The sequence below is a fragment of the Yersinia vastinensis genome, assembly GCF_044905075.1.
GTDB classification, from domain to species: domain Bacteria; phylum Pseudomonadota; class Gammaproteobacteria; order Enterobacterales; family Enterobacteriaceae; genus Yersinia; species Yersinia vastinensis.
The window spans coordinates 3,280,771-3,338,441 of the sequence record NZ_CP173260.1; the positions used below are offsets into that span (position 1 = coordinate 3,280,771).

Consider the following 57,671-nt stretch of genomic DNA (forward strand, 5'->3'; position numbering starts at 1 on the left):
TGCGATGATTTCAACTTCTTACATTCAAACTAAACTTCAGTATGAATGGTGGGTCGTGCGGGATTCGAACCTGCGACCAATTGATTAAAAGTCAACTGCTCTACCAACTGAGCTAACGACCCGCTGCAATGCGGTACTGCGTAACATAATGGTGGGTCGTGCGGGATTCGAACCTGCGACCAATTGATTAAAAGTCAACTGCTCTACCAACTGAGCTAACGACCCATTATATATTGCTGCTTAATGACAATTCAGTGCCAGTCGTGCGGGATTACTCGTCCTGCGGACTCGCCCTTCGGGTCAACGCTAACGCGTTGCTGTCTCGCTTCGCTCGGCTCGAACTTTTAACCATTTGATTAAAATTCAACTGCTCTACTAACTGAGCTAACGACCCATTATGCGCTACTGCTTACTATAATTTCCTGCTGCCTGAACGTTTTACAGTTGTCTTGGCAACGGCGGCATATATTACTAATTTCTCTTCACAGTGCAACTTAAATTTCTGTTAATACGTTTAACTGCTTGTTCTTCGCTCGCTAAAGCCCAGAAATTAGTCAATAAGACCAATTCCTGGGCTCAAAAAAGGCTAAAGAGCAGATAACCGTTTCTGTGCCTGTTTAGCAGCATCGGTATTGGGATATTGCTTGATCACTTGTTGATAAACCGCCTTTGCTTTATCGCTTTGGCCTTTATCCTGCATGATCACCCCAACTTTAAACATTGCTTCTGAACTTTTTGGAGACTTTGGATAATTTTTTACTACAACAGCATAATAATATGCAGCATCGTCTTTCTTACCTTTGTTGTAATACAACTGCCCTAACCAATAATTGGCATTAGGCTGGTAAGTCGACTTTGGATACTGTTTCACAAAACCTTGGAAAGCAGTGATCGCTTGATCATATTGCTTTTTCTCAAGAGCTAGAGAAACGGCAGCATTGTAATCGCTGTTTTCATCACCGGTACTTGCTGCAGGTGCCGCTGTAGCCGCTGCAGCGCCCGCAGAGGCCGTGCCAGAACTTCCTGTCGCTGCATTATCTGTCGCAGCGCCAGTAGCCGCAGGCGTTGTACTCGACGCCCCCTGACCACCGCTCAGACTATCTATCTGCTGATAGATCTGTTTTTGCCGCTCAACAATTTGATTGAGCTGATACTGATTTTCTTGGATCTGACCGCGTAAACTATCAACATCGCGTTGCGAATCTGACAGTTGTTGCTGAAGTTGAGTTAATAGCTGGCTGTGAGCGTTAGAAATACGCTCAAGTTGAGTGACTCGATCTTCTACCGAGCCGGAGCCGACATTACTGATTGGCGCTTGGGCAGTAGCGGCCCATGGGACCGCTACGCCAACCAGTAACGACAGACCCACTAAGTGACGTCTGAAGTTACTGTTCATGCGATTCTCTTAGTAAACCAGAACTGCACGACGGTTTTTAGCGAACGCTGCTTCGTCATGGCCCAGTACTGCTGGTTTCTCTTTACCGTAAGAAACGATAGAGATTTGGTCAGCAGAAACGCCTTTACCTTGCAGATACATTTTCACTGCATTTGCACGACGCTCGCCCAACGCGATGTTGTATTCTGGCGTACCGCGTTCATCCGCGTGGCCTTCAACAACAACTTTGTAAGATGGGTTGCTACGCAGGAATGCAGCATGTGCATCCAGCATTTGAGCGAAGTCAGAACCGATATCGTATTTATCGAAACCGAAGTAAACGATATTGTTCTTTTGCAGTTCTTGCATCTGAAGACGCGCTTGCTCTTCGGAAGACAGGTTGCTGCCGTTTTCTGTACCAGTGCCAGCGCCCATGCCAGATTGGTCATTATTTGCGCTTTTGTTGGAACTACAAGCCGCTACAGCCAGAACTGGCAAAGCCAACATTAGCCCTTTTAGCACTTTGTTCAGTTGCATCTCTTTGATCCTTTTTTATAGTTTGCCATACATACGTATTTACACATGCATCACAGATACGGCGACCAGGCAGGAAATTTGACCTGTCCATCAGTTGCCGGAAGACGCGCTTTGAAACGCCCATCAGTCGAGACCAGCTGTAACACGGCTCCCAGCCCTTGTGTCGAGCTATAGATAACCATGGTGCCGTTAGGCGCGATACTAGGCGTTTCATCCAGGAACGTGTCCGTTAACACTTGAACGGCTCCCGTTTCTAGATCCTGTTTGGCGATGTGTTGTGCCCCACCATTGGAACTGACCAATGCCAAGAATTTACCATCAGGACTCACATCTGCGTTCTGGTTCTGAGAACCTTCCCATGTGATTCGCTGAGGCGCACCGCCATTAATATTCACTTTATACACTTGTGGACGGCCACCCTGATCCGAGGTATAGGCCAGATTCTGGCTATCCGGGAACCAGCTTGGTTCAGTATTATTGTTACGACCATCGGTAACTTGGCTAATTTGACCAGACCCAAGATCCATAACATACAAGTTTAGGCTACCGCTTTTAGATAATGCGAACGCCAGTTTAGTGCCATCCGGAGAGAAGGCTGGAGCACCATTATGACGAGGGAATGAAGCCACTTGTCGAATTGCACCATTCGCCAGCGTCTGAATAACCAGTGCTGATTTGCCACTCTCAAACGTTACATAAGCAATCTTGCTACCATCTGGAGACCAGGCTGGTGACATCAAAGGCTCAGGAGAACGGTGAACCACAAATTGGTTGTAGCCATCGTAATCAGAAACCCGTAATTCATGTGGGAATTTGCCGCCGTTGGTTTGCACAACATAAGCAATACGGGTGCGGAAAGCACCTTTAATCCCTGTCAGTTTTTCAAAGACTTCATCACTGGCTGTGTGTGCAGAATAACGCAACCACTGTTTGGTTACTTTATACTGATTTTGCGCCAAAACACTACCAGCCGAACCAGAAGTATCGACTAACTGGTAAGACACGACATAGCTGCCATCGGCGCTAGGTTGAACCTGGCCAACAACAACAGCATCGATCCCCAACGCAGTCCAAGCCGCAGGTGTGACTTCAGCAGCAGTGGAAGGTTGTTGTGGCATGCGAGCCGCATCAATTGGGTTAAATTTACCACTGTTACGCAAATCCGCGCCGACAATAGCGCCAATTTCTTCTGGTGGTGTACCTGGCCCCATCCACTTGAATGGAACAACCCCAATTGGACGAGCTGAGTCTACCCCTTGGGTAATCTCTATTCGAACTTCCGCATGTAATACAGAAGCCCATAAAACTAAAAAGCCTAGCGCTACTCGAAATGCCTGCTTCATCTTATCTCCCTTATCCGAGCGGGATGCTCGCGATAATTAGCAGAATTTTAACAAACCAACGCAAACAAAACTACATAATCCATGGTTGATTAACAGAGTTATCCACTGCCAATCAAACTTTATTGCGGTTTAAAATCAAGTGGAACATTCTTAAACACTTCATAAACATCCTGACTTGGAGGTTTAGGGATTTTAGCAAGTTTGGCTGCGGCGATGGCGGCCTGACACAGTGCCGGGTCCCCTCCTTCCGCTTTAACATCAATTAATAGACCGTCTGGTGCTAATTTAATTCGCAGATTACAGGTACGGCCTTTGTAAAGATCTGCATCATAAAATTTACTTTGGATAGCCGCAGTTACCTGTCCTAGGTAGCCACTGATATCACCGGCGGATGCCCCGCTCTTTTTACCACCACCTTTACCGGCAGCAGCAGCACCCGCACCTGAGCCACTTTTCGGCGCATTCTTGGAATTGGCCAAGCCGCCAAACAAATCATCAACATCCGTTGCAGCGGCCGCTTCTGCAGCAGCTTTTTTCTTAGCCTCAGCAGCTGCGGCTTTTTTAGCATCAGCGGCAGCTTTTTTCTCAGCATCAGCCGCCGCTTTCTTTTCAGCTGCCTCTGCGGCAGCCTTTTTCGCATCTTCTGCCGCCTTCTTCGCGTCAGCATCAGCTTGTTTCTTCGCAGCAGCAGCGACAGCAGCTTCTTTTTTAGCTTCAGCTTCCGCTTTCTTCTGGGCTTCTGCCTGCGCTTTCACGAGTTTATCTGCTTCAGCTTTGGCCTGAGCGGCAGCAGCTTCAGCTTGCTTCTGCTCTTCTTTTGCTTTAGCCGCTGCGGCAGCAGCCGCTTTCTGTTGTTCAGCCGCTTCTTTTTGCTGCTCAGCTGCTTGTTTTTTCGCTTCTTCAGCCGCCTGCTTTGCATCTTCCTGTGCTTGCAGACGCTCTTTTTCTAATTCTTTCAGACGTTGTTGTTCTGCTGCCTGCTTCTGCTGCAGCTCTTCAGCTTGCTGGTCAGCTTTTTTCTGGCGTTGCTGCTCCGCCCGTTTCGCGTCCGTCTGTTGTTGCTGTTGGCGGTTATATTGCTCTGTCACCGCGCCCGGATCGACCATGACGGCGTCAATAACTTCGCCGCCAGCACCGCCGCCGCCCATTTCAGTCGTCTGCGTCAGAGAGCCCCAAATCAACAGGGCAATCAATATGATGTGCAGAACCACCGACACGATAACGGCGCGATTCAGCTTATCATTTTGCTCGGTTGCCTTACCCACGCTCGATTTCCACACTCGATGTCCGCGCTCTATTGCTAAAAAACGGAACTGCTAAAAACAAGGTATCTACTGGCTGGGTTCACGCTCAATCCAGCCAATATCAACGCAAATTTATATCGGTTGAGTCATTAAGCCCACCGACGTAACGCCAGCCTGATGCAGCATATTCAGCGCCTTAATGATTTCATCATAAGGAACCTCTTTAGCACCACCGATCAGGAAAACAGTTTTCGGATTCGATTTCAACCTTGCCTGAGCTTCTGCTATCACTTGTTCTGAAGGCAGCTGCTCCATCCGTTGATGATCAATCACCAGTGAATATTGCCCCACACCAGAGACTTCAACAATCACCGGAGGGTTATCATCACTGGATACAGTTTTTGAATCCGTCGCATCAGGAAGATCTACCTCAACGCTCTGCGTGATAATCGGAGCGGTAGCCATAAAGATCAGCAATAGCACCAACAAAACGTCAAGTAAGGGAACAATGTTAATTTCAGACTTAAGCTCGCGACGTCTACGACCACGTACTCGCGCCATACAACCCCCTACTTATTTGCTCTCGGCGCTGGCAAAAGCCTGGCGATGCAGAATAGCAATGAACTCTTCCATGAAGTTGTCATAGTTTTGTTCAAGTTTATTCACTCGCTGGTTCAGGCGGTTATAAGCCATAACAGCAGGGATTGCGGCGAACAGACCAATTGCCGTAGCAATCAGTGCTTCAGCAATACCAGGAGCCACCATTTGTAAGGTCGCCTGCTTGACTGCACCCAGAGAAATAAAGGCATGCATAATCCCCCATACTGTACCAAATAGACCGATATACGGGCTGATGGAACCAACAGTACCAAGGAAAGGAATATGAGTTTCGAGTGCTTCCAGCTCGCGGTTCATAGAGATGCGCATCGCACGGGAAGCGCCGTCAATCACAGCTTCAGGTGCGTGGCTATTTGCGCGATGCAAACGAGCAAACTCTTTAAATCCGGAATGGAAGATTTGCTCGGAACCACCAAGCGTATCACGGCGAGCTTGACTCTCTTGGTATAGGCGAGACAGCTCGATGCCAGACCAAAATTTATCTTCGAAAGCCTCTGCATCGCGGGTGGCAGCATTCAGAATACGCGTTCGCTGAATGATAATCGCCCATGAAGCAATAGAAAAGCCCATCAAAACCAGCATGATAAGCTTAACGAATAGGCTTGCCTGCAGGAATAAATCCAGAATGTTCATGTCAGCCACTACTTAAACTCCGCGACAATAGACTTAGGAAGCGCTCTTGGCTTCATTTGGTGTGGATCGATACATGCGATCAATACTTCTGCACTACTCAGAAGATTGCCATGTGAGTCGAGAATTCGTTGAGCAAACGTGAGAGAAGCCCCACGCATTGCGGTAATTTCACTCTGAACTTCCAGCATATCATCAAGACGTGCAGGCGCCAGATATTCTACCGTCATGCGGCGGACAGCGAAAGCGACATGCTCACTGAGCAATTGCTGCTGGTGAAAATTGCGTTGGCGCAACATTTCCGTGCGCGCCCTTTCGTAAAAGGCAACGTAGCGCGCGTGATAAACCACGCCACCAGCATCGGTGTCTTCAAAGTAGACACGTACCGGCCATCGAAACAACGTATTACTCACTCTACTTCCCAGTAATGCAATTAACGGACACACTATACTGAAGAGCGTTAAGCTTTGGAATCACTTGCGAGAATAGAACGAAAATAATTATGGGCCAGGCGACCCATAAAGGAGAGTTTGTGTTCAGATTAGGCGAAACGTATTCAGATTAGACAAAAAAGTAGAATAATCCCGCGCCCAAGATCACAATTGCTGGAAGTGGTGAGAAAAAAGCGCGTAACCACACCCGCTTAGGGCGAAAACCGACGCCATGAATTACACCAGTACACACAGCCCACACGATAAAGACCTCTTGCCAAACTTCCAGTGAGCTGGTCGCCGCCGCAAAACGCGAAGGGTCCCAAAATACACAGAAAGCGACAGCAAATGCGAGCACCAGTGAAAGGGCCCGTAAAGGGCCCTTATCCATTAGATCGTATAGCTTATCGGACAACATCATCATTGCCATTGTTAGCGGCTTTCTCTGCTGCGTTGGCTTCACTCTGCTCCAGCGCCAGAGCAGTAATGATACCAAAGGAGCAGGCCAGAAGTGTCCCTAGAATCCAGGCAAAATACCACATGCTTTATGCTCCTTAGTACAGTGAGTGCTTGTTGTTTTCGATAAAGTCTTTATCAATGCGCCCGAACATCTTGTAGTAACACCAGCTGGTGTAAAGCAGGATGATAGGAACAAAGATGATCGCAACAATCGTCATCACTTTCAGCGTCAACAGGCTAGAGGTTGCATCCCACATTGTCAGACTGACATTTGGCATTGTGCTTGATGGCATAACGAACGGGAACATAGTGACCCCGGCGGTTAAAATCACACAAGCAATCGTCAGTGATGAGAACAGGAAGGCCCAAGCCCCTTTTTCAAAGCGCGACAGTAAAATAGTGAACAGCGGCAGAATAACCCCAAGCGCTGGCAGCGCCCACAAGATTGGATACTTGTTGAAGTTAATCAACCATGCACCAGCCTGATGTGCGACTTCTTTACGCATCGGGTTAGATTCAGCTGCTGTATCCAACACGGATGTCACAACAAAACCATCAATGCCTTTAACTAACCAGATACCGGCCAACAGGAATGCAACCCCCATCACCAGAGCAGAGATTTGCGCTGCTGCACGAGAACGCAGATGCAACTCACCGCGAGTACGCATTTGCAGATACGTGGCACCTTGGGTAACCAGCATAGTTAAGCTCACCACCCCTGCCAGTAAACCAAATGGATTCAGTAACTGGAAGAAGTTGCCGGTATAGAACAGGCGCATATATTCATTCATGTGGAAAGGTACGCCTTGCAGCAAGTTACCAAACGCCACACCGAATACGACTGCTGGCACGAAACTACCGACAAAGATGCCCCAGTCCCACATATTGCGCCAGCGGCTATCTTCCAACTTGGAACGGTAGTCAAAACCGACCGGACGGAAGAATAACGCAGCCAACACCAGAATCATCGCAATATAGAAGCCGGAGAATGCGGCTGCATACACCATCGGCCAGGCCGCAAACAGCGCCCCACCTGCGGTAATTAGCCAAACCTGATTACCATCCCAGTGAGGGGCAATCGAGTTAATCATAATACGGCGTTCTGTATCATTTTTACCGATGATACGCAGCAGGATCCCGACACCCATATCGAAACCATCGGTCACTGCGAAACCAATCAGCAGCACACCGATCAGCAGCCACCAGATAAATCGTAATACTTCATAATCAAACATAAGTGGACTCCTGTTTACCGTGCTTCCTGCACTGGGGCAGTCGGCTGTTCAAAATGATAGCGGCCCGTTTTCAGGCTGCTTGGCCCAAGGCGCGCGAATTTGAACATCAGGTACATTTCTGCCACCAAGAACAGCGTGTACAAACCACAAATCAGCGCCATGGAGAACAGAATGTCGCCGGCGGTGACGGATGAGTTTGCAATTGCTGTCGGTAGCACTTCACCGATGGCCCATGGTTGACGGCCATATTCAGCCACAAACCAACCTGCTTCTACTGCAATCCACGGTAATGGAATACCATACAATGCGGCACGCAGTAGCCATTTTTTCTCGCCAATCCGACCACGAACCACGTTATAGAACGACAAGCCGATGATCAGTAACATCAGGAAGCCACATGCCACCATGATGCGGAAAGCGAAGTAAAGCGGCAGAACACGAGGGATAGAGTCCTTGGCGGCTAACTGGATTTGCTCTTCAGTCGCGTCTGTTACGTTTTCTGTATAGCGCTTAAGTAGCATGCCATAGCCAAGATCCTGCTTCGTTTTATTGAAAGCTTCACGTATTGCCGGATCAGTATTGCCGTTACGTAATTGTTCAAGCAGATGGTACGCCTGAATACCATTACGGATACGCACTTCGTGTTGTGACATCAAATCACGCAAACCGGTAACCGGAGTATCCAGTGAACGGGTTGCTATGATGCCCAAAGCGAATGGAATCTGAACCGCAAACCGGTTTTCCATGGTTTCCTGATTAGGAATAGCAAACAACGTAAAGGCTGCCGGAGGCGGCTGAGTTTCCCATTCTGCTTCAATTGCTGCCAGTTTGGTTTTCTGCACGTCACCCATTTCGTAACCAGATTCATCACCCAGCACGATAACAGACAGCGTGGCTGCTAAACCAAAACTTGCAGCGATAGCAAAGGAGCGTTTAGCAAATGGAATATCGCGGCCTTTCAGCAGATAGTAAGAGCTGATACCCAGAACAAACATCGCACCGGTAACATACCCTGCTGCCACAGTGTGAACGAATTTCACCTGCGCGACCGGGTTCAGAACCAGTTCTGAGAAGCTCAACATTTCCATACGCATGGTTTCGAAGTTGAAGTCAGATGCAATCGGGTTTTGCATCCAGCCGTTCGCAACCAAGATCCACAGCGCAGAGAAGTTAGAGCCTAATGCAACCAGCCAGGTTACGGCCAAATGCTGGTGTTTACTCAGACGATCCCAACCGAAGAAGAATAGACCGACGAAAGTAGATTCTAAGAAGAACGCCATTAAACCTTCGATAGCCAGAGGGGCACCGAAGATATCACCGACGTAATGAGAGAAATATGACCAGTTAGTCCCGAATTGGAACTCCATAGTCAAACCAGTAGCAACCCCCAGAGCAAAGTTAATAGCAAATAACTTACCCCAGAATTTGGTCATATCTTTATAGATTTGTTTACCAGACAGCACATAAACCGATTCCATAATTGCCAACATAAACGCCATACCTAGCGTTAGTGGGACAAATAAGAAATGGTACATTGCCGTTAAGGCAAACTGTAACCGTGACAGTTCGACAATATCAAACATCTTGACTCCTTGCTCCTCGCAGGAAGACTCCGACTTGCGGCAATCCGGCCTTCATAAAATTGAAAACCCCATAACTACTCGCAGTGAATGCCCAAAAAAACACAACAAAAAATAACAATATCAACTACCCAGTATTACACCGCGGTAATAGTACGCTTCTAATCCCACACAATAAATAGGATTTTACGTGACCCAGCTTAGAGTTCTGGATACAGGTCAACAAATAGGCCATTTGCCTACCTTGCCGTAGTTTGATCCAGAACAATTTAAGCTCATATGAACATTATTGCCATATTCAAAACTTGATTTAGAACAATTAATTCTTTTTTGTGTTAATTAAAAGTTTGATTGTTTTTATATAATCTAGAACTGTTAATAAGATGTAATTTTATGGTTTATCTAATGCTTTATTACGTCGTTATTATGCGATCCAAGTTAACTTTTAAATTTATTAATTTCAGAGTGAGTTAAATCACAATTCCAACTTTTATATGAATATATTAGCCCATCTTGAGGGAAGCGTTCGCTAGTGTTGCCATTTTGTTGCATGATAAAGTGCTATTACTTGATAAAATATTGAATCCGCACAATGAAAAAAATAGCATTCACTACATTACTCTGTGTCAGCACCGCCACTCTCGCCGCGCAACAAGTCGACGTCACCATCTTGGGCACCTCTGATTTACATGGCACTTTTGTACCGTGGGACTATGCCAGCGACAGTGAAAATTTGGCCGGTAGCTTGAGCCAAATTGCCACTAAAGTGCAGAATATTCGCGCCGAACAACCCAATATTATTCTGGTCGATGCTGGCGATACCCTTCAGGGCAACTTTGTCGAAACCTTTAAAAATGAGCCTATTAGCCCAATGATCCTCGGTTTCAATGCCATGAAATATGATGCTTGGGTGATGGGTAATCATGAGTTTGATTTTGGCTTGAAAGCGCTTTCCACGTCGCTAAAGCAATTTGAGGGCGCGGCATTGGCGGGCAATATTTTCTGGGATTCGGGTAAACCCTATCTACCCTCTTACAAAATCATTGAACGCCAAGGAGTTAAGATTGGCATTATTGGTATGGATACCCCAATGACAGCCGAGTTTGCGCTGGGTACCGACCGCATTAATGGTATTCATTTCACTGACCCAGTGCTGGAAGTGAAAAAAGTGATTCAGCAAATCCAGCCGCAAGTCGATGCCATTGTGCTGGTTGCGCATATGGGGATCGACAATGAAAATCAGCGGCCAGGAACCGGGGTTGGCGACATAGCCAAAGCTAACCCAGAGCTCGCTGCTATCGTTGCCGGTCATATGCATGTGAAGATTGATAAAGCTGTAGTTAATGGTGTCATTATTACTGAGCCAGATAAATATGGTCGTGCCCTGTCCCGAATTGATTTGAAATTTGAACAGCGAGACGGGAAGTATCATCTAATTGACAAAGACAGCTACACCTACCCCATCAAAGGGGTCGAATCTGATAAAACACTGGAAGCCATTTATCAGCCTTATCATGACATTTTGCGCGCCAATGCTAACCGAGTCATTGCAACCTTAAGTGGCGTTAATCTAGTGCCGCCAGATGAGATTAAAGGCATTCCTCAGGTGCATGTGCAGGACACGGGTATCAGCGCACTGTATCAAGAAGCCGCACATCGTTACGCACCACAAGCTCAAGTCATCGCCTTACAGATTGATAATGACCATCCTAAACTGGATGTCGGTAATATCACGGCTAAAGATATTGCATTTAACTATCAGTATGCTGGGGGCGAAATTACCGTTTATTCTCTGACTGGCAAAGAGCTAAAGCAGTATATGGAATGGTCAGCAGACTACTTTAATCAGGTCAAACCGGGTGATGTCACTTACAGTTTTAACCCGCAACGCCGAGCCTCTAAATATTCAACCAATGACTTCTTTGATGGTGTTACCTATACCATTGATTTGCGTCAACCTGTCGGTTCGCGAATCACTGATTTGCGCCTTACTGATGGCACCCCAGTCATTGATATCACACCAATTCATCTAGGAATGAACAGTTATCGAATGGGGCATTTGACACAAAAAGGTGGCGTACTCGAAGGACAAACCTTCCCTATCTTATCGGACAGTAAAGCGCAGTATGGTGAAGAAGAAGGTACCATCCGTAATCTGACAATTCGCTATCTGACAAATGTGAAGGCGGGTAAATTTGAGGGGAAACCTCAACAGCGATGGCATTTGGAGGGGATAGAGGGCTATGACAAAGAGCGGAAAATTGTAAAACGACTCATTAATCAGGGGGCAATTACCGTGCCGTCAACTGCCGATGGCCGCTATACCAATATTGCCTCAATTAACGTTAAAGATAAGTTGTTTAAAGATAAAGCCAGTTACAGTGCGGCATTAACGGCACTGCAACAGCAAGCCGCCAGCGCCACAACTGAGCAAGCTAAACAACAGGCGCAAACGGATATTGTATTAATTACTGCGTTGAATAAGTTCTAATCTTAAGTATTAAAAAGGCCACCGAAGGGTGGCCTTGATGTCCAGCTAGCCATTAGCCAGCAATGACGGTTATCGCTCGGTATTATTTATTACGTTGGTAGACAGCTTTCACAGCATTGCCGATTTCAGCAAGGCTACGTACGGTTTTGACGCCAGCCGCTTCCAGAGCAGCAAATTTATCATCCGCTGTCCCTTTCCCGCCTGCAATGATGGCACCAGCATGGCCCATACGTTTACCTTTTGGTGCAGTCACACCCGCGATATAACCCACAACAGGTTTGGTCACGTGCTCTTTAATATAAGCCGCCGCTTCTTCCTCTGCGTTACCACCGATTTCACCGATCATCACAATGACTTCAGTTTGTGGATCTTCTTGGAACAACTTCAGAATATCAATAAAGTTAGAACCAGGAATTGGATCACCACCAATGCCGACGCAGCTTGATTGGCCGAAACCAATATCCGTCGTCTGTTTTACCGCTTCATAAGTCAGTGTACCGGAACGAGAAACGATACCGACTTTACCTGGCAAGTGAATGTGGCCGGGCATGATACCAATCTTACACTCCCCTGGGGTGATGACACCTGGGCAGTTCGGGCCAATCATCCGCACATCAGACTGTTCCAGTTTGACTTTTACCACCAGCATATCCAGCGTTGGGATGCCTTCAGTAATACAGATGATCAGTTTGATACCAGCATCGATCGCTTCCAGAATGGAGTCTTTACAGAATGGCGCTGGCACGTAGATAACAGAGGCTGTCGCCCCAGTTGCTTCTACAGCTTCGCGTACTGTATTAAACACCGGCAGGCCCAAATGCTCAGTGCCGCCTTTGCCTGGTGTGACGCCGCCAACCATTTTTGTGCCATAGGCGATAGCTTGTTCTGAGTGGAAAGTCCCTTGGCTACCGGTAAAACCCTGACAAATAACTTTGGTGTTTTTATCAATTAAAATAGACATTATTTAGCCCCCACTGCCGCTACAACTTGCTGAGCCGCATCTGTCAGGCTGGTCGCAGCAATGATATTCAACCCACTGTCCGCCAGTTTTTTGGCACCCAGCTCGGCATTGTTCCCTTCCAAACGAACCACCACCGGCACGTTGACACCCACTTCTTCAACTGCACCAATGATGCCGTCAGCAATCAGGTCACAACGCACAATTCCACCAAAGATGTTAACGAAGACGGCTTTCACTTTGTCATCAGACAAAATGATTTTAAAGGCTTCAGTCACACGCTCTTTAGTTGCACCACCGCCGACGTCCAGGAAGTTCGCAGGTTCCCCACCGTGCAGTTTCACGATGTCCATGGTACCCATAGCCAGACCCGCGCCGTTAACCATGCAGCCAATATTGCCATCCAATGCCACATAGTTCAGTTCCCACTGTGCAGCATGTGCTTCACGAGCATCTTCCTGACTTGGGTCACGCATCTCACGTAGTTCAGGCTGGCGGAACAAAGCGTTACCATCGGCGCCCAGTTTGCCATCCAAACACACCAAATCACCCTGTTTGGTGATAACCAGTGGGTTTATCTCAACCATCGCCAGATCACGTTCCAAGAACATCGTTGCCAAGCCCATAAAGATCTTGGTGAACTGAGCAACTTGTTTACCCGTCAGCCCTAATTTGAAGGCCAATTCACGACCTTGATAAGGTTGCGGGCCAGTCAACGGATCCAATGCGATTTTATGGATCAGTTCTGGTGTTTCTTCGGCTACTTTCTCAATTTCAACACCGCCTTCTGTGGATGCCATAAACACCACACGACGGGAGCTACGGTCGATAACCGCACCCAAATACAGCTCTTTATCAATGTCGGTTGCCGCTTCAACCAAAATCTGATGAACCGGCTGACCATTAGCATCTGTCTGGTAGGTGACCAGTTTTTTACCCAGCCACTGTTCAGCGAAAGCACGAATATCTTCTTTGCTGTTAACCAGTTTCACGCCGCCCGCTTTACCGCGACCGCCAGCGTGTACCTGACATTTAACCACCCACGGGCCAGCACCGATTTTAGATGCGGCTTCTTCTGCTTCACGCGGTGTGGTACAGGCGTAACCCGTTGGAGCGGGCATGCCATACCGAGCAAACAGTTGTTTTGCCTGATATTCGTGTAAATTCATGATGTTCTATCCATATAAGGTCTGAGATGGGCCGAAGCCTTCTAGGTAGCCTGATTGCGCGGAGGCAGGTTATCAACACCTTGCAATCAGACTGACCTTGTCATTTATCTTTTTTATACATCAAGTAGTAAGCGAGCTGGATCTTCCAGCATCTCTTTCACTGTCACCAGATAACCAACAGACTCACGGCCGTCGATCAAACGGTGATCGTAGGACAGTGCCAAATACATCATTGGCAAAATCACTACCTGACCATCTACCGCCATTGGCCTTTCTTTAATGGCATGCATGCCAAGGATCGCGCTTTGTGGTGGGTTAATGATCGGAGTCGACATCAATGAGCCAAATACGCCGCCGTTAGTAATAGTGAAATTACCGCCAGTCAGTTCTTCAACTTTCAGTTTGCCGTCACGGCCTTTTACAGCCAGTTCTTTGATTTTTTTCTCAATATCAGCCATACCCATGGTGTCTACATCACGCAGAACTGGGGTCACCAAGCCGCGCGGAGTAGAAACCGCAATACTGACATCGAAATAATTGTGATAAACCACATCTTCGCCATCAAGAGAAGCATTCACTTCTGGGTAGCGTTTCAGTGCTTCAACAACAGCTTTGATATAAAAGGACATAAAGCCCAGACGAACACCATGGCGCTTCTCGAAAGCTTCACCATACTGCTTGCGTAGGTCCATGATTGGCTTCATGTTGATTTCATTAAACGTCGTCAACATCGCGGTGCTGTTTTTCGCTTCCAGCAGGCGCTCGGCAACACGTTTACGCAGGCGTGTCATCGGAACACGTTTTTCACTGCGACCTGCGATAGGAGCTACAGGGGCTGCAGCTTCAACTTTGGCTTCTGCCGTTGCTGGTGCCGATTTGCGGCTTGCCAAATGACTCTCGATATCCTCACGAGTCAGACGACCACCCACACCGCTGCCTTTAATAGCCGCAGCGTCAAGAGAGTGTTCTGCAATCAAACGACGGATCGCCGGGCTGAGGTTATCGTTAGATTCTTCTTCCAAGCTAGCAGTCTGACGCTGGGCTGGTGTGGATTCTGTGCTCTGGCTTTTTTCTTCCGTTGGCAGACCGGAGCTGTCACTTGGACGAATACGCCCCAGTACCTGACGTGAAACAACTGTTGCACCTTCGTCTTCCAAAATGGCATCCAGAATACCGTCTTGGCTAGCCGGAACTTCCAAAATCACTTTGTCCGTTTCAATCTCAACCAGCACTTCATCACGTTTGACGCTATCGCCCGGTTTTTTGTGCCATGTTGCTACGGAGCCATCGGCGACAGACTCAGGGAGGTCAGGAACATTAATATCTACGCTACTCATTCTCTATCCTTTATGTGTTAACCGGCTCGCTATTCGACAGTCAGCGCGTCATTAACCAGAGCTTGTTGTTGTTTCTGGTGTACGGAAATGTACCCAACAGCCGGTGAAGCAGAAGCTGGGCGGCCTGCGTAACGCAAAGAGGCACCAAATGGAATCACTTCACGGAAGTTATGTTGGCTGCAATACCAAGCACCCTGATTAAGCGGTTCTTCCTGACACCAAACGAAATCATGGACATGAGCAAATTGTTCCAACACCGCTTGTACCGCTTGATGTGGGAACGGATAAAGCTGCTCGATACGCACGATAGCGACATCTGTTTGCCCATTTTTGCGACGCTGTTCCAGCAGATCATAATAGACTTTGCCTGAGCACATCACGACACGTTTGACACCTTTCGGATCCAGCTCGTCAATTTCACCGATAGCTGGCAAGAAGCTGCCATTCGCCAGTTCATCCAGAGAGGAGACTGCCAGCGGGTGACGCAACAATGACTTAGGCGACATGACCACCAATGGACGACGCATACCACGTAATGCCTGACGGCGAATCATGTGGTAAACCTGCGCTGGTGTTGACGGAATACACACCTGCATATTTTGTTCAGCACAAAGTTGCAGATAACGCTCCAACCGCGCAGAGGAGTGCTCAGGGCCTTGCCCTTCGTAACCATGCGGCAGCAACATCACCAGACCACACATCCGGCCCCATTTTTGTTCGCCGGAGCTGATGAACTGGTCGATAACAACTTGAGCACCGTTGGCAAAGTCACCAAACTGCGCTTCCCAGATTGTCAGGGTACGAGGTTCTGCTGTGGCGTAGCCATATTCAAAGGCCAAAACAGCTTCTTCCGACAACACAGAGTCCCATACTTGGAAGTTACCCTGCCCACTGTGAACATTGGCCAATGGTACGTAGACAGAACCATTTTTCTGGTTATGAATCACAGCATGACGATGGAAGAAAGTACCGCGCCCAGCATCTTCGCCGGATAAACGAATCGGAATACCTTCATCTACCAGTGTCGCGTAGGCCAGTGTTTCTGCAGCACCCCAATCAAATGGTTTCTCACCTGCAGCCATCAAAGCACGGTCACCATAGATCTTGGCAACACGCGATTGCATCTCAATGGCTTCCGGCGCATGGCTGATACGACGAGCCAGATCTTGCAGGCGCTTCATTTCAACTTTACTTGGATACGCTTCGTCCCATTCATGGTTCAGATAAGGCGACCATGTGAAGGATTGCAGATTCATCGGACGCCACTCTTCGACCACGCAGTCACCGTGATCCAGTGCATCACGATACAGGTTGACCATTTCCGTGGCATCTTCCAGGCTGGCGATATTTTGTTCGGTCAGCTTGTCAGCATAAATCTTGCGCGGCGTCGGGTGTTTTTTGATTTTCTGATACATCACTGGCTGCGTTGCACTTGGCTCATCGGCTTCGTTATGCCCATGGCGACGGTAGCAAACCAGATCAATCATCACGTCACGTTTAAAGGTGTTACGGAAATCCAACGCCAGACGGGTAACAAACGCCACAGCTTCAGGATCATCAGCATTCACGTGGAAAATAGGTGCCTGTACCATTTTGGCGATATCGGTACAGTATTGAGTAGAACGTGCGTCGAGTGGGTTCGAGGTAGTGAAACCAATCTGGTTATTGATAACAATTCGCACTGTCCCGCCCACTTCATAGCCACGGGCCTGAGACATGTTCAAGGTTTCTTGCACCACTCCCTGACCCGCAATAGCCGCATCACCATGAATAGTGATTGGCAATACCATGTTGCTACGAGCTTCATCCAAACGGTCGCGGCGCGCGCGCACGGAACCGATAACAACCGGGCTGACAATTTCCAGATGCGATGGGTTAAAGGCCAGTGCCAGATGGACTAAACCACCTTCGGTTTCAACATCAGATGAGAAACCTTGGTGATATTTAACGTCGCCAGTCCCCAGATGCTCTTTATGCTTACCAGAGAATTCATCAAATAAATCTTCTGGCTTCTTACCCAGCACGTTGATCAATACGTTTAGACGACCGCGGTGAGCCATCCCCAGAACGACTTCACGTGTGCCGTTCTTACCCGCATGACGAATCATTTCTTTCAGCATGGTGACCAGCGAATCGCCACCCTCCAGCGAGAAACGCTTGGCACCCGGGAATTTAGCCCCTAGATAACGTTCCAAACCTTCAGCGGCAGTCAGTTCGCTCAGGAAGCGGCGCTTCTCTTCATCGCTGAATGTCGGTTTCCCGACCACCGACTCAATACGCTGCTGAATCCAGCGTTTCTCTTCGGTGTTGGTAATGTGCATATACTCAGCGCCAATAGAGCCGCAGTAAGTCTGCTTTAGCGCCGCGTACAGGTCAGACAACTTCATGGTTTCTTTGCCAATAGCAAAAGAACCGACATTGAAGGTGTTCTGGAAATCGGCTTCGGTCAGATGATGATAGGAAGGTTCAAGGTCTGGAACAGACTCCTGCTTCCACAAACCGAGCGGGTCAAGGTTGGCATGTTGATGGCCGCGGAAGCGGAAGGCGTTGATTAACTGCAACACCTTAACTTGCTTGGCATCGTTTTCAGGATCGCTGATGGATGAGTTGTAACGAGAGGTATCCTTCGCCAAGCGACGGAAATACTCACGTGTTTGAGAGTGGAACTGATCAGGTTTTACACCCGTTGTAGGTAGTTGTTGAAAAATTGAACGCCAACTATCATCAACGGAACCAGGATCGGTTAAAAAGTCTTCATAGAGCTGCTCTATGTAGGACTGGTTCGCGCCCGCCAGATAGGAGGAATCCAGCCAGGCCTTCATTGCGCCGTTCTGCATCATGATCCCTTAAGCTTTGAAGCTTCAGTTTTCGCCGTGGTTAACATATACACCGTAATATCAACGGTTTGCCGTAAAAACGGTTCACTCGATGTGCTCAATGCACATTCTGTTATGGACCTTAACGGTCCCGTTCAAGGAACCTCTAAAAACAGACAACTCGCCAGTTTTTAGAGATTCCCTACCTTGAAGCAACCCGGGGAATACATTCCCCGGGTTAATAAACTCACATCATGCACTACGTTGCAACAACATAGACTTAATGTGGCCGATTGCTTTGGTCGGGTTAAGGCCTTTAGGACAAACACTGACACAATTCATGATGCTATGGCAGCGGAAAACACTAAAAGCGTCGTCCAGATCATCCAAACGTGCTGTTGTTTCGGTATCACGGCTGTCTATCAGGAAGCGATAGGCGGCTAATAACCCTGCCGGGCCAACAAATTTGTCCGGATTCCACCAGAATGACGGACAAGATGTTGAGCAACAAGCGCACAGGATACATTCATACAAGCCATCCAGTTTTTCACGTTGCTCCGGCGACTGTAAATGCTCACGTGCTGGCGGATTTTTGCCGTCATTTAATAGGTAAGGTTTAATTTTCTCATACTGAGTATAAAACTGACCCATATCGACGACTAAGTCCCGCACCACCGGCAGACCCGGTAATGGGCGAATTACAATCTTCTTATTACCTTTTTGCAAAGCTGAGATAGGCGTAATGCAAGCCAATCCATTTTTGCCATTCATGTTCAGACCGTCAGAACCACACACACCTTCACGGCATGAACGGCGGAACGACAAGGTCGGATCTTTTTCTTTTAACTGGATAAGCGCATCCAGCAACATCATATCCCGGCCTTCTTCCGCTTCCAGGGTGTAATCCTGCATGTGCGGCGCGTTATCAACGTCCGGGTTATAGCGATAAATTGAGAACTCAAGCTTCATGACCTATTCCTCCGCAACGGGTTTAACCCTGCAAACACAACACATACATTAATAAGAACGCACTTTCGGCGGGAATGCCGCGCGTAGCTTAGGTTGCATGTTTACCTCACGGCGGGTCATGCTTTCAGTATCTGGCAAATACAGCGAGTGACACAGCCAGTTCGCGTCATCACGTTCCGGGAAATCGAAGCGGCTATGCGCGCCACGACTTTCGGTACGGAAGTTTGCAGACACAGCGGTGGAAAACGCAGTTTCCATCAGGTTGTCCAATTCCAGACATTCAATACGTTGGGTATTGAACTCACTGGAAGTGTCATCCAGACGGGCTGTTTGCAGACGTTCACGGATAGTTTTCAGTTCTTCCAACCCTTTTGCCATCGCATCACCTTCACGGAATACCGAGAAGTTATTCTGCATGCAGGATTGTAATGCTTTGCGGATCTCAACCGGATCTTCACCTGAGCGGGTGCTATTCCAGCGGTTCATTCTCTCCAGCGAGGCGTCAATATCTGAATCACTGGCATCGCGGCTGGCACCCTGTTCCATTAAGGACTCTTGCAGATGCATACCGGCCGCACGACCAAAGACCACCAAGTCGAGTAACGAGTTGCCGCCCAAACGGTTTGCACCATGGACAGAAACGCAAGCAATTTCACCTACCGCAAACAAACCTGGGATAACAACATCTTCACCCTTTTCATTTACTGTAATTGCCTGACCGGTCACTTTCGTCGGGATCCCACCCATCATGTAATGGCAGGTTGGAATGACCGGGATAGGTTCTTTGATCGGGTCGACATGGGCAAAAGTGCGTGATAATTCAAGAATACCCGGCAAGCGGGACTCCAGCACTTCTTTACCCAAATGATCCAGTTTCAGTTTGGCATGTGGGCCCCAAGGACCTTCACAGCCGCGACCTTCACGGATTTCAATCATAATGGAACGAGCCACAACGTCACGACCCGCCAAATCTTTGGCGTTCGGGGCATAACGTTCCATGAAGCGCTCGCCGTGTTTATTCAGCAGATAACCGCCTTCACCACGACAACCTTCGGTTACCAACACCCCTGCCCCAGCGATACCTGTCGGGTGGAACTGCCACATCTCCATGTCCTGCACCGGTACTCCGGCACGCAGGGCCATGCCCACACCGTCACCGGTATTAATGTGCGCGTTGGTCGTTGACTGATAAATACGCCCGGCACCGCCGGTGGCCAGCACCGTCGCCCGCGCTTTGAAATAAACCACTTCACCGGTTTCGATACAGATAGCGGTGCAGCCAACAAAAGCGCCGTCCTGGTTCTTCACCAGATCCAGTGCATACCACTCGGAGAAAATCGTCGTGTGATTTTTCAGGTTTTGCTGATAAAGGGTATGTAATAGTGCATGCCCAGTACGGTCAGCCGCAGCCGCAGTGCGCGCAGCTTGCTCGCCGCCAAAGTTAAGCGACTGCCCGCCGAATGGCCGCTGATAAATGCTACCATCTTCTAATCGGGAGAAAGGCAAGCCCATGTGCTCCAGCTCAAGAACAGCTTCAGGGCCGGTTTTGCACATATATTCGATGGCATCTTGGTCACCGATATAATCGGAGCCTTTTACCGTGTCATACATATGCCATTCCCAGTTGTCTTCATGGGTGTTACCCAATGCGACAGTAATCCCCCCCTGCGCCGAGACAGTATGGGAACGGGTTGGGAAAACTTTCGATATCAGGGCACAAGACAGCCCCATTTGTGAAATTTGCAGGGCCGCGCGCATACCTGCGCCACCCGCACCGATAACAACAGCATCAAACTCTCTGACCGGCAGTTTCATTTAAGCACCCCACACCACAATAGTTCCATACAATAGATAAACCAGCAGCGTAACCACGACGGCCAGTTGTAACACCAGTCGTACCGCTAGCGGCTTGATATAGTCCGTTAATACCTGCCACAGACCAATCCAGGCGTGAGCCAAAATCGACAGTAATGTCAGCAGGGTAAATACTTTTGTGATGTGCGAGGCGAAAAAGCCACGCCAGATTTCGTAGGTGATATCTGGGACGATGACGACAAAGCCCAGAATATAAAGAACATACAGAGTGATGACGATTGCAGAAGCACGTAGTAACAGCCAGTCGTGTACTCCATTACGCCCTAACGCAGAAGCATTGCTTACCATACAAGGACTCCAGCTAAAACTGACAGCACCAAAGTTAACACCATTGCGACTTGGGCGGAGCGGGTCCCCGCAGCCAAGCTCTCTTCGATATAGCCGAAATCCATTAGCAAGTGACGAATGCCACCGCAAACGTGATAGGCCAGCGCAGTGAGTATTCCCCAGAAGATGAATTTAACAAAAAAGCTATTCATGATCGCCGCAGCTTGCATGAATCCCTCTTGCGAGGAAACAGACAAACCTAACAGCCAGAGGAGGATACCAACGGCAACGAAAGTTATTACGCCAGAGACTCGGTGTAAAATGGACGCTATCGCAGTAACAGGAAATCGAATCGTTTGCAGATCCAAATTGACAGGTCTTTGTTTTTTCACGGTTTTGCCCACACAGCTTTTATTATTTTCCATCCTCCGGATCTGGGTGGGGGTCAGACAGCGTTAGGGGCCAAAACCCTTCACATCGCACATCTAAACATAACATCCTGAATGCTTAGTTGGCGTGTTCTTTATAACGCTGGGTGCTCCTACTTCAGGGTAATCCGGAGACCTGGCGGCAGTATAGGTGGTTCACATTCTTATTACAATTCCCACACAAACTGATTGGTAACATTTCCCCTGAACAGTGATTAGGATCACGATTTACACAATTTATATAAAATTAATTATCTGATTTGACAAAGAATAAACATTTCCATTACAACTAGGGTAGAAATAAGCCCTATGATGCACTAAAGGTCTGCGGATACACTTCCCCATAAGCCTAAGTTATGCAACAGTGTATTTAGTAAATATCCCCACAGATATCGTAGGCAATGAACCATAAACGATAAGTATCCGACAAATCGTTAACAACTTTACAACATCGCCTGTCGATCCAGAGTTTGGATCACGGGCCGCATTGGCAAAACACTCTGTACCCTAAATCACATTTTTCATTGTGAATAAAACAGAGCAGTGCTGATGAGGTGATGGCCTGCAGCCATCTAAGATATTTCAGTTGTTAGGGGTTTTAAAATAAGCGCTAAGGAGACTGTAAATGGCTGACAAGAAAGCGACGCTGAATTTAGAAGGCGAAGCTGCGATCGAACTGGGCGTGCTATCCCCAACCCTCGGCACTGACGTCATTGACGTCCGCACCTTAGGTTCTAAAGGTTATTTTACCTTTGACCCCGGTTTTACTTCTACCGCATCCTGCGAATCAAAAATCACTTATATCGATGGTGATGAAGGTATTTTGCTGCACCGTGGCTTCCCGATCGCCCAGTTAGCTAACAATTCTACCTATTTGGAAGTTTGCTACATTCTGCTGTATGGCGAAGCTCCAACAACTGAAGAGTACGAAACCTTTAAAGCGACGGTCACTCGCCACACTATGATCCACGAGCAGATCACCAGTTTGTTCCGTGGTTTCCGCCGTGACTCACACCCAATGGCCGTATTATGTGGGGTGACAGGTGCGCTGGCTGCCTTCTATCATGATGCGCTGGATGTGAATAACGAGCGTCATCGTGAAATTACCGCCTTCCGTCTGCTGTCGAAAATGCCGACCGTTGCCGCGATGTGTTACAAATATTCCATTGGTCAGCCGTTCGTTTACCCACGTAACGACCTGTCTTATGCGGGTAACTTCCTGCGCATGATGTTCTCAACACCTTGCGAAGAGTATGAAGTTAACCCAGTGCTAGAGCGCGCAATGGATCGTATTTTCATCCTGCACGCCGACCACGAACAGAACGCTTCAACCTCAACTGTGCGTACCGCCGGTTCTTCTGGCGCAAACCCGTTTGCGTGCATTGCCGCTGGGATCGCCTCTCTGTGGGGACCTGCTCATGGCGGCGCGAACGAAGCTTGTTTGAAAATGCTGGAAGAAATTAAAACGGTTGAGCACATTCCTGAATTTATCCGTCGTGCAAAAGACAAAAATGATTCATTCCGCTTGATGGGCTTCGGTCACCGTGTGTATAAAAACCACGATCCACGCGCGACAGTCATGCGCGAAACCTGCCATGAAGTGCTGAAAGAGTTGAAACTGGAAGACGACCTGCTGAAAGTGGCGATGGAGTTGGAGCATATTGCGCTGAACGACCCGTACTTCATCGAGCGTAAATTGTATCCAAACGTCGATTTCTATTCAGGTATCATCTTGAAAGCATTGGGGATCCCATCATCAATGTTCACTGTTATCTTCGCAATCGCCCGTACCATTGGCTGGATTGCTCACTGGAATGAAATGCACGACGAAGGCATTAAAATTGCCCGTCCGCGCCAACTTTATACCGGTTATGCAGAACGTGAATTTAAGAGTCAGTTGAAAAAATAAGTCATTTTATCTTTCTGAACACATGCAAAATGCCACCTTTCGGTGGCATTTTTTATGGCTGAATCAATGAATGGCACCGCCGGGAATATGCAAATCATGTTCAATTTGCAGTGCAATAGAGATGGCCAGTTCCAAGGCTATCAACACCGATTGTGTTGACATACTAGGCGCACCAGGGTGATCGACCGCCTGTTCCGGTAAATAAGGGATATGGATAAACCCACCCTTAACATCATTATTGGATGAATTTAACCGATGCAATAAACCGTACATCACATGGTTGCAGACATAGGTTCCTGCCGTCTGGGAAATCGAGGCCGGAATGCCTGCATCACGAATTCCCTGCACCATCGCTTTGATAGGCAAACGGGTAAAATAAGCCGCTGGACCGTCTTCAACAATGGGCTGGTCGACAGGTTGATTACCCAGATTATCTGGAATACGGGCATCATCAATATTAATGGCAACCCGCTCGATGGTGATATCTGCACGCCCACCGGCTTGACCAATCGCGAGTACCAATACCGGCTGAATATCATCAATAGCAGCATTCAGCACGGTCAGGGCTTCACCAAAAGCGCAGGGTAGTTGGCGGGCCACCACTCTGACCCCACCCATCATTAAATCATTCAGTTGCTTGACCACTTCCCAAGAGGGATTAACCCGCTCACCGCCAAATGGCTCAAACCCTGTAATTAATACACTTCTCATCATCTCTCCTAGAGGAACATCAGGAAATAAAGCAAAAATACGTTAACAATCAAAAGTGTTACCCCGGTTGGGATTTGCGCTTTGATCACGGCATTTTTATCCGGTAGCTCCAATAATGCAGCAGGGACAATGTTAAAGTTGGCGGCCATCGGTGTCATCAAGGTGCCACAATAACCAGAGAACATCCCGATTGCGGCCATGACCGCCGGGTTACCCCCGTGCTGCAACACCAGAATTGGAATACCGATCCCCGCAGTCACAATGGGGAAAGCTGCAAACGCATTTCCCATGATCATGGTCAGTAACGCCATGCCAATAGCATAGACTGCCACGGCGATAAAGCGATGATCTACCGCCAGATATTCCTGTGTTAGATGCGCGATCGCGGTGCCCACGCCAGCAGTCGTAAACAGTAAACCCAATGTTGCTAAAATTTGCGGCAAGATAAATGCCCAACCGATAGAATCCAGCAAGCGCCGAGCTTCCTGCACCGGTTGTGCCGCAGTTTCGCGGGTCAGGGCAACCGCAATCAGCAAACCGAGCACACAACCGACGGTCATTGAAAATAAGGTCACTAAAGTTGCGTGGTTACCCGTACCAAACAGCCATTGATCTAACGCCGGGACATAGCTAAACAGCAGCACGCCGATAACGGTCACAACCGGAATAGTCAGCGCTGGAAGAAATAATTTGTTGCCCAAACGCTTGGCACTCACTTCGCGCTCTTGTGCAGTACGCTGATGATAGCTGCCCAGCTTTACCCCACCGAAACCGGCTATCAGTGCCATGATCACGACTACCACGCCGACCGTAATATTCAATACGCGTTTTTCATCCGGCCCTTCACCGGCTAGCGTATTCGCCAAGCGGTAGGTCCAGTCCCCTACCAGAAAAATGAGCCCGTATAACCCCCAAAATAAACCGGTCGTCAGACGGCGTGGGTTAGCTTTATCCCGAAATGACATGACCGCGACAATTAGGAGTACGACGCCCGCCAACCAGTATAAATATTGCTGTTGGAAAATCATTTGGCGTCTCCTTTGGTAGCCAAAGCAGACTGATTCAGTGCAGTTAATTCAGCAGCAAGGTGTTTATCTAAGCGCTGTAGGCGATAGGCATGGATCAGGAAGGCACAAATCGCCGTCGGGATCCCCCACAGCGCAATATGCAGTGGTTCGGTTTGAATACCGCCGGACTCCAACATAAAGTTGTGCATGAAGATAATGGCCCCGAAGGCGACAAAAATGTCTTCACCGAAGAACAGGCCGACGTTATCTGTGGCAGCAGACATCGCACGTAGTCGATAGCGCACTTTCTCTGGTAACTCGCCATAACGAGTGGTGGCTGCACCTTCCGCCATTGGGGCCAACAGTGGCCGCACCATCTGTGCATGACCACCGAGGCTAGTTAAACCCAGCGCTGCCGTGGCTTCACGCACAAACAAATACACAATGAGTAAACGGCCAGAAGTCGCGCTTTTAATTTGCGATATCCATGCTTGCGCCCGCTCTTTCAAACCGTGTCGCTCAAGTAAACCGATAACGGCCAAAGGCAGTAACAGAATCAAAGGCAAGTTACGCGTATTGAGGAATCCCTCACCGAGCTTTTCTAAAATAGTTGCTATCGGCATCAGTGCAGCCAGACCGGTAATAATCCCGGCACTGATTACGACTAAAACTGCGTTAATACGCAGTAAAAATCCGATGACAATCGCCGCAATACCAATCAGCGGCCATAAGTTGACTGTTTGTTCCAAGGTGACTCTCCTGTCATAAAGCATACTTTTAAGGGTTCCGCTCGGGCCAAGCGGTTATGGTTTTTACTGCCCAAAAAGCATGGTATTACTGTGCGGTGACGGTGATATTTTCTTGCTGAAAACGCTCACGTAAACGACGCGCAAAGCTCAAGGCATGAGCACCATCGCCATGCACACACACAGAATCTGCCTGCACCGACACCCAACGGCCATCGCGGGCCTGCACTTGATGGCGCTGCACCATGGCTAGGGTTTGTGACAAAGCCAGTTCGTCACTTTCAATTAAAGCATCGGGCTGGCTGCGCGGGACTAAAGTACCGTCAGATTGATACCGTCGGTCTGCAAAAACCTCCTGACGGGTGACTAAACCCGCACGCTGACCAGCACTGATCAATTCGCTCCCTGCCAATCCAACCAGCCGTAAGGACGAGTCGACAGCTTTGACTGCTTGGGCAATAGCATCGGCTAATTGCGAATCCACCGCGGCTTGGTTGTACAACATACCGTGGGGCTTCACATGTTGCATCACGCCCCCTTCCGCTTTCACAATCGCCGCAAGGGCGCCAAGCTGGTAAACGACTTGGGCGTAGACCGTCTCGGGTGGAAGCTGCATCGCAGTACGACCAAAGTTCTCACGATCCGGGAAACTTGGATGGGCGCCGATAGCTACCCCATATTCCATCGCCCAACGCACAGATTGGCGCATTGTTTGTGCATCACCGGCATGAAATCCACAGGCGATATTGGCGGAACTGACTAATTGCAACAGCGCGTGATCATTGGCGCAGCCTTCACCTAAATCTGCATTTAAATCAATGTTCATTTGGCCTCCTTGTCATCAAATCCTTGTTGTAAACCCCACTCAATCTGTTGCAGAAAATGCTGCTGCTCCGATTTGGCTCTCAGCGCTTCTTCCACGCTACATTGCACAAAGTGCACCGGTTCGCCGAGTCTCAGTTGTGCCAAGTGATAGAGGTCAGCTTCGATAACACAAGCAATTCGGGGGTAGCCGCCTGTTGTCTGCGCATCGGCCATCAGCACAATCGGCTGGCCGTTATGAGGGACTTGCACCACACCGGGTAATAAACCGTGGGATAACATTTCGCGAGACGTCGTACGCATTAACTCGCGGCCCGTCAGGCGATACCCCATCCGGTTACTTTGCGGGCTAAGTTGCCAAGCTTCACGCCAGAAAGCCCCTTGTGCGATATCGTCGAATTCATGATATTCCGGCCCCGGTACTGCTCGCACACGGTTACCAAATAACAGTTGTTTGATACCCACTGACTCACGTGGCAAACGGGTCGGTTTGCCGAGCGGCAGGCTATCGCCCTCTTTAATCAATCGTCCTTGATAGCCACCAAACCCGGCTTTCAAGTCGGTGCTGCGCGATCCCAACATTTCCGGTACATTAATGCCGCCAGAAATCGCCAGATAACTGCGCATCCCGCGGTGCGGCACACCGAGTGTTAATTGTTGCCCTCGTTTGACTGGATAACGCCATCCTGTCCACAACAGTTGGCCTCCAAGTCTGGCATCACAGCCCGCACCGGTCACGGCTATCCAGCCCGGTTGAGTAAATTCGGCAGTAAATTGACCCAAGGTAATTTCCAGCCCAGCAGCACCCACGTCATTGCCGACCAACATGTTTGCCATGCTCAGTGCGGGTAAATCAAGTGCCCCCCCCTGACTTATCCCCAAACGACGAAAACCGCCGCGACCACTGTCTTGAACTGTGGTGTAAATACCAGAACGAATAATTTTCAGCATACGCCCTCCTTCAAAGGCAGAAAGCGCACATTGTCACCCGGTCGCAGCAAGGTAGGCGGCATCTCTAGCGGGTTAAACAGTGCCAGTGATGTACGGCCAATAAGCTGCCAACCACCGGGGGTAGCCAGTGGATAAATGCCTGTTTGGCTCCCCCCAATACCAACCGAACCCGGCGGAACAACCAATCGTGGCTCAGCGCGGCGCGGTGTGGCCAGTTGCTCTGGCATCCCTCCCATGTAAGAGAAGCCCGGCTGGAAACCGAGAAAGTAGACGATATAGCTCGCCTCGGCATGGCATTCAACGACCTGACGCTCTGTCATACCGGTATAGCGCGCGACCTCAGCCAGATCAGGGCCAGCCTCCCCACCATAAATCACCGGGATAGTGATATCGCGCGACTCAGGGATTAATGACTCGCTCTCTTCCCACCAGCGCTGTAGCCGTTCAATCGCATCCAGCGCGGTATTTTGTGGATCTGTCAGCAATAAGGTTAGATTATTCATGCCGGGGATCGCTTCAAGGACATCAGAATGATGAATCAGACGATCAGCTAAACCCCAAATCCGTTGCTGACTTGCTAATGTCACCGGCGGTTCCAGTTCCAGAACCACCGCACTTTCTCCCAGTAAATAACATCGTGCTCGTTGCACTCACATCCCCTTCATCAACTTATCTTTTTCGTTTTTAGATAAATAGCAGCCATAAGTACATATTTATGCGTTAGCACCTAAGCGCTGTCAATAGAAGCGAATTAACCAATAATTAAGAGCAATCACTAGATTCAGATAAAAGAGCGATATTAATCACTAGCAACATGTATTTTGGTGGTTTTTTAATGAGGATTGCGGGGATGATGCGAATTTTTTCTTATTTAGAATCAGTGTGAAGCGAGGAAATATTCTTAAAAATTGCAGCTTTATCATCCAACTACAGCAAGATGACTGTTTTGAATAGCCACACCACTGATAAACCCTTGTTTTATTGTGGTTAAATGTTATTGCTGTTAAAAACCTGCCCATCAAATAATACTTGAGCACCGATGTTCACCATCGGTGCTGGCAAAGAACCCAACCCGACTCAGGCTGGGTTAGGAATATCAATAAAGATAACGTCAAATTGATGCTGGCTCGCGAGCCATTCTCCCAGCGCTTTGATACCATAGCGCTCAGTCGCATGATGCCCTGCCGCATAAAAATTCACACCCATCTCACGAGCAATATGAATTGTCTGCTCAGAAACTTCACCAGTAATGAATGCATCAACACCAAATTCAGCAGCTTGCTGAATAAATCCTTGCCCACCGCCACTGCACCAGGCGATGCGACGAATACTCACAGGCGCATGGTCACCGCAATGCAGTACCGAGCGGCCCAGCAATGCTTCCAGTTTTTCACGCAAAATGACGGCGTTTATCGGGGTATCAAACTCACCATAAGGTAAGAGAGATTCAATTTCTCCTAACACCCGAATGTCGAGTAATTTAGCCAACTGCGCGTTATTGCCTAATTCGGGGTGAGCATCAAGTGGCAAATGGTAGCCATACAGATTAATGTCATTAGTCAGCAATGTTTTCAGTCGGTTACGCTTCATTCCTCGAACCACTACCGGTTCGTTTTTCCAAAAATAACCGTGATGCACCACAATAGCATCAGCCTGTTGCTCGACAGCCGCATCAAGCAATGCCTGACTGGCGGTCACACCCGTGACAATACGGCGAACCTCTTCGCGCCCCTCTACCTGTAAACCATTGGGTGCGTAATCCTGAAAAGCCGCGATGTCCAGCTTAGTATTAATGAGGGTTTCCAGTTCCGTGTTACGCATTTCTATTTGTCTCGTCAGTTATCAATACAGATGAAAAGGATAAATTCAAAAATATCAGTCTACGTGATACAAGCTCAGAATTTCTGGCTATCGCCCTGTTCCATAATAATAAAATTAATGCCCATATCATTGCCTTGTGCTAACTCGGCAGCAATGGTTTTACGCACATTTTTCCCCTGTTGGAATGAGGGCTTGATATGGCTAATCACCACTGACAAACCTTTTAATGGCTCTCCTTCGCCGCTATAAGTAGCCAATTTTTTTAGCTCTTTGAGCAAAAATTGCGGTGTCATATGCCCGTATAACTTACTGTCTGGCGCTTCATTGGGATAGGAGACCTCAATGATCATCCCTTTCAATTGCTGCTGTTTAACCTTTTCCGCCAGTTTACGCCACACCGTATCCAGATTTTTCGACTTTTCTATCTCATCCGGGCCAGTGTCACCAAAATAGGCAAAAGTGGCGTTATTACTGCTGATAAGCAACATCGAAGAGGGTGACTTATCGTGGCTTAAGGGGTACATCTCACCGGTTAAGCGGGTCAACCCCAAACTCAGCGGCTGGGCTGGCCGCACCAATTGCAGCCGATAAGTGCCTAAACGGGTGCCACTGCCGCTATCAGTAAAATTGGGCCAGACACGCCAGTTAAAATAGTAATTTCGCAGCACATCAATAGTATCTACCGAGGCATAAATGGTTTTTTTACTGTCTTCTGGCGAACCAATAATCAGGCCGGAAACATGGTCAAGATGAGCATGGCTGATGAAATAGCTGTTAATACGTTGGCGAAAAATATATCCCTGCCGGGTCAATGGGGCTGCAACTTCATCCGTGATATCAGGAAAATTGCCTTTCTCCAGTGCCTTGGCGATTCCCGGTAATACTGAGCCGGCATCTAATGCCAAGTACACTGGCTGGCTATCATCACGAATGAGATAAGAAGTCAGATTGCCGTCACTGACACCGCCCTCCACGCCAAGAGCGATAACTTCAAAACCGGCAAAGGCCAGTGAGCTGTACAGGCTAAAAGAGAAAACCAACCCGATATTAATCAACCTGTTGCGGCGCTGGCTAATGGGTGATTCCGATTGAGTCAAAAAAGTAGTCAAAAACATGAAGGCTCCTTGTGGTTAGGGATCCTTGCGGTCATCCCGCTTTGCGGCGTCAAATGCCGCGAGTGTCGCCAATCTGGCTGCTTTATGGTCCACCAGCGGTGTCGGGTAATCCAACTGTTGCTGTTGCCGCTGCGCCCAACGCCATGGCTGATGGATATCACTGTCTGGTACCGCCGCCAATTCAGGCAGCCAGCGACGAATAAAAACGCCGTCAGTATCAAAACGCTCTCCCTGCGTGGTGGGATTAAAAATACGAAAATAGGGCGCGGCATCTGTACCGGTTGAAGCCGCCCATTGCCAGCCACCATTATTCGCGGCCAAATCACCGTCCAATAATTGCGACATAAAATAGCGCTCGCCTTGTCGCCAGTCGATCAATAAGTCTTTGACCAGAAAACTGGCGCTAATCATTCGTAAACGGTTATGCATCCAGCCAGTTTCATTTAACTGTCGCATTGCTGCATCAACAATAGGATAACCGGTTCGCCCCTGTTGCCAGGCAATTAATTGCTGTTCAGAGTGATTCCATACTACGGCATCAGTCCAATCAATAAAGGGACGGTGCTGGCATAACCGCGGATAAGCAACCAGTAAATGACGATAAAACTCACGCCAGATCAGTTCACTAAGCCAGATAAAAGCACCGCTGTCGGCATTCTCTAATACCTCTGGGCATTCTGCTCTCAGACGGTTAACACATTGGCGGGGCGAAAGTATTCCCAATGCCAAATAAGGTGACAGACTACTGGTTCCCGCGACCGAGGGGAGATCACGTTGCTGTTGATAATCCTGCACCTGCTCACGGCAGAAAGTCCGCAAGCGCTGAAGGGCAGCCTCTTCACCGGCTGGAAATAGTAAGCTGTCGACAGATTGCTGCGGATAATCAAAGGGACTTAGAGATTGTGGTGCAGTAACCATCGAGGCTACGCGTTTTTTTGGCGCGGGCACACTGCGACAATCACTCATCATCAGGCGTTGAATAAACGCCCGACGAAACGGGGTAAATACTTTGTACATTTCATTATTGCCCGTCAGAACGCTCCCAGGCGGCAATAGCACACTGTCATGGAACGAATGGCAAAGAGCATCCCGACGATGAAGCCGAGCTGTTAGTGCTTCATCGCGTCGCCGTTCATTCAATTCATACTGTTGATTATAAAACAGGGCATCAACCTGATGTTGCTGACAAAAATCATCCAGCCAGGCAATGGAATCTTGAAAATCATCGCACTGATGATAGTGGAGCGGTATCGCCCGTGCGGCGAGTGCTGTGTGTAACTGTTGCAAATTTTGTAGCAGAAACGCGGCTTGCCGTGGCGACATATCATGCGCCGCCCATTGTGCTGGCGTAGCAATAAACAGTGCAATCACCGTCGCGTGTGGATCCTGGCAAGCCGCATGCAGCGCCAAATTATCCGTTAGGCGCAAATCAGTGCGAAACCAGACCAAATGCGTTGCCATGTTTTATCCCTGCGCTGAATAAAAAGTAAAATAGTGCTGCCCGGCCAGATAATCATTAGGGAACTCCACCATATAAGCCGTTATTTGGCCAATAGGTGCGCTTAACGGCACCTCCCCTAACCGATATTTTTCAATCAATTGCGCCAAAGCTTGGCGCTGGTCAGAAGTGAGATAAGGCCGGAAATAACCTTGCACATGCATCAATACATTGGTGTGGTTAGCAGCGGTGGGCTGATGAGATAACAGCTGAATCAGACGTTGACGATACTCAGTGGCAAACTCGGCTAATGAAGGCCATTTATCCAGCTCTGCCACAAAAGGCCCAATCTCGCGATATTCAGGCTGTGAATGTGCCAAGAGCACGAGTTTATAGCGGCTATGAAACTCCATCAACTTGCCACGGGTGATACCGCTGGCAATTAATTGATCAAGTTCGTGTAAAGCATAAAGATGTTCAGTACTGTTAACTTGCTTATTTGTTATCGACATGCGCCAGCCCCAAATGTAAAAACCATGAGATTAATCATAACAATCTTATCGCTGCGGGGCGTAATAGATACCAATAAAAATGCCACTCAGTGATTATCTGAACGGCATTTTTATCTCAATATCTGAGGTTAAATAAAGAAGAATATCTTACGCAGTGAGGACATTACCCCAAGCTGCTGCGATATTATTACGCAAGCTCGTATCTATCTGCTGCATAAAGTCGCTACTACTCTCAGTGATATCATGCTTGCTCATCATATCCACAAGGCTATCCAGTGCTCCATCTTGCAGAATCGTCTTCGACGTTGAACCCTCAATACTCACAACTATATTTGCCCGCTCGCCGGCAAAATAATCTGAGAAAGTCACTGAGCCAATATTTTCAAACTCACTCTGTTCAGTCGTTATTCCGATCCGGCGATCAACCAGAACAATAAGGTCATTATCGCTGCGTTGGAACCAGATATCTTGCCAATTAATATCTTTAAATAGAATATCATCACCACCACTGGCATCGCTCACAGTACAGTCAATAACAGCTTCAGTAATCACAAAACAATCGTTGCCAATGCCACCACTAAAGAGGTTTTTGTAACCCCCTAAGTCAAGTGTATCATTACCTTCCCCAGCCTCTATCTTGCTGAATTTGGAAATCGAATTAGCGATAAGTTTATCATCGCCTGTACCACCGTAGATAATAGATGAATAGCCCAGCAGGATGATATTATCGTTACCACTATCACCATAGACTGTATTCTGGTTGCCAAATACTCGGCTACTATCATCCCCCGAACCTAATTCAACCACATTATTATTGCCAATGATGACCACATAATCTTGTTCAGAGCCGCTAGAGAGTCGGTTAAAATTACCAGCAACCACGGCATAATCCTGCCCAGAACCGGTATCAATACCCCCCGTTTCTCCGAAGATAAAGGCCTGATCATTGCCCTCACCGAGGTAAGCAGTATTAACTCGTCCAGCAAGCACGGCAATATCATCACCGACACCGCCAAACATAGTATTTTCTCGGCCCATTAGTACACCGACATCATTACCTTTACCGCCGGTAAATATGTTAGAAATACCCATGCCATAGAAAACATCATCACCATGACCTCCCCAGAAATTATTGTTATCACCCAAATAAGCAGCTAAATCACGCCCGTGGCCACCAAAAGTGAAATTATAATTCCCTAACGAGACATGGATATCTCCATCATCGATTAAATGACCACTATTTTGTAAAAATTCAAATAACTTCTGCTCCATATTAAGCAGATCTTTAGCCATATTTTCTTTAATATCGTCAACCATACCTTCTAATTCTGTTTGCCGATCTTTATTAAACATAACAGCAAATAAATTAGGAATATTCAGTGAGTTAAAGCCAAATGCTTGATCATTTTCAGGTACCGGCGGATTGGTATAAATATCGGCGACAGAATCATGATCAGTTTCGTCAGGCGCTTTATCCTGTAAACCATGCCTCTGAGCAAACGAGGTAATAGCACTGCTACCCATATTCAGATTAGCTTCTATACCATCTAGTAACTTTTCTGGATTACTAATTACCTTCAGTTTTTCGCCACCAAACTCAGCAACGACTTCCAACATTTCCTTAAGTACAGCGTCTTGATCAATCTCCTGACCATCACGAGAAATAATTCGGCCAAACTCGTCATAATCCACACCAAAAATATCACCCAATGTGGTATCAGCATTAACACCCGCCAAGCGATTAATCAGCTTATTCCTCATTTGCCTTGGTAAGTCGTCAAGCTTATAGGTCATGGTAGTTTTCACCCTACCTGATGAGGTATATTCTTGAGTGCTTAAACTAAATAGTGAGCCAACATTAATATCCATAATAGATTGAACGTTATCACCAAAAACAAAATTCCAGTTGCTGTTGGTCGCAATAATATCAGCACCTTCTCCGGCGACAGCTATATTAAAAACAGCCTTATTATGCAGGTCTTTCAACTGACTTGACTTCGTTGAAGCTTGCCCCATTGAATTGGATTGTCCGCCACGCGAGTTGCTTAGCCACTGGTTATATTTATCATTTAGCGTACTTTCAATATCAGTTGTGAAACCACGTCCGCTGCGTAAAGTCTGTGAGTCCAAATTTATTAGTGTGTCATAATCTACGCTGCTGTTAGCATCTAGCCCCGAGAAGTCTGATAGGTATTTTTTTGCTCCAGACAATGTCCATTGTTGGTCTTGAGTAGCCAGCCAATCTTCACCTTCACCATCCTGCGCAATAGTAACTAATATTTCGCTCATCCGCGCTGCATGATCAAACGGGTTAACTAATGGTGGGCTAATAATCGATTTATCAGCCATAAAAATAACATCGTTACTGTGACCATAATTAAACGCAACATTCCGGCTACCAACAAATACTTGGACGCCTTCAAAGGCTTGATAGCCACCAATATCAACACTGTGTTTACTCATACCACTACCGATATGAATCATGACGTTATTATCGCCAAAGGTTAAGGTCTTGAATCCACCCTCTCCCACTTTTATGCCTAGATTAGAGGTTCCCCAATTAATAGAAGTAAACTCATCATCGCCAACTTGAATACTTATATTTCCACCATAACTGAACTCTTGTTTTGAGTTATCCGTGGTAGCTGATTCTGTAGTTGTCGATGTCCTTCTGTCAGTTGGCCTGATATATCTCTCAGTATTACGGTCTATAGCCCCCTGTACCGTGCTGTCATCTGATGTAGCACCAACTCTGTGAATATCTATTGTAGACCGCGCAATATTATTTCGTACATCGTCATTAATATGTTCAATGTTACCTTGCTCATTCCAGTGTAATACAATTTTATCTTCGCTGATTTTATGCCTTTGATTACCCTGCTCATCCAATGTAATTTTACGGCCTTGGTCATCAACTAATACACGAGCACGCCTTGCGGAAATATCGGCACGGATGCCTTCTTTACCGACTGCTCGCATAAATGCCTTAGCAAAACCTTGCTGTTTATTCTCTCCCGTCAACCGACAGCCAACCAGACTGATATATTGTGGGGTACTTTTTATTCCATAAACACTATCAAGATCACCACGCAGCCGTTTAATATTTTTTGCCAATTCATTTGGAGAGTGGTTAGCAAATGTCTGATTCCCCTTGCCCTCATCGTTTTTATCGCGTCCATGGCCGACTAATTGCCAACGGATGTCCCCCTTTAACAAACCAGGATCACCGGATATAACTTGATAATGACCTTGTTGATCAAGTTTGACATGCACAGAATTAGAATGCTTCGCGGCTAAATTAACAGCAGCTTCGTGGACAGCAGTATTCTCTTCAAGTTGGACAATAACTTGTCCGTCATAACGAGTTTTACCATCCCCATTAGCAGAGTGAATAGTTTTTCTCTCCTTCTGCTTTACTTTGACAGGATCGTAATTCTCATCGCCTAATACTCTTGAATGAGGCGACTTAACAATAAATACTTCCGCAGAAGTGTTAATATTGATGAAACGAATTGTATCGTCACCTACCAACATTTTAACGTTAGCACCATCCGATACTTTATTCAGATGATCAGCATGCGGCATTAGTTTTTTAATGGATGAATTAAACTCCATAGCATCTATTTGTACCGATGTTGATTTTTTATTTTTCTCATCAAAAACTTCAACAGTAAATGAAGTTACTTTTTCATCACCTTTATTATTGGTTTCTGCTTTATAGTCAGTAATCTTTCCTTTCATTTTCTTACCTAGGGAAAACTCAATACCCTCTGACTTTAATCTATCTAATAAGTAGGCTTGTTCATTACTACGGAAAATATCCCATTTTCCTCTAACAGACTGCATATCTTTATCTGAAATAAATAAATTATAATTAACCTCAAAGTCATCCTCTAACCTATTGTAGCTATTCCTGTTTTTCGTAAAACCATCCATAAACTTTCTAAAGTCATTATAATTGTCAAACGAAACCCCTCCATAATTTGGCTCAAAAAAAGACCACTGATACCCGCTGCCTTTTTTAATAATTGTTATATTCATAGCATGATTGGTAGAATCAAATTCCACGAAAGTATTCTCACCTGGGCTCCTCAATTGTGCCATCAAAGTAGTATAATTTTCTTGTTCAGGATAAGGATTTTTAAATTTTTCGGCACGGTTAATACCATTACGTTTCAGCTCACCATAATAATTATCTAACCCTCTCGCTTTCTCATCTTCCGCATACCCTGTAAGAATATTAATGATGTCTGAAGGCGTTTCTATATCAGTACTTACATAGTTTTTTCTTAAACTATCGAAAGTCGTTTTGGTGAAAGCATTTTTTACCTTCAATTTACTTTCAATATTATTAATAATATTGAAAACGGAATCATCATCATATACTTTTCTAGATAAAGCCATTTCATTTCTAATTTTAATAAGATCACATGCAAACATATCGGCACGATTGTAAACTGATTGACTATTTTGAATATTTAAAATACTGATCATTTCACTTTCAAACTGTTGACGATAGTAATTTGACATAATACTTTTTTGAATTTTATCTATATTGCTAGTTTTTCCTATATTAGCACTGTACCCATTAGCCACATCCTGCAACCAACTTATATAAGCTTTACCCCCGCCAACACCATAATTACGCTCAGCCATCATATATTTTGCTGACAAAGCAAAGCAGACGCCCAAATTAAAATTGAAAGAATTTGTAATTTCGTTAGGTGTAACATGTTTTTTCGCTAATTTATAATTTTTATACCATGCCTTTCTTATTATTTTTAATGTTTGAGAAAACTCGAAAGAGAGACTTTTATCATCTTTACCATGAGTATATTTATGCATACCGATTTCTAAATATTTAGATGATAACCTCCCATATTTCGTATGCTTATACGTCGATGGTTCAGGAATATCCATAGTATCTTTAAAGCCTGGAACAACAGCTTGATTGATAGCATCTTTACCTGAATTAACGATATCTGGGGCTGGATTTCTGTTTATTTCTTTAGTTATGCTGCCATCAGCTTTGGCTAATATTATTTTTTCGGGTGTATTTCCGCTATCGGTGATTGACTCATCAGAGACCTCTGCAGCATTGGTTGTATAAGCCACTTGACCTACACGACGACCACTGCCTTCTGCTACCTTTCTATCTGTGGGCCGATCCCCCTCCTCTTGCTGTACCCCTTTTGCATTATTCTTTGCTGTATTCGCTTTATTTTCAGCATCATCCACTGCTCTTCTGGCATCGTTTTGCATTGCATGTGCTTTATTTTCTGCCGCACTTGCTGACTGCATGGCGCTTTTTTTTTGCCCTTCAGCCTCTGCTGTTCTTTCTGTTGCTACTGAAACTCGGGTACGCTCTTCTGCCTTGGCCTGCTCTGCATTCTTTCTTCCCTCCACGACAGCAGATTCAGATTTTGCCAATGCTTGATCTACCTGCGATTTATATTTTTCACTATCAGTGTTGATTTGTGTTAATTTTTCATCTGCGGTTACTGTTGCCTGAGAAACCCGCCTATCGACATCAGATAAAATACCCTGAGCAAATGGATTACGAACTGAAGAACCCGCATCCCCATTGACCGAATTGATGATATTACTTTCTGAAAGTTTACTAAGTGCCAGGCTTGCCAATTGATGTTGGCTAACTAACTCTTCAGCCTCCTGATTAACCTGCTGTTGGTACTCCGCACCAATATTAGCTAAAGCGGACTCATCGGTAGAGGCTAATTGATTTTGGACGTGCTGGCTGCTTTGGTGATGCTTTTCTTTTTCTTGCCTTAATTTTTCACCATCATTCTCTGCCCCGGTTTTATCATTTTCTATCGCTACTTTATTACTATTTAGGGCAGCACTATTATCCTCATACAGTCTTCCGTTAGCAGCATCGTGGAGATTGCCTGATGTATCTTCCAGTGCCCTTTCTGCATTTTGTTTTGCGCTATCAATATCTGGTTTATTTATTGTTGATAATTGTCTGCTGCTCGCCTGAAAATCATGTGATGTCTCCGGCGATTTATAATCATCAATTAAACCCTTACTATCCAGTTCGAAACCAGCAAGATCGTTTGTCGGTTCTGATATTTTATAGCCTCCACGGCCATTTTTGAAGCCGGAAGTATGACTCTCATTTCCATTGACTAAATAATTAATAGCCTGAGAACCGGCACGCCCCATGGCATGTTGTTTAATATTGTTAAATAGACTTGCTAATTTATTACTTTGAGTATTACTCGAGGCAACAGATAAATTATAAAAATCACCATCACCTACTTTTATAACAACATTAGTTCTACCGTAATTCGCCGCAATAGAAAGACCGTTGCCAACGTGAATATTAGCATTAGCCTTTCCTTTCATTACTCCTACATTCAGGCCATCCCCTACCTTAGTATTCACATTGAGTTTACCCCACATCACACTGACAGAGGTTCCATCGCCAACTTTAGTATTTACATTGTTTTTCCCATAAATCGCGGTCACATTTAAGCCATCACCAATATCTGTAATCACATTCAGATCAGCTTTAGCTAATGTCACCTTGGTACCATCACCGACATGAGTTGATATATTTCTATCAGCCCACAAAACATTATAAGAATCGCCCTCGCCAACTTTAGTAATAACATTATTTTTAGCTTTTGCTAAAACCACAGTCTGCCCATAACCAACCGAGGTAATAATATTATTCTCTGCCCATGCGGCGGTATAGCTATCCAACTTACCGCCATCAGTTTCAGAAATTAAATTAATTAAATTATGCTTAGCTTTAACTACGGTAAACTCTTTACCTTGCCCTACTCGCGTAATAACATTATATTTACCATTAATGAAATTATATCTGTCACCATTACCTATATGGGTGATAATATTCGAATCCCCCCAGGCAATATTAACCCCATCACCATGACCAACTTTTGTAACAATATTGAGTTTACCCTTGACTATTCCCACCGTCAGACCATCACCGACATGCGTCATGATGTTGCCTTTATCTGATATGAGTAACCCGACAGCAATATCATCCCCTACTTTAGTCAATACATTGCCCTTACCATGTAGTACAGCTACAGACATCCCTTTACCTACATGGGTAACAATATTACCTTCAGCTTTAGCTAAAACCCCCGTAAAGCCATCACCTACTTTCGTAATAATATTACCTTTAGCTATTGAAATAGCACCGGTGGAACCATCTCCCACATGAGTCATGATATTAGCTTTACCGAACATAATAGCCACAGCGGTACCATCCCCCACTTTGGTCATTACATTTAATTTACCGGCAAAAATCCCTACACCAACCTCTTTTGTGCCCGGCCGGTTAATTTGAGAATAAACATTTACATTACCGGCCATCAAAGCCACGGTTAAACCAGAGCCCACTTTGGTAAAGATATTCGCTTTACCCGCCATTAAGGCGAATGTTTCACCATCACCAATATGGGTCATAATATTGGCCATACTGACCATGGCGGCTATGGTTGTTCCATCTCCTACCTTGGTAAAAATATTACCGCCTTTCGCCAACATAAGAGCGATAGTTTGACCATCACCTACTTGAGTTAATATATTCCCTTTGGCCACCATTAATGCCAAAACATCGCCATCACCGACTTTAGTGAAGATATTTCCAATACCTCCCATCAATGCATAAGTGTCACCGGTGCCAATGTGGCTCATCATATTACCTGCAGCTAGCATGGCTCCAATCGTTGTGCCATTGCCGACCTTAGTATAAATATTACCCGCCCCAACTATCACGCCCAGGGTTTGGCTCTCTTGAGTATTAACATGGGTTAATATATTACCCAATCCAAACATAAAGGCATTAGTATCACCATTGCCGACTTTAGTTAAAATATTGCCGCCACCCAGCATGATGGCATCTGTTTTACCTGAACCAATTTGTGTTAATAAATTAATTCCACCGCCTAGAATAGCCTGTACATCTCCGTTGCCTTTTTGGGTCACCACATTTGCTGCTGCTACCGCAATAACACTGAGATTAGAGTGATGTTCATCATCCCCCATATGCGTAATAATATTACCCAGCCCCAAGGCAATTATTGTTGCATCACCACTGTTAATGTTAGTTACCACATTACCGCCGCCCCCCACTATCGAGAAGATAGATCCCTCTCCTTTCTTCGTCATGACATTAAGGCCACCCGCAGCAATCCAGAATGCCTTACCGGAGCCAATTTGCGTGTGTGTATTAAGCCCACCGAACATTAAAATGCGGCTGTCACCCTCCCCCATCTGAACCGAGATATTACCTAGTGCAATTAATTTTGCATGGTATTGACCATCACCAATTCTAACCAGTACATTAACTGCACCACCGGCGGTAACATCCATTTTCCCGTGATCGCTTTTATGCACGATAACATTTGCTAACCCTGCACCATCAAACGTTAAATCGCCTTGCTTACCACTTTTTACAATAATATTAGCAGCACCAATACCCTTAAAATCTGTATCTCCTTCCCCGGCACGGTGGGTAATGACATTCGCAATACCACCACCGCTAAATTTCACATCACCTTTATCCACATCGGAATTTATGACGTTAGCTACACCACCTCCAACAAATGAAATATTTTTGTTACTGTCATTTAATTGTTCTTTGGTGAAATTAAGCATTGTCTTATTATTTCTTACATTCCCATTAATAATTTCTTTTCTTTTATCAATCTTCATTTCATTGTCAATAGTATAAGATAGACTAACATCTAGCCCATTAGAGCCATCAGAATATATAGTTAATTGTTTATAATATTGCTTAACATGGCTATCAATACCATTACCCAACACATATTCCATATCAATTTTTTCTTCTAATGGAAGATTTTCTTCAGGTACTGAAAATATATCCATTTCGTAACAATAATAAAAAGTCCCGCGACTCATACTACCAGTAGCTTCCATATTTAACTTTATTCTTCCAAGAATACGGGTATTACACTTACTAGTAAACTGATAGTAATATATATTTGGTTGACTCTCTGAACGATATAATTTTACAATTTTATTAAAATCAATAAATTTTAAAGCTGAGAGTTTAATATTGTCATCATTATTGACTGCTAATTTATAACCACTATCATCCACAAAATCCGCTATTTCTCCAGTGTGAACTTTTATTGGCTTACTGTACATAGGGATATTATGTATTTCGCGAACAGAATATTCTATACTATCAATTGAATAGCCATCTCTATATGTCTTGGGGACACGACTAATTCGACCGAGGGATCTAGCCTTAAAAGAACTATCAGCCTTAATTAAATTAAACTTAATATCTCCCGTTGTTTCATCCATAAATAAATTAAATCTTAACCTTAAGTATTTAACTCCTTCTCCATACTTATGCCTCACTATATATCCATAAGCCCCGTTCTGATTTTTAATTTGCTTTGCAATTAACGTTTCTCCACTATTATTATCTTTTACTCTGATATCCCCAGAGTAATATCATCCAGTTTTAATTTTCGTATATTGGATGAACCGGTAGCTCTCCGTGTTATTTGGTTATAACCACCAACTCCGGCAAAGTCTATACTGCCATCATTACCCGAATGCTCTATAATATTAGCGATTGCACCACCTCGGTATTTTAGATTTCCACCTTCCTGCTTTCTGATATTAAATGCACCAGCGGCACCTGATATGCTTAAATCCCCCGAGGTATCCTGTACTTCCAGATAAGCAGCCCCACCTTCCACCTTATCATCCCCACTGCCCGTATAAACTATTGCCGCAACAGAACCAACAGTGATTTCATCATCACCACCACGGGCGTAAATTTCCCCCAAACCCAATGGCAGTAATTTCTTCACTACTGTCATCGCCATTATATTTACCCGTAAAAAAATATTCTGCACTACGTGATGCATTCTTACCCATAATAAATTCCTTATTTAAATTAAATTGTAAACCACTGTATTTTTGGTTCTATTTCACAATCTTTATCATATATTCGTCCTCTAATGGCACATGCTATATCACCTTTTTTATATAAAAATATTGCGGCGAAGATCAGTTGCAATTAACCTGACATGACCATAAGGAGCAATCATTTCAGGAAAAAACAAATTATCCCCTGACTGCCAATCATTAATATTGATATCCCTTTCACCAGAAATTAATGCTGCCAAATTATCGTCTGACAATAACGCCCAATTACAAAATGCAATCGGTTTTCCATTTTTGGTTTCATAATATCTGAATTGATTTAACAAGAGGGAAGTAACAATACGTTGCTGCCATTCTGAGACAGAATATAATAGGTGTAGTGGGGAATATCGTGTAAGCAACATTACCCCACCAATTATATTTTGTATTTCAGGTGACAGAGGTATTGTGGAGTTAATTTTATTATCCACATAACTGCCTTATTTAACTATTTTTTAAGTTTCTTCATATCAACTTCTTCTACGATATTATCGCTTGAATTATCCATCGATGGTAATAATCCTGAATTAATCAGATTTTTTATTTCTTGCTCCATTCGGGGATCTTCCAGCATATTTTTAACCATAGAAACCATGTACATAAAACCTGATGCTGGCATATGCACAACCTGTTTTAATTCAAGCTCTTCATCATTCACGGCAGTAATACCTTTTGCCATTTTATTTTGATCCTGGCTGACAAAATAAAGCGAAAAAATACCTTTATTATAATTAACCAATGATGTTGTTTGTACGTAACTTTCCATAAACCCTCTAATGATAATTATGTATTAATAGCCAACGTCTGTTGGTGATGAAAAAGTATCATACATAATATTTAAATTATGCATTTAAAAATAAATTTTAATGTAATTAATAATAAATATGAAAGTAACCAATGTATTATAGTTATAATCTATATTATAACATCATATAATAATTAAATAATATATATAGAAAATAAAAATGCCCTTAGTTATTTAACTTAAGGGCATTTTTGAGTTGAGGTTAATATCTTTAATTCAAACATTACCTAAATCAATAGAAATCCTGCGGTGCCATTTCAGACTGCGCCAACCAGACCGGCTTATCACTGGTTTTAACCCAGACGCGGTGTAGATAGCTATAAAAGCGGGCGCGATCCTTACGTAACAACATGATAGGCAGCGCCAATAAGCCAACCAGAATCACTACGCTACGGCGCAAGATAATCTGATGCAGTGGGTATGCGTTATACATAGACATAATAGTCCTCCTTTAAAACGCCTTTGTGCGCTGTTAACCCGAATAAACAGTGAACCGATTAACAGACTGGCGTTGAAAGTAAAATAAACAAAATTGGAAATTGGACAAAATTTTACCGCATTGATTGAAACTTTACCACTCATCCGACCACTGAATCACATAAAAAAGCGAAAAAAAACATCAATCCTGTAATTTTGTTACAGCAAGGTTAATTAAGACTCTAAATTTGTTGCGTCTGAGTTGCATTCTTTTGTGAATAAGAAAACTGGATGTATTTAGCAGGCTGGCAATGTAGTCAGAAAACATCCCCCTTTGATAACACACAGTGCCACTGACTAATTTACACGCATTTACTGTTCATTTTTTGACCGTTTTTATACTTTTTTTACGCCCCCCCATGCTTTTTTATCAAGAACTTTTCTTACAAATTCCTAAGCTGCTGTTAACAAAAACTGGTTTATCAAAAATGAGCGCTGTGGAGGTATATCGTGAGTTTCAGCATCTTGGGTGGTGCGCTGCTGGTTCTGCTGCTTCTGGGCTATTTGGTCTATGCCTTATTTAACGCGGAGGACTTTTAAATGGCGGCGTCAGGATTTCTGCTTATCGCCAGTTTCATGCTGGTGTTGTTGGTGCTGTCCCGCCCATTGGGGCACTTTTTAGCGCGCCTGATTGAGGGCGAATCTTTCAGACCACTGCAAAAAATCGAGGCCGGTTTATGGTGTTGTAGTGGTGTAAAAAATGAAGAAATGAATGGCTGGCAATATGCGATGGCTCTTCTCTGCTTCAACTTGCTGGGCATTGTGCTGCTATTCACACTGTTAATGGCTCAAGGTTCATTGCCTTTGAACCCGGAAAATATGCCGGGGATGTCATGGCATCTGGCACTCAATACAGCAGTGAGTTTTGTCACCAATACTAATTGGCAGGCTTATAGCGGCGAAAATACCCTCAGTTATCTCAGCCAAATGGTCGGCCTCACCGTGCAAAACTTTCTGTCAGCCGCCACCGGGATTGCCGTTGCTTTTGCATTGATCCGCGCTTTTGCTCGTCATTCTGCTGCCACCTTGGGTAATGCCTGGGTAGATTTGGTTCGCATCACTTTATATGTCCTATTACCCATTGCGCTGCTTATCGCGCTGATTTTTGTCAGTCAGGGTGTACTACAGAACCTGGACGGTTACCTGCATATCACCACATTGGAAGGCGTAAAACAGACCTTACCCATGGGGCCGGTTGCATCGCAGGAAGCCATCAAGATGTTGGGAACAAACGGGGGGGGCTTCTTTGGTGCCAACTCGGCTCATCCTTTTGAAAATCCAACTGCCTTTAGCAACTTTGTACAAATGCTGGCCATTTTCCTGATCCCCTGCGCGCTGTGTTTTGCCTTTGGTCAGGTGGTGGGGGATAACCGCCAAGGGCATGCACTTATTTGGGCGATGTCACTGATTTTTGTCGTGGCTGTAGTGGTGGTGATGTTCGCCGAGTTGGCCGGTAATCCGCATTTAACCCAGTTGGGTGCCGACAGCAATATCAATATGGAAGGCAAAGAGTCTCGCTTTGGCATTCTGGCCACCAGCATGTATGCCGTGGTCACTACGGCGGCCTCTTGCGGGGCAGTAAACGCCATGCACGACTCCTTTACTGCCTTGGGTGGCATGGTGCCAATGTGGTTGATGCAAATAGGTGAAGTGGTGTTTGGTGGTGTTGGTTCGGGTTTGTACGGCATGTTGCTGTTCGTGCTACTGACCGTCTTTATTGCCGGGCTGATGATTGGCCGGACGCCAGAATATCTGGGCAAAAAAATCGACGTCTTTGACATGAAAATGACTGCGTTAGCCATTTTGGTGACACCGACTATCGTACTGCTTGGCACGGCACTGGCACTGTGTACCGATGCTGGGCGGGCGGGGATTTTGAATCCCGGCGCACATGGTTTTAGTGAAGTGCTCTACGCCCTCTCCTCGGCGGCAAACAATAACGGTAGCGCCTTTGCGGGCCTAAGTGTCAACACGCCGTTTTATAACCTGCTACTAGCTGCGGCGATGTTCTTGGGGCGGTTCGGGGTCATTCTGCCGGTGTTGGCTATCGCCAGCTCACTGGTCGCGAAAAAACGCCAACCGGCAGGCAACGGCACACTGCCAACCTCCGGCCCGCTGTTTATCGGCTTACTTGTCGGCACGGTGCTGTTGGTCGGTGCATTGACCTTTATCCCTGCCTTAGCCTTAGGTCCGGTGGCTGAACATCTGCAAATTTGGTTAACTCGCTGAGAGAATAATGATGACTCGCAAACAACGCGCAATCTTTGAACCCGCACTAGTGCGTACGGCACTGTTTGATGCCGTGAAAAAACTGGATCCGCGTGTCCAGTGGCGCAATCCGGTGATGTTCGTAGTGTATTTAGGCAGTGGGCTAACCACCTTAATTTGGCTGGCCATTTTAAGTGGGCAAACCACCGGCAGCGCCCTATTTACCGGCAGTGTTTCCCTGTGGTTGTGGTTTACTGTGCTGTTTGCCAACTTTGCCGAAGCGCTGGCCGAAGGGCGTAGCAAAGCGCAGGCTGAAAGTCTGCGGGGGGTGAAAAAAACCAGTTGGGCCAAAAAACTGTCAGAAGCTCGCGTTGACGCACCGCAAGAGAAAGTCTCTGCCGATAGCCTGCGTAAAGGGGATTTAGTCCTGATTGAAGCTGGCGACACCGTGCCTTGCGATGGTGAAGTTTTAGAGGGGGGCGCATCCGTGGATGAAAGCGCCATTACCGGCGAATCTGCACCGGTTATCCGCGAATCAGGCGGCGATTTCTCCTCTGTAACTGGCGGCACCCGTGTGTTATCAGACTGGTTGGTCGTTGAGTGCAGTGTAAACCCCGGCGAAACATTCCTTGACCGAATGATCGCCATGGTTGAAGGCGCCAAACGGCGCAAAACCCCCAACGAAGTGGCCCTGACCATTTTATTGGTGGCGTTAACCATCGTCTTTTTACTGGCAACCGCCACCTTGTACCCATTTTCAATTTTCAGTGTTGAGGCTAACCAGGCGGGTATCCCCGTCACTATTACCGTGCTGGTCGCGCTGTTAGTTTGCCTCATCCCAACGACCATCGGCGGTTTATTATCAGCCATCGGAGTCGCCGGTATGAGCCGCATGTTAGGGGCCAATGTAATAGCCACCAGCGGACGCGCCGTTGAGGCCGCCGGTGACGTCGATGTGTTACTTCTGGATAAAACCGGCACCATCACATTAGGTAACCGCCAAGCGTCCGAATTTTTGCCCGCCCCCGGAGTCACCGAACAACAACTGGCAGATGCCGCACAACTCTCTTCTCTGGCGGATGAAACACCGGAGGGCCGCAGTATTGTGGTTCTGGCTAAACAACGTTTTAATTTGCGTGAACGGGACTTGCACAGCCTGAATGCCACCTTTGTGCCCTTCTCTGCACAAACACGCATGAGCGGCGTTAATGTACAGGATCGAATGATCCGCAAAGGTGCGGTTGATGCCATCCGTCGCCATGTGGAATCTAATCAGGGCCACTTCCCACGAGCGGTAGAAGATGCCGTAGAAAGTGTCGCTCGTACGGGAGGAACGCCTCTTGTGGTGGCTGACGGGCCACGCGTTTTGGGGGTGGTTGCCCTAAAAGATATCGTGAAGGGAGGCATTAAAGAACGTTTTGCAGAACTGCGCAAAATGGGGATTAAAACCGTGATGATCACCGGTGACAACCGCCTCACCGCAGCGGCTATTGCGGCTGAAGCGGGCGTTGATGATTTTCTGGCTGAAGCGACACCGGAGGCAAAACTGGCGCTGATTCGTCAATATCAGGCAGAAGGCCGTTTGGTCGCGATGACTGGCGATGGCACCAACGATGCTCCAGCACTGGCTCAAGCAGATGTAGCGGTAGCGATGAACTCAGGGACGCAAGCAGCGAAGGAGGCGGGCAATATGGTGGATTTGGACTCCAACCCCACCAAACTGATTGAAGTGGTGCATATTGGTAAACAAATGCTGATGACCCGAGGCTCGCTAACAACCTTCAGCATCGCCAATGACGTTGCAAAATATTTTGCCATTATTCCAGCCGCTTTTGCTGCTACTTACCCACAACTCAATGCCCTGAATGTGATGCAGTTGCACTCTCCGGCTTCTGCTATTTTGTCGGCAGTTATCTTTAACGCATTGGTGATTGTGTTCCTGATCCCCCTGGCCTTAAAAGGGGTCAGTTATAAGGCAATGAGCGCTGCGGCCCTGCTGCGCCGTAATCTGTGGATTTACGGTTTGGGTGGCTTACTGGTGCCGTTTGTCGGTATTAAATTGATCGATCTGGTGCTGACAGCCCTGATGGCGAGTTAGTCGCAAGATAAACAACATAGAGGCAATAACCATGTCATCGATAACCCCTATTTCATATTTCCGGCCAGCATTGGTTTTACTGATATTACTGACACTTATCACCGGGATAGCTTATCCTCTGCTGACCACTGGGCTGGCAAAATTGATGTTTTCTCAGCAAGCTAATGGTTCACGGGTCATGCTGGGTGATGAAGTGGTCGGTTCAGCCTTGTTGGGGCAAAACTTTACTCAACCGGGTTATTTTGTCGGTCGTCCGTCGGTCACGGCAGATATGCCTTATAATCCAATGGCCTCCGGTGGCAGCAATTTGGCTATCAGTAATCCGGCACTGGATCAAGCCATCAGTGAACGCGTTAAGTTACAGCGTCAGGCAAATCCGACACAAACTGGCCCGGTACCGGTTGATCTGGTCACCGCCTCCGGCAGTGGTCTGGATCCCAGCATTTCACTGGAAGCGGCTTACTATCAGGCCCCTCGCATTGCGGACATACGCCAGATGCCGTTGTCTGAAGTGAAACAATTAATTGATGAAAACGTGCAAAGGTCAGTGCCCAATTTCTTCGGTGAATCCGTCGTCAATGTGCTGAAACTCAATATGGCGCTGAATGCCCAAAGTCACGTGACAGTACCGGCGGCCCCGGCAAAACCTTAAGGACAGATCATGGTGGATGCAGAACCAACCCGCCCAAATCCCGATAGCCTACTTGCGGTGGCGAATGAAAAATCCCGTGGTCGATTGAAAGTCTTCTTTGGGGCTTGTGCCGGGGTGGGTAAAACCTACGCCATGCTGCAAGAGGCGCAGCGCCTGCGTGCTCAAGGGCTAGATGTGTTGGTTGGGGTGGTAGAAACCCATGGGCGAAATGAAACTGCCGCCCTGCTAGACGGGCTGGCAATCCTACCACCAAAACGTATTCACCACCGCAGCCGTCAGGTACGCGAGTTTGATTTAGATGCTGCACTGGCCCGTCATCCGGCGCTGATCTTGATGGATGAGCTGGCACACAGCAATGCTCAAGGCTCACGCCACCCCAAACGCTGGCAAGATGTGGAAGAACTGCTAGACGCCGGGATTGATGTGCTGACTACGGTCAATGTGCAGCATTTGGAAAGCCTAAACGATGTGGTAGGCGGTATCACCGGAATCCGAGTGCGGGAAACGGTCCCCGACCATATGTTTGATGCCGCCACGGAAGTGGTCTTGGTCGACCTGCCCCCAGATGACCTACGCCAGCGCCTGAATGAGGGCAAAGTGTATATCTCGGGGCAGGCAGAACGGGCGATTGAACATTTCTTCCGTAAAGGTAATTTAATCGCCTTGCGCGAGCTGGCGCTACGCCGCACTGCTGATCGGGTTGATGACCAGATGCGTGCCTTCCGTGACACGCAGGGCCGAGAGCGAGTCTGGCATACCCGCGATGCCATCCTTTTATGTATCGGGCATAACAGTGGTAACGAAAAATTAGTCCGTACCGCGGCTCGGTTAGCTGCGCGTTTGGGCTGTATCTGGCACGCCGTCTATGTTGAAACACCACGGCTGCATGGCTTGCCCGAAGCCAAACGCCGTGCCATTTTGCGTACCCTTAAGTTGGCCCAAGAACTGGGAGCTGAAACTGCCACACTCTCCGAACCCAGTGAGGAACAGGCGGTGTTGCGTTATGCTCGTGAACATAATCTGGGTAAAATTATTATTGGTCGCCGGGCAGAGAAACAGTGGAAATTGCGCGGCAGTTTTGCCGATCGTTTGGGCAAGCTGGGGCCAGACCTCGATTTAGTGATTATTGCCTTAGAGGGAGACAACTCACCCAATGTAGCAAAAGAAACCGACTCTCGAGCATTCACTGAAAAGTGGCGTATGCAATTACGCGGTTGTATTGCCGCCATCGGCTTGTGCGCGCTGATCACGGTATTATCACAGTGGCTTATACCCGGTTTCGATCAGGCAAATCTGGTGATGGTTTACTTGCTGGGTGTGGTTATTATTGCGCTATTTTATGGCCGCTGGCCTTCTGTATTGGCGGCAGTGATCAATGTCGCCAGTTTCGATCTATTTTTTGTCCAACCACATTGGTCATTGGCGGTCACGGATGTGCAGTATCTGGTGACTTTCGGTGTGATGTTAATTGTTGGCATCGTGGTGGGGAATTTGACCGCTGGCGTGCGCTATCAGGCCCGAATTGCCCGCTATCGCGAACAGCGCGCCCGGCATTTATATGAGATGTCGCGAGGATTGAGCCGTGCCCTGACGCCAGCAGATATTGCCAAAACCAGCCGCCATTTTCTTTCCAGTAGCTTTCAGGCTAAAACTGACTTGCTATTGCCACAGGAGGATGGGCGTTTGCAACAAGTTGCCACTGATGAAGGCGGCGCCCTTTCCGTTGACGAAGCCATTGCTCGTTGGAGTTTCGATAAAGGCGCGCCTGCTGGCGCGGGGACTGATACGCTGCCGGGCGTACCTTATCAATTACTGCCGCTGACCGCATCCAAGCAAACTTTCGGAGTGCTGGCGATTGAACCGGCGAACCTACGCCAATTAATGGTGCCGGAACAGCAGCGTTTACTGCAAACTTTTACCAACCTGATTGCCAACGCGCTGGAAAGGCTACATCTGGCTCGCAGTGCTGAACTGGCCAAACTGGATGCTGAACGGGAGCAATTGCGTAATTCACTACTGGCTGCCCTCTCCCACGACCTACGCACACCGCTGACGGTGCTATTTGGTCAAGCAGAAATCCTGACGCTGGATCTGGCTGCCGAAGGTTCGCGACACGCCCCACAAGCTAACCAAATCCGTCAGCAAGTTTTAAGTACCACCCGGCTGGTCAATAACTTATTAGATATGGCACGTATCCAGTCAGGCGGATTTAATCTGCGCAAAGAGTGGCAATCGCTCGAAGAAATTGTCGGTAGCGCATTAAATATGTTGGAAACGGCTCTCAATCATCACCACATCAATGTCGAGCTGCCAGATGAAATGGTACTGATTAACTGTGATGGTAGCCTATTAGAGCGCGTGTTTATTAATCTGTTGGAGAATGCCCATAAATACGCCGGTTTTGATGCCTTGCTGGGGATTAGAGCAACCGTTGAAGATGAATGGTTGCATGTGGAAGTCTGGGATAATGGCCCCGGCGTTCCCTTAGGGCAAGAGCAACTTATTTTCGACAAATTCTCCCGTGGCAACAAAGAGTCAGCCATTCCGGGGGTGGGCTTGGGTTTAGCCATTTGCCGTGCCATTATTGATGTACACGATGGTCGTATTTGGGTCGAACAAAACTCAGCAGGCGGTGCCAGCTTCCACTTTATGTTGCCGCTGGAGAAAGCACCTGACATTGATGGTGAAAATATTGATTGAGAGGAGTGTTAATTATATCCCCGGCTAACATCCTGATTGTTGAAGATGAAAAAGAGATCCGTCGCTTTGTACGCATTGCGCTGGAGAGCGAGGGCTGGCGAGTATTTGAGAGCGATACGTTGCAACGGGGCCTAATTGAGGCCGGTACTCGCAAACCAGACCTGATTATTTTAGATTTGGGCCTGCCAGATGGTGATGGGCTCAGTTATATTCAGGACCTTCGCCAGTGGAGCGCCATCCCAATTATTGTGTTATCAGCACGTAATAGTGAAGAAGATAAAGTCGCAGCACTGGATGCTGGTGCGGATGATTATCTGAGTAAACCCTTTGGCATCAGCGAATTATTAGCGCGAGTGCGTGTTGCCTTACGCCGCCATAGTGGGGGGAGCCAAGAAAGTCCGTTGGTGAATTTTGCTGATATTAGCGTGGACCTGATTAACCGTCAGGTGACTCGGGCCGGTGAAAATCTTCACCTGACACCGATTGAATTCCGCCTACTTTCTGCATTAATCGCCAATACAGGTAAAGTGATTACCCAACGCCAGTTACTCAACCAAGTTTGGGGGCCAAATTATGTCGAACACAGCCATTATCTACGCATTTATATGGGCCACTTACGCCAAAAATTAGAAACCGACCCCACCCGCCCTAAACACTTATTAACCGAGACCGGCGTAGGTTATCGCTTTATTCCATAACGATTTATTCGCCATAAGATTTCACATTCAGACTAGGAAAAAACAGTTCGGCGGAGTAGCATCAGACTTTTAATGATAATAGGTCTTATTTATTATGAGCACTTGGTTGATATATGCCCTGCTGTCTGCCCTCACCGCTTCGCTAGTCGCCATCTTCGGCAAAATCGGTCTGCAACATTTAGATGCCAACACAGCAACCGCCGTACGTGCTGTGGTGATGGCGCTATTTTTGGTCGGAGTCGTCGTGGTTCAGGGGAAATTTAACCTAGTCGGTGCCGTACTCGCGGATAAAAAAGCGCTGCTATTTGTGGTGCTTAGTGGTGTCGCAGGGGCATTGTCCTGGTTGTTCTACTTTATGGCGATTAAAAATGGCAATGTCTCGCAAGTCGCTCCTATTGATAAACTCAGTGTCGTTTTCGCCGTCATTCTAGCTTTTATCCTGTTTGGTGAAAAAATATCGCTGGTCGCAGGGTTAGGTGTGGCATTGATTACAGCGGGTGCACTGATGGTAGCCTTAGGGTAATACTGTTTCTGGTAATAATAAAATATAAAATAAAGACAGAGTATAATACTCTTGTCTTTATGATTATGTTCCGTTCATTAATTAACAATAAGAAATTATAATTTTATTAAATTTCACATAAAAAGGTTCTCACCTTAATATAAAAACAACCGCTTATTTAATAAAGGGAGTTAATATGAGCAAAGGAGCAGTAAAAACACAAAAAGTAAATTATTCTATATTATTACCAAATTCATCTGCTGGGAAAGTTTTTTTTCGGCATTCAAAATCAACACTTATCATCAATACATTAAATAATAGTCATCGAGTCTATCATCGCTGGCTGCATCATAATATATATAGGAATGGTATTCTTCGTGTTAAATCAGTGACGATTTCTGATGTTAATGGAGAGAGGCAAGAATTAATTTTACGTACGGATAATAGTATACCTACAGATACCCCCTCAAGAAAATATGTTAATATTAACATGGAATATCTGGAGCTTTATTTAGTAAAAGATATTGTTAATATTTCTTTTGCAGAGAATACCCCAAAAAATTATTTAACTGTCAATGGCGAGAAAGTGATAAAACTGAATGATGAAGATAATAATATTTTAGTAGGTGAGAAAGGTAGAAATGCTATTTTAGGTAGTTCACGGGATGATATCATTATTGGCGGTGACGTGAATGACAATATATCCGGGCTACTGGGTAACGACACCATAATTGGTAAGAAAGGGAATGACTCTTTATTTGGCGAGGAAGGTAATGACCTTTTAGTGGGGGTGAAGGTGACGATGGGCTGGCTGGCGGCCCGGGTGACGACATTCTTTATGGCGGCGATGGCAATGATGAGCTACACGGTGATGCTGAAGCTTTTGGCTACTTCGCAGCCGAGGTGAATGGACGGGGAAATGATCGAATATTTGGTGGGAAAGGTGATGATCTCATCCAAGGGCAAAAAAATAATGATTATTTAGCTGGAGGGGCAGGCGATGATTTATATATATTTTCAGACAATGATGGAATTAATATGATAGTTGAACACAGTGGTGGAGAAGATATCATTGCCATTACTGACTATCATTTCCATGAATTAAAATTTGAACGCTACGGTCAACACTTAGTCATTTCAAGTAAAAAGATCGGTAGTCGCTTAACAGTCATTATTAAAGATCAATTTTCTGCTGATGGTTATAAAGTCAAATATATAAAGACGCAGTCATATTCTCAATACAATAGTAAAATAAATAGGGATGACTTTCATTCGTTACTGTATGAGTTAGTGACAAAAGATCCTGACAGTGCTCTCAAAGAACTAGAAATGACAACAGCTCATTCCGACTCAGGTCGTCACTTCACTGTTGTATTGCCTGATGTATTTAATAAAAATAACATGAAAGATATTGAGGATGAGACAGGAAATAAACTTATTGCTGAACTTACTACCCAAAATAATATACTAGCTAATACTTACAAGGATAACCCCAGTGATTTTTCTGAAAATTTACCTGATATAACCTATATCTCTGAGGCGCTCTCATCATTCGCACCTAAAGATGCCCCCAAAGCAATACTGCCATTATCAGAAAGTGATATATACTCTCATAACTTACCTAATAGACTTGCCATGGTCTATAATTAAGAAGAATAGTTTGTCAATAGTTGCAAATAAATAGAGTGGGATTATAACTATGATTAATTAAAGAAACAATAATAATGCTATTTAAGTTTATTAAAAATAATAATACAGATAAATTACAACAGGAGTACACCCGCTAACAATCAAATAAAAGGAAATCATTTTGATCGCAATAAAAACCAATGCAAATATAAAATTCACCCCACCAACAGATCCATTGAGTATATATCGAGATAAAAAAACCATTTATTTAGATAACCTATCTCTCGATAACGTATTCTTTCACTACTCAAATTCAGAACTGATAGTAACAATATTAGATAGTGATAAAAACGTTTTATCCGAAAAACATTACGAAGTCGTTAAAAACAAAAATTTAATTTTTAACTGTTTAATATTGCGTGAAAAAAATGGTGTTAAAAATGAGTTATTCTTGACGTTAAAAGAACCTTACAAAGAGAAAAATGTTTACGACGGTCCCAACAAATATCTCTTCCTAACGAGAAAAGATTTACCCTATATCTCTGCACAAAATATAATCTCTAATACTATTCCTTTAAAAGAAGTCATCCTAAATGATAATGAGATATTATTAGGAGAGAAATATATTAGAAATGGTGTCACCGGAGGGAAAGGCAACAACACTATTATTGGCGGTGATAAAAATGACAATTTAGCAGGGGGTGATGGTAACGACATTATCTTTGGTCATGATTCTTTTGATTCCTTGTTTGGCCAAAATGGTAATGATGTTTTAGTCGGTGGTGCAGGTGATGATGGATTAGCAGGAGGGGATGGTGATGATTATCTAGATGGAGGTGATGGTGACGATGAATTACAGGGAGATGCTGACGGTTTGGGCCTTTATGCAGCAGAATATCAAGGATGTGGTAATGATAATATATATGGTGGAAAAGGTAACGACCTTATTATAGGTGGAAGAAATAACGATTATTTAGCAGGTGGCGAGGGTGATGACTTGTACGGATTCTCTCCGTCGGATGGGATTAATTTAATTAATGAGCATAGTGGTGAAGAAAATACTATTAGTATTCTTGACCGTTTTTTCCATCAATTAAATTTCGAACGCTATGGTAATCACTTGGTTATCTCAGGCAGCGAAGAGAAAAGTGATAACTTAATTATTATCATCAAAGATCAATACTCTAAAAATGGTTATAAAGTTAAAAATTTACAAACAAAATCTTATCTCAAGCATGGCAGTGAAAATGATAAGAAACGCCAAAAAAAACTGCTCGATATTATGGTAAAACAATACGCTAATACCCCTGAAAAAGCACTTTCTCAACTGGCGACTAAAAATGATTTAGGTGATTTTTATCGGACTGATTTATCAATAGGTTTTTCTAACCAAATGCCTGATCTTGAGAAATTGAAAGGAACAAAACTTGTAGATGTGCTCAAGGTTAAAAATGACCAACGAGTATCAGCGCATAAAAATCAACATCTCCATTCGTGCGATAATATTCCCGATATATCTCAAATTACATTCGCTATTTCTTATTTTTCACCAAAAGATATTTCGCAAGAAAATAGTATATATCTCAAACACGATAATAATACTCAAGATTACTTTTCTAATAAAATTGCGGCTATAAATCATTAATCACAATAAGATTGTTTGCACAGTGACGATTTCAACTGATGCCGAAGAAATAGCGCCATACCGGCGCTATTTCTTACTGGCAATAACTACTTACCCGCGAGTACATCACTGACAATATCGACCGCTTCTTGCTCTATCTTTTCGCGATGTTCCGCACCAAGGAAGCTCTCACAGTAAATTTTATAAGCCTCTTCAGTGCCTGATGGACGGGCAGCAAACCAACCGTTATCAGTCATCACTTTCAACCCACCAATTGACGCGCCGTTGCCCGGTGCCGTAGTCAAGCGAGCAGTAATAGGATCACCTGCCAGTGTGTTGGCTTTGACCATTTCAGGTGACAACTTCGACAAAGCATTTTTCTGTGCCTGCGTTGCTGGAGCCTGAATACGGTTATAGTTCGGCGCACCAAAACGCTTCGCTAAATCATCATAATGATGTTGTGGGTTTTTGCCGGTTACTGCCGTGATTTCAGCCGCTAACAAGCACATGATAATGCCATCTTTATCTGTCGACCAAGGCTTACCATTAAAGCGCAGGAAAGATGCCCCGGCACTCTCTTCACCACCAAAACCAAAACTGCCGTCGTGTAACCCATCGACAAACCATTTGAATCCGACGGGAACTTCCACCAGCTTACGGCCTAAATCCGCAACCACTCTATCAATCATCGCACTGGATACCAGTGTCTTACCGACAGCCACATCAGCACCCCATTGTGGACGATGTTGGAACAGATAATTGATTGATACTGCTAAATAATGATTGGGATTCATTAACCCGATAGGAGTGACAATGCCGTGGCGGTCATAGTCGGGATCATTGGCAAAGGCTAAATCAAATTTATCGCGCAGAGCTAACAAGCCTGCCATTGCTGATTCTGATGAGCAGTCCATGCGGATCACGCCATCATGATCCAGATGCATAAAGCGGAAAGTCTGATCGATAGAATCATTGACCAGTGTCAGATCCAACTTATAGTGTTCACCAATACGTTGCCAATAGGCAATACCAGAACCGCCGAGGGGATCAACACCCAACTTCAGACCCGCTTTTTGAATGGCGGGAATATCCACCACATCAACTAAACCTTCGACATAGGGCTGAATCAAATCCTGCTCACGCAGATGATTGCCTTTCCAAGCTTTATCCAATGTCTGACGTTTAACACCGCTTAATTTCAGGCGGAGTAATTCATTTGCACGTTTTTCAATGACTGACGTCAGGTTGGTATCCGCTGGGCCACCATTTGGCGGATTGTATTTAATACCACCATCTTCGGGTGGATTGTGTGATGGTGTAATGACAATACCATCAGCCACGTTTTTGCCCTGCGCGTTATAGCAAAGAATGGCATGTGAAATAGCCGGCGTCGGGGTGAAACCATTGTCTTGTTGAACAACAACATCCACACCATTCGCCGTCAGCACTTCCAATACCGAAATAAAGGCGGGCTCAGACAGTGCATGAGTATCTTTACCCACATAGCACGGGCCGGTAATA

Annotated in this window: 47 protein-coding genes, 2 tRNA genes and 1 other RNA gene (1 of these 50 running past the window's edge); 12 read left to right on the top strand and 38 right to left on the bottom strand. The window is 46.0% G+C overall.

All coding sequences use genetic code 11. The features are described from left to right. Positions 1 to 46: 46 nt before the first annotated feature. The 14 genes from ACIOG0_RS15300 to cydA form a co-directional block, all read right to left on the bottom strand. Positions 47 to 122 (bottom strand) — tRNA-Lys (locus tag ACIOG0_RS15300). A 27-nt stretch (positions 123 to 149) separates the two neighbouring features. Beyond that, positions 150 to 225, bottom strand: a tRNA-Lys gene (locus tag ACIOG0_RS15305). A gap of 29 nt (positions 226 to 254) precedes the next feature. Continuing rightward, positions 255 to 387, bottom strand: a non-coding RNA gene (locus ACIOG0_RS15310) — RtT sRNA. A 199-nt stretch (positions 388 to 586) separates the two neighbouring features. Continuing rightward, positions 587 to 1,396, bottom strand: a complete 810-nt coding sequence (cpoB, locus tag ACIOG0_RS15315) for a cell division protein CpoB (protein WP_050098864.1) — start codon at positions 1,394 to 1,396, stop codon at positions 587 to 589. Positions 1,397 to 1,405: 9 nt separating this feature from the next. Then, positions 1,406 to 1,912, bottom strand: coding sequence for a peptidoglycan-associated lipoprotein Pal (gene pal, locus ACIOG0_RS15320; RefSeq protein WP_005278500.1), 507 nt, complete (start codon positions 1,910 to 1,912; stop codon positions 1,406 to 1,408). A gap of 50 nt (positions 1,913 to 1,962) precedes the next feature. Next, complete coding sequence (gene tolB, locus ACIOG0_RS15325; protein ID WP_050098865.1) at positions 1,963 to 3,255, bottom strand: Tol-Pal system beta propeller repeat protein TolB; 1,293 nt, start codon at positions 3,253 to 3,255, stop codon at positions 1,963 to 1,965. A 119-nt stretch (positions 3,256 to 3,374) separates the two neighbouring features. After that, on the bottom strand, positions 3,375 to 4,520 hold the full coding sequence (gene tolA / locus ACIOG0_RS15330; RefSeq protein WP_050098866.1) for a cell envelope integrity protein TolA: 1,146 nt from the start codon (positions 4,518 to 4,520) through the stop codon (positions 3,375 to 3,377). Positions 4,521 to 4,631: 111 nt separating this feature from the next. After that, positions 4,632 to 5,060, bottom strand: a complete 429-nt coding sequence (tolR, locus tag ACIOG0_RS15335; RefSeq protein ID WP_050098867.1) for a colicin uptake protein TolR — start codon at positions 5,058 to 5,060, stop codon at positions 4,632 to 4,634. Positions 5,061 to 5,072: 12 nt separating this feature from the next. Further along, positions 5,073 to 5,759, bottom strand: a complete 687-nt coding sequence (gene tolQ / locus ACIOG0_RS15340; RefSeq protein ID WP_004393307.1) for a Tol-Pal system protein TolQ — start codon at positions 5,757 to 5,759, stop codon at positions 5,073 to 5,075. Beyond that, positions 5,759 to 6,160: a tol-pal system-associated acyl-CoA thioesterase gene (gene ybgC, locus ACIOG0_RS15345; protein ID WP_005165498.1), complete on the bottom strand. Its 402-nt coding sequence runs from the start codon at positions 6,158 to 6,160 to the stop codon at positions 5,759 to 5,761. The genes tolQ and ybgC overlap by 1 nt, the downstream gene beginning before the upstream one ends. A 148-nt stretch (positions 6,161 to 6,308) precedes the next feature. Beyond that, positions 6,309 to 6,596 (bottom strand): cyd operon protein YbgE, encoded by a 288-nt coding sequence (ybgE, locus tag ACIOG0_RS15350; protein ID WP_172665444.1) that lies wholly within the window; start codon positions 6,594 to 6,596, stop codon positions 6,309 to 6,311. Beyond that, entirely contained in the window at positions 6,583 to 6,720 is a 138-nt protein-coding gene (gene cydX, locus ACIOG0_RS15355) for a cytochrome bd-I oxidase subunit CydX (RefSeq protein WP_050082494.1), read from the bottom strand. The genes ybgE and cydX overlap by 14 nt, the downstream gene beginning before the upstream one ends. A 12-nt stretch (positions 6,721 to 6,732) precedes the next feature. Next, positions 6,733 to 7,872 (bottom strand): cytochrome d ubiquinol oxidase subunit II, encoded by a 1,140-nt coding sequence (cydB, locus tag ACIOG0_RS15360; protein WP_050098869.1) that lies wholly within the window; start codon positions 7,870 to 7,872, stop codon positions 6,733 to 6,735. A 14-nt stretch (positions 7,873 to 7,886) separates the two neighbouring features. Then, complete coding sequence (gene cydA, locus ACIOG0_RS15365) at positions 7,887 to 9,455, bottom strand: cytochrome ubiquinol oxidase subunit I (protein WP_050098870.1); 1,569 nt, start codon at positions 9,453 to 9,455, stop codon at positions 7,887 to 7,889. A 589-nt stretch (positions 9,456 to 10,044) separates the two neighbouring features. Between cydA and ACIOG0_RS15370 the strand changes: the two genes are divergently transcribed. Further along, complete coding sequence (locus tag ACIOG0_RS15370; protein WP_050098871.1) at positions 10,045 to 11,943, top strand: bifunctional UDP-sugar hydrolase/5'-nucleotidase; 1,899 nt, start codon at positions 10,045 to 10,047, stop codon at positions 11,941 to 11,943. Positions 11,944 to 12,025: 82 nt separating this feature from the next. On the opposite strand, the gene sucD is transcribed toward ACIOG0_RS15370, so the two are convergent. From sucD to sdhC, 8 genes are all read right to left on the bottom strand, one after another. Next, positions 12,026 to 12,904 carry a succinate--CoA ligase subunit alpha gene (gene sucD, locus ACIOG0_RS15375; RefSeq protein WP_050098872.1) on the bottom strand — a complete coding sequence of 293 codons (879 nt, stop codon included), beginning with the start codon at positions 12,902 to 12,904 and terminating at the stop codon, positions 12,026 to 12,028. Further along, a complete protein-coding gene (sucC, locus tag ACIOG0_RS15380; protein WP_050098873.1) occupies positions 12,904 to 14,070 on the bottom strand; it encodes an ADP-forming succinate--CoA ligase subunit beta in 1,167 nt (388 codons plus the stop codon). The genes sucD and sucC overlap by 1 nt, the downstream gene beginning before the upstream one ends. 113 nt (positions 14,071 to 14,183) lie before the next feature. Beyond that, a complete protein-coding gene (gene odhB, locus ACIOG0_RS15385; protein WP_050098874.1) occupies positions 14,184 to 15,407 on the bottom strand; it encodes a 2-oxoglutarate dehydrogenase complex dihydrolipoyllysine-residue succinyltransferase in 1,224 nt (407 codons plus the stop codon). Between the two features lie 29 nt (positions 15,408 to 15,436). After that, positions 15,437 to 18,244, bottom strand: coding sequence for a 2-oxoglutarate dehydrogenase E1 component (sucA, locus tag ACIOG0_RS15390; RefSeq protein WP_128451517.1), 2,808 nt, complete (start codon positions 18,242 to 18,244; stop codon positions 15,437 to 15,439). A 231-nt stretch (positions 18,245 to 18,475) separates the two neighbouring features. Next, entirely contained in the window at positions 18,476 to 19,192 is a 717-nt protein-coding gene (locus tag ACIOG0_RS15395; RefSeq protein WP_050098878.1) for a succinate dehydrogenase iron-sulfur subunit, read from the bottom strand. Between the two features lie 48 nt (positions 19,193 to 19,240). Next, complete coding sequence (gene sdhA, locus ACIOG0_RS15400; protein ID WP_050098879.1) at positions 19,241 to 21,007, bottom strand: succinate dehydrogenase flavoprotein subunit; 1,767 nt, start codon at positions 21,005 to 21,007, stop codon at positions 19,241 to 19,243. Then, complete coding sequence (sdhD, locus tag ACIOG0_RS15405; protein ID WP_128451516.1) at positions 21,008 to 21,355, bottom strand: succinate dehydrogenase membrane anchor subunit; 348 nt, start codon at positions 21,353 to 21,355, stop codon at positions 21,008 to 21,010. Further along, positions 21,349 to 21,738 (bottom strand): succinate dehydrogenase cytochrome b556 subunit, encoded by a 390-nt coding sequence (sdhC, locus tag ACIOG0_RS15410; RefSeq protein ID WP_042548212.1) that lies wholly within the window; start codon positions 21,736 to 21,738, stop codon positions 21,349 to 21,351. Before sdhC ends, sdhD begins: the two co-directional genes overlap by 7 nt. 649 nt (positions 21,739 to 22,387) lie before the next feature. On the opposite strand from sdhC, the gene ACIOG0_RS15415 reads away from it, so the two are divergent. After that, positions 22,388 to 23,671: a citrate synthase gene (locus ACIOG0_RS15415; protein ID WP_050098881.1), complete on the top strand. Its 1,284-nt coding sequence runs from the start codon at positions 22,388 to 22,390 to the stop codon at positions 23,669 to 23,671. Positions 23,672 to 23,734: 63 nt separating this feature from the next. Here the strand turns inward: ACIOG0_RS15415 and pcp are convergent, their stop codons facing one another. From pcp to ACIOG0_RS15490, 15 genes are all read right to left on the bottom strand, one after another. Then, positions 23,735 to 24,382 carry a pyroglutamyl-peptidase I gene (gene pcp, locus ACIOG0_RS15420; RefSeq protein WP_050098882.1) on the bottom strand — a complete coding sequence of 216 codons (648 nt, stop codon included), beginning with the start codon at positions 24,380 to 24,382 and terminating at the stop codon, positions 23,735 to 23,737. A gap of 8 nt (positions 24,383 to 24,390) precedes the next feature. Beyond that, entirely contained in the window at positions 24,391 to 25,410 is a 1,020-nt protein-coding gene (locus tag ACIOG0_RS15425) for a DUF979 domain-containing protein (RefSeq protein ID WP_128451515.1), read from the bottom strand. Then, positions 25,407 to 26,138 carry a DUF969 domain-containing protein gene (locus tag ACIOG0_RS15430; RefSeq protein ID WP_050098884.1) on the bottom strand — a complete coding sequence of 244 codons (732 nt, stop codon included), beginning with the start codon at positions 26,136 to 26,138 and terminating at the stop codon, positions 25,407 to 25,409. The genes ACIOG0_RS15425 and ACIOG0_RS15430 overlap by 4 nt, the downstream gene beginning before the upstream one ends. Before the next feature lie 85 nt (positions 26,139 to 26,223). Then, positions 26,224 to 26,961: a 5-oxoprolinase subunit PxpA gene (pxpA, locus tag ACIOG0_RS15435; protein WP_050098885.1), complete on the bottom strand. Its 738-nt coding sequence runs from the start codon at positions 26,959 to 26,961 to the stop codon at positions 26,224 to 26,226. Continuing rightward, a complete protein-coding gene (gene pxpC, locus ACIOG0_RS15440) occupies positions 26,958 to 27,908 on the bottom strand; it encodes a 5-oxoprolinase subunit PxpC (protein ID WP_050139807.1) in 951 nt (316 codons plus the stop codon). The genes pxpA and pxpC overlap by 4 nt, the downstream gene beginning before the upstream one ends. After that, entirely contained in the window at positions 27,902 to 28,558 is a 657-nt protein-coding gene (gene pxpB / locus ACIOG0_RS15445) for a 5-oxoprolinase subunit PxpB (protein ID WP_050098887.1), read from the bottom strand. Before pxpB ends, pxpC begins: the two co-directional genes overlap by 7 nt. Positions 28,559 to 28,985: 427 nt before the next feature. Then, entirely contained in the window at positions 28,986 to 29,729 is a 744-nt protein-coding gene (locus tag ACIOG0_RS15450) for a type 2 GTP cyclohydrolase I (protein WP_050098888.1), read from the bottom strand. Between the two features lie 74 nt (positions 29,730 to 29,803). Next, on the bottom strand, positions 29,804 to 30,844 hold the full coding sequence (locus ACIOG0_RS15455; RefSeq protein WP_164908376.1) for an MBL fold metallo-hydrolase: 1,041 nt from the start codon (positions 30,842 to 30,844) through the stop codon (positions 29,804 to 29,806). A gap of 15 nt (positions 30,845 to 30,859) precedes the next feature. After that, a complete protein-coding gene (gene phrB / locus ACIOG0_RS15460; RefSeq protein ID WP_128451513.1) occupies positions 30,860 to 32,305 on the bottom strand; it encodes a deoxyribodipyrimidine photo-lyase in 1,446 nt (481 codons plus the stop codon). Positions 32,306 to 32,308: 3 nt separating this feature from the next. Next, positions 32,309 to 32,794, bottom strand: coding sequence for a YbgA family protein (locus ACIOG0_RS15465; protein ID WP_050098891.1), 486 nt, complete (start codon positions 32,792 to 32,794; stop codon positions 32,309 to 32,311). Positions 32,795 to 32,941: 147 nt separating this feature from the next. Beyond that, positions 32,942 to 42,124 (bottom strand): MARTX multifunctional-autoprocessing repeats-in-toxin holotoxin RtxA, encoded by a 9,183-nt coding sequence (gene rtxA, locus ACIOG0_RS15470; protein ID WP_404704871.1) that lies wholly within the window; start codon positions 42,122 to 42,124, stop codon positions 32,942 to 32,944. A 128-nt stretch (positions 42,125 to 42,252) separates the two neighbouring features. Further along, positions 42,253 to 42,687, bottom strand: a complete 435-nt coding sequence (locus ACIOG0_RS15475; RefSeq protein WP_404704872.1) for a hypothetical protein — start codon at positions 42,685 to 42,687, stop codon at positions 42,253 to 42,255. A gap of 129 nt (positions 42,688 to 42,816) precedes the next feature. Beyond that, positions 42,817 to 43,188 (bottom strand): toxin-activating lysine-acyltransferase, encoded by a 372-nt coding sequence (locus ACIOG0_RS15480; protein ID WP_404704873.1) that lies wholly within the window; start codon positions 43,186 to 43,188, stop codon positions 42,817 to 42,819. A 17-nt stretch (positions 43,189 to 43,205) separates the two neighbouring features. Further along, positions 43,206 to 43,523 carry a hypothetical protein gene (locus ACIOG0_RS15485; protein ID WP_050098896.1) on the bottom strand — a complete coding sequence of 106 codons (318 nt, stop codon included), beginning with the start codon at positions 43,521 to 43,523 and terminating at the stop codon, positions 43,206 to 43,208. 271 nt (positions 43,524 to 43,794) lie between these two features. Continuing rightward, positions 43,795 to 44,001, bottom strand: a complete 207-nt coding sequence (locus ACIOG0_RS15490; RefSeq protein WP_050098898.1) for a YbfA family protein — start codon at positions 43,999 to 44,001, stop codon at positions 43,795 to 43,797. Positions 44,002 to 44,489: 488 nt separating this feature from the next. Between ACIOG0_RS15490 and ACIOG0_RS15495 the strand changes: the two genes are divergently transcribed. The 10 genes from ACIOG0_RS15495 to ACIOG0_RS15540 all read left to right on the top strand — a co-directional run bounded on the left by ACIOG0_RS15495 (position 44,490) and on the right by ACIOG0_RS15540 (position 56,171). Next, positions 44,490 to 44,579: a K(+)-transporting ATPase subunit F gene (locus tag ACIOG0_RS15495; RefSeq protein ID WP_032814743.1), complete on the top strand. Its 90-nt coding sequence runs from the start codon at positions 44,490 to 44,492 to the stop codon at positions 44,577 to 44,579. Then, entirely contained in the window at positions 44,580 to 46,268 is a 1,689-nt protein-coding gene (gene kdpA, locus ACIOG0_RS15500) for a potassium-transporting ATPase subunit KdpA (protein ID WP_050098900.1), read from the top strand. Positions 46,269 to 46,278: 10 nt separating this feature from the next. Further along, positions 46,279 to 48,345, top strand: a complete 2,067-nt coding sequence (gene kdpB, locus ACIOG0_RS15505) for a potassium-transporting ATPase subunit KdpB (protein WP_050295428.1) — start codon at positions 46,279 to 46,281, stop codon at positions 48,343 to 48,345. A 31-nt stretch (positions 48,346 to 48,376) separates the two neighbouring features. Continuing rightward, positions 48,377 to 48,997, top strand: coding sequence for a potassium-transporting ATPase subunit KdpC (kdpC, locus tag ACIOG0_RS15510; RefSeq protein WP_164908375.1), 621 nt, complete (start codon positions 48,377 to 48,379; stop codon positions 48,995 to 48,997). A gap of 9 nt (positions 48,998 to 49,006) precedes the next feature. After that, complete coding sequence (gene kdpD / locus ACIOG0_RS15515) at positions 49,007 to 51,697, top strand: two-component system sensor histidine kinase KdpD (RefSeq protein ID WP_050098903.1); 2,691 nt, start codon at positions 49,007 to 49,009, stop codon at positions 51,695 to 51,697. A 5-nt stretch (positions 51,698 to 51,702) separates the two neighbouring features. Next, positions 51,703 to 52,395, top strand: coding sequence for a two-component system response regulator KdpE (gene kdpE / locus ACIOG0_RS15520; protein WP_050098905.1), 693 nt, complete (start codon positions 51,703 to 51,705; stop codon positions 52,393 to 52,395). Between the two features lie 94 nt (positions 52,396 to 52,489). Continuing rightward, entirely contained in the window at positions 52,490 to 52,918 is a 429-nt protein-coding gene (locus tag ACIOG0_RS15525) for an EamA family transporter (protein WP_004875614.1), read from the top strand. A gap of 175 nt (positions 52,919 to 53,093) precedes the next feature. Beyond that, positions 53,094 to 53,804 (top strand): calcium-binding protein, encoded by a 711-nt coding sequence (locus tag ACIOG0_RS15530; RefSeq protein ID WP_404704874.1) that lies wholly within the window; start codon positions 53,094 to 53,096, stop codon positions 53,802 to 53,804. Continuing rightward, positions 53,705 to 54,547, top strand: coding sequence for a calcium-binding protein (locus tag ACIOG0_RS15535; protein WP_404705053.1), 843 nt, complete (start codon positions 53,705 to 53,707; stop codon positions 54,545 to 54,547). The genes ACIOG0_RS15530 and ACIOG0_RS15535 overlap by 100 nt, the downstream gene beginning before the upstream one ends. Before the next feature lie 160 nt (positions 54,548 to 54,707). Further along, complete coding sequence (locus ACIOG0_RS15540; protein WP_404704875.1) at positions 54,708 to 56,171, top strand: calcium-binding protein; 1,464 nt, start codon at positions 54,708 to 54,710, stop codon at positions 56,169 to 56,171. Between the two features lie 86 nt (positions 56,172 to 56,257). On the opposite strand, the gene pgm is transcribed toward ACIOG0_RS15540, so the two are convergent. Next, positions 56,258 to 57,671, bottom strand: the 3' portion of a protein-coding gene (gene pgm / locus ACIOG0_RS15545; RefSeq protein WP_128451510.1) for a phosphoglucomutase (alpha-D-glucose-1,6-bisphosphate-dependent). The gene runs 227 nt beyond the window's last position; the window shows 1,414 of its 1,641 coding nt (coding positions 228–1,641); its start codon lies beyond the right edge, outside the window; it ends in the stop codon at positions 56,258 to 56,260.

Excerpts from the sequence above, each read along its gene's own strand:
- cpoB (WP_050098864.1), bottom strand. The coding sequence starts at position 1,396 with ATGAACAGTAACTTCAGACGTCACTTAGTGGGTCTGTCGTTACTGGTT.
- pal (WP_005278500.1), bottom strand. The coding sequence starts at position 1,912 with ATGCAACTGAACAAAGTGCTAAAAGGGCTAATGTTGGCTTTGCCAGTT.
- tolB (WP_050098865.1), bottom strand. The coding sequence starts at position 3,255 with ATGAAGCAGGCATTTCGAGTAGCGCTAGGCTTTTTAGTTTTATGGGCT.
- tolR (WP_050098867.1), bottom strand. The coding sequence starts at position 5,060 with ATGGCGCGAGTACGTGGTCGTAGACGTCGCGAGCTTAAGTCTGAAATT.
- ybgE (WP_172665444.1), bottom strand. The coding sequence starts at position 6,596 with ATGTTGTCCGATAAGCTATACGATCTAATGGATAAGGGCCCTTTACGG.
- cydX (WP_050082494.1), bottom strand. The coding sequence starts at position 6,720 with ATGTGGTATTTTGCCTGGATTCTAGGGACACTTCTGGCCTGCTCCTTT.
- cydB (WP_050098869.1), bottom strand. The coding sequence starts at position 7,872 with ATGTTTGATTATGAAGTATTACGATTTATCTGGTGGCTGCTGATCGGT.
- cydA (WP_050098870.1), bottom strand. The coding sequence starts at position 9,455 with ATGTTTGATATTGTCGAACTGTCACGGTTACAGTTTGCCTTAACGGCA.
- ACIOG0_RS15370 (WP_050098871.1), top strand. The coding sequence starts at position 10,045 with ATGAAAAAAATAGCATTCACTACATTACTCTGTGTCAGCACCGCCACT.
- sucD (WP_050098872.1), bottom strand. The coding sequence starts at position 12,904 with ATGTCTATTTTAATTGATAAAAACACCAAAGTTATTTGTCAGGGTTTT.
- sucC (WP_050098873.1), bottom strand. The coding sequence starts at position 14,070 with ATGAATTTACACGAATATCAGGCAAAACAACTGTTTGCTCGGTATGGC.
- odhB (WP_050098874.1), bottom strand. The coding sequence starts at position 15,407 with ATGAGTAGCGTAGATATTAATGTTCCTGACCTCCCTGAGTCTGTCGCC.
- sucA (WP_128451517.1), bottom strand. The coding sequence starts at position 18,244 with ATGCAGAACGGCGCAATGAAGGCCTGGCTGGATTCCTCCTATCTGGCG.
- ACIOG0_RS15395 (WP_050098878.1), bottom strand. The coding sequence starts at position 19,192 with ATGAAGCTTGAGTTCTCAATTTATCGCTATAACCCGGACGTTGATAAC.
- sdhA (WP_050098879.1), bottom strand. The coding sequence starts at position 21,007 with ATGAAACTGCCGGTCAGAGAGTTTGATGCTGTTGTTATCGGTGCGGGT.
- sdhD (WP_128451516.1), bottom strand. The coding sequence starts at position 21,355 with ATGGTAAGCAATGCTTCTGCGTTAGGGCGTAATGGAGTACACGACTGG.
- ACIOG0_RS15415 (WP_050098881.1), top strand. The coding sequence starts at position 22,388 with ATGGCTGACAAGAAAGCGACGCTGAATTTAGAAGGCGAAGCTGCGATC.
- pcp (WP_050098882.1), bottom strand. The coding sequence starts at position 24,382 with ATGAGAAGTGTATTAATTACAGGGTTTGAGCCATTTGGCGGTGAGCGG.
- ACIOG0_RS15425 (WP_128451515.1), bottom strand. The coding sequence starts at position 25,410 with ATGATTTTCCAACAGCAATATTTATACTGGTTGGCGGGCGTCGTACTC.
- pxpA (WP_050098885.1), bottom strand. The coding sequence starts at position 26,961 with ATGAACATTGATTTAAATGCAGATTTAGGTGAAGGCTGCGCCAATGAT.
- pxpC (WP_050139807.1), bottom strand. The coding sequence starts at position 27,908 with ATGCTGAAAATTATTCGTTCTGGTATTTACACCACAGTTCAAGACAGT.
- ACIOG0_RS15450 (WP_050098888.1), bottom strand. The coding sequence starts at position 29,729 with ATGCGTAACACGGAACTGGAAACCCTCATTAATACTAAGCTGGACATC.
- ACIOG0_RS15455 (WP_164908376.1), bottom strand. The coding sequence starts at position 30,844 with ATGTTTTTGACTACTTTTTTGACTCAATCGGAATCACCCATTAGCCAG.
- phrB (WP_128451513.1), bottom strand. The coding sequence starts at position 32,305 with ATGGCAACGCATTTGGTCTGGTTTCGCACTGATTTGCGCCTAACGGAT.
- ACIOG0_RS15465 (WP_050098891.1), bottom strand. The coding sequence starts at position 32,794 with ATGTCGATAACAAATAAGCAAGTTAACAGTACTGAACATCTTTATGCT.
- rtxA (WP_404704871.1), bottom strand. The coding sequence starts at position 42,124 with ATGGATGAAACAACGGGAGATATTAAGTTTAATTTAATTAAGGCTGAT.
- ACIOG0_RS15485 (WP_050098896.1), bottom strand. The coding sequence starts at position 43,523 with ATGGAAAGTTACGTACAAACAACATCATTGGTTAATTATAATAAAGGT.
- ACIOG0_RS15490 (WP_050098898.1), bottom strand. The coding sequence starts at position 44,001 with ATGTCTATGTATAACGCATACCCACTGCATCAGATTATCTTGCGCCGT.
- kdpA (WP_050098900.1), top strand. The coding sequence starts at position 44,580 with ATGGCGGCGTCAGGATTTCTGCTTATCGCCAGTTTCATGCTGGTGTTG.
- kdpB (WP_050295428.1), top strand. The coding sequence starts at position 46,279 with ATGACTCGCAAACAACGCGCAATCTTTGAACCCGCACTAGTGCGTACG.
- kdpC (WP_164908375.1), top strand. The coding sequence starts at position 48,377 with ATGTCATCGATAACCCCTATTTCATATTTCCGGCCAGCATTGGTTTTA.
- kdpD (WP_050098903.1), top strand. The coding sequence starts at position 49,007 with ATGGTGGATGCAGAACCAACCCGCCCAAATCCCGATAGCCTACTTGCG.
- ACIOG0_RS15525 (WP_004875614.1), top strand. The coding sequence starts at position 52,490 with ATGAGCACTTGGTTGATATATGCCCTGCTGTCTGCCCTCACCGCTTCG.
- ACIOG0_RS15530 (WP_404704874.1), top strand. The coding sequence starts at position 53,094 with ATGAGCAAAGGAGCAGTAAAAACACAAAAAGTAAATTATTCTATATTA.